Source organism: Arthrobacter sp. TWP1-1 (genome assembly GCF_049897845.1).
GTDB lineage: Bacteria > Actinomycetota > Actinomycetes > Actinomycetales > Micrococcaceae > Specibacter.
Window position 1 is genome coordinate 229,849 of the sequence record NZ_JAFCXC010000005.1, and the last position, 55,938, is coordinate 285,786.

At 61.2% G+C, this 55,938-nt stretch carries 53 protein-coding genes (1 of these 53 only partly in view); 37 read left to right on the top strand and 16 right to left on the bottom strand.

What is annotated here, in order from left to right; genetic code table 11:
* Positions 1-480, bottom strand: partial view of a class I SAM-dependent methyltransferase gene (locus ACP7B9_RS11515; protein WP_425863467.1) — the 5' portion only. It extends 108 nt beyond the left edge of the window; the window shows 480 of its 588 coding nt (coding positions 1-480); the start codon lies at positions 478-480; the stop codon falls past the left edge of the window.
* Positions 481-690: 210 nt separating this feature from the next.
* Here ACP7B9_RS11515 and hflX point away from each other — a divergent pair, with 210 nt between their 5' ends.
* Positions 691-2,361, top strand: coding sequence for a GTPase HflX (gene hflX / locus ACP7B9_RS11520; RefSeq protein WP_425863469.1), 1,671 nt, complete (start codon positions 691-693; stop codon positions 2,359-2,361).
* On the top strand, positions 2,354-4,381 hold the full coding sequence (locus ACP7B9_RS11525; RefSeq protein ID WP_425863471.1) for an ATP-dependent DNA helicase: 2,028 nt from the start codon (positions 2,354-2,356) through the stop codon (positions 4,379-4,381). Before hflX ends, ACP7B9_RS11525 begins: the two co-directional genes overlap by 8 nt.
* A 60-nt stretch (positions 4,382-4,441) precedes the next feature.
* On the opposite strand, the gene lexA is transcribed toward ACP7B9_RS11525, so the two are convergent.
* Positions 4,442-5,185, bottom strand: coding sequence for a transcriptional repressor LexA (gene lexA, locus ACP7B9_RS11530; protein WP_425863473.1), 744 nt, complete (start codon positions 5,183-5,185; stop codon positions 4,442-4,444).
* Positions 5,186-5,461: 276 nt separating this feature from the next.
* On the opposite strand from lexA, the gene ACP7B9_RS11535 reads away from it, so the two are divergent.
* The 8 genes from ACP7B9_RS11535 to ACP7B9_RS11570 all read left to right on the top strand — a co-directional run bounded on the left by ACP7B9_RS11535 (position 5,462) and on the right by ACP7B9_RS11570 (position 11,810).
* A complete protein-coding gene (locus tag ACP7B9_RS11535) occupies positions 5,462-5,833 on the top strand; it encodes a LysM peptidoglycan-binding domain-containing protein (protein ID WP_425863475.1) in 372 nt (123 codons plus the stop codon).
* A gap of 150 nt (positions 5,834-5,983) precedes the next feature.
* A complete protein-coding gene (locus ACP7B9_RS11540) occupies positions 5,984-7,081 on the top strand; it encodes a histidinol-phosphate transaminase (protein WP_425863477.1) in 1,098 nt (365 codons plus the stop codon).
* Positions 7,082-7,257: 176 nt separating this feature from the next.
* The gene (hisB, locus tag ACP7B9_RS11545) at positions 7,258-7,878 is read left to right on the top strand and encodes an imidazoleglycerol-phosphate dehydratase HisB (RefSeq protein WP_425863479.1); all 621 of its coding nucleotides are present in this window, start codon (positions 7,258-7,260) and stop codon (positions 7,876-7,878) included.
* Complete coding sequence (gene hisH, locus ACP7B9_RS11550; protein WP_425863480.1) at positions 7,875-8,576, top strand: imidazole glycerol phosphate synthase subunit HisH; 702 nt, start codon at positions 7,875-7,877, stop codon at positions 8,574-8,576. Before hisB ends, hisH begins: the two co-directional genes overlap by 4 nt.
* The gene (locus tag ACP7B9_RS11555) at positions 8,576-8,731 is read left to right on the top strand and encodes a hypothetical protein (RefSeq protein ID WP_425863482.1); all 156 of its coding nucleotides are present in this window, start codon (positions 8,576-8,578) and stop codon (positions 8,729-8,731) included. Before hisH ends, ACP7B9_RS11555 begins: the two co-directional genes overlap by 1 nt.
* Before the next feature lie 62 nt (positions 8,732-8,793).
* Complete coding sequence (gene priA, locus ACP7B9_RS11560; RefSeq protein ID WP_425863484.1) at positions 8,794-9,528, top strand: bifunctional 1-(5-phosphoribosyl)-5-((5-phosphoribosylamino)methylideneamino)imidazole-4-carboxamide isomerase/phosphoribosylanthranilate isomerase PriA; 735 nt, start codon at positions 8,794-8,796, stop codon at positions 9,526-9,528.
* A gap of 3 nt (positions 9,529-9,531) precedes the next feature.
* Entirely contained in the window at positions 9,532-10,422 is an 891-nt protein-coding gene (locus ACP7B9_RS11565) for an SseB family protein (protein WP_425863486.1), read from the top strand.
* A 32-nt stretch (positions 10,423-10,454) separates the two neighbouring features.
* Positions 10,455-11,810 (top strand): MFS transporter, encoded by a 1,356-nt coding sequence (locus ACP7B9_RS11570; protein WP_425863488.1) that lies wholly within the window; start codon positions 10,455-10,457, stop codon positions 11,808-11,810.
* Between the two features lie 149 nt (positions 11,811-11,959).
* On the opposite strand, the gene ACP7B9_RS11575 is transcribed toward ACP7B9_RS11570, so the two are convergent.
* Complete coding sequence (locus ACP7B9_RS11575) at positions 11,960-12,367, bottom strand: DUF1844 domain-containing protein (RefSeq protein ID WP_425863490.1); 408 nt, start codon at positions 12,365-12,367, stop codon at positions 11,960-11,962.
* Between the two features lie 338 nt (positions 12,368-12,705).
* On the opposite strand from ACP7B9_RS11575, the gene infC reads away from it, so the two are divergent.
* From infC to ACP7B9_RS11595, 4 genes are all read left to right on the top strand, one after another.
* Positions 12,706-13,782: a translation initiation factor IF-3 gene (gene infC / locus ACP7B9_RS11580; RefSeq protein WP_425863492.1), complete on the top strand. Its 1,077-nt coding sequence runs from the start codon at positions 12,706-12,708 to the stop codon at positions 13,780-13,782.
* A gap of 103 nt (positions 13,783-13,885) precedes the next feature.
* Complete coding sequence (rpmI, locus tag ACP7B9_RS11585) at positions 13,886-14,080, top strand: 50S ribosomal protein L35 (RefSeq protein ID WP_044571805.1); 195 nt, start codon at positions 13,886-13,888, stop codon at positions 14,078-14,080.
* A gap of 108 nt (positions 14,081-14,188) precedes the next feature.
* Complete coding sequence (gene rplT / locus ACP7B9_RS11590) at positions 14,189-14,572, top strand: 50S ribosomal protein L20 (protein WP_044571806.1); 384 nt, start codon at positions 14,189-14,191, stop codon at positions 14,570-14,572.
* Between the two features lie 67 nt (positions 14,573-14,639).
* On the top strand, positions 14,640-15,548 hold the full coding sequence (locus ACP7B9_RS11595; protein WP_425863494.1) for a TrmH family RNA methyltransferase: 909 nt from the start codon (positions 14,640-14,642) through the stop codon (positions 15,546-15,548).
* Between the two features lie 72 nt (positions 15,549-15,620).
* Here ACP7B9_RS11595 and ACP7B9_RS11600 read toward each other — a convergent pair whose 3' ends face one another.
* Entirely contained in the window at positions 15,621-16,823 is a 1,203-nt protein-coding gene (locus ACP7B9_RS11600) for an MFS transporter (protein ID WP_425863584.1), read from the bottom strand.
* Between the two features lie 135 nt (positions 16,824-16,958).
* Here ACP7B9_RS11600 and ACP7B9_RS11605 point away from each other — a divergent pair, with 135 nt between their 5' ends.
* Entirely contained in the window at positions 16,959-17,384 is a 426-nt protein-coding gene (locus ACP7B9_RS11605) for a (deoxy)nucleoside triphosphate pyrophosphohydrolase (protein WP_425863496.1), read from the top strand.
* Positions 17,385-17,464: 80 nt separating this feature from the next.
* Positions 17,465-17,656, top strand: a complete 192-nt coding sequence (locus tag ACP7B9_RS11610) for a DUF5302 domain-containing protein (RefSeq protein WP_425863498.1) — start codon at positions 17,465-17,467, stop codon at positions 17,654-17,656.
* Positions 17,657-17,725: 69 nt separating this feature from the next.
* Here ACP7B9_RS11610 and ACP7B9_RS11615 read toward each other — a convergent pair whose 3' ends face one another.
* On the bottom strand, positions 17,726-18,949 hold the full coding sequence (locus ACP7B9_RS11615) for an Rv2578c family radical SAM protein (protein ID WP_425863500.1): 1,224 nt from the start codon (positions 18,947-18,949) through the stop codon (positions 17,726-17,728).
* A 206-nt stretch (positions 18,950-19,155) separates the two neighbouring features.
* Here ACP7B9_RS11615 and ACP7B9_RS11620 point away from each other — a divergent pair, with 206 nt between their 5' ends.
* Positions 19,156-20,655, top strand: coding sequence for a long-chain-fatty-acid--CoA ligase (locus ACP7B9_RS11620; RefSeq protein WP_425863501.1), 1,500 nt, complete (start codon positions 19,156-19,158; stop codon positions 20,653-20,655).
* An 85-nt stretch (positions 20,656-20,740) separates the two neighbouring features.
* On the opposite strand, the gene ACP7B9_RS11625 is transcribed toward ACP7B9_RS11620, so the two are convergent.
* From ACP7B9_RS11625 to ACP7B9_RS11635, 3 genes are read right to left on the bottom strand one after another with little or no spacing between them, the layout of a single operon-like run.
* A complete protein-coding gene (locus ACP7B9_RS11625) occupies positions 20,741-21,379 on the bottom strand; it encodes an SIMPL domain-containing protein (protein ID WP_425863503.1) in 639 nt (212 codons plus the stop codon).
* Positions 21,380-21,381: 2 nt separating this feature from the next.
* Positions 21,382-21,882 (bottom strand): hypothetical protein, encoded by a 501-nt coding sequence (locus ACP7B9_RS11630; RefSeq protein WP_425863505.1) that lies wholly within the window; start codon positions 21,880-21,882, stop codon positions 21,382-21,384.
* A gap of 43 nt (positions 21,883-21,925) precedes the next feature.
* Positions 21,926-22,507 carry a hypothetical protein gene (locus tag ACP7B9_RS11635; RefSeq protein WP_425863507.1) on the bottom strand — a complete coding sequence of 194 codons (582 nt, stop codon included), beginning with the start codon at positions 22,505-22,507 and terminating at the stop codon, positions 21,926-21,928.
* A gap of 152 nt (positions 22,508-22,659) precedes the next feature.
* On the opposite strand from ACP7B9_RS11635, the gene pheS reads away from it, so the two are divergent.
* The 6 genes from pheS to pip all read left to right on the top strand — a co-directional run bounded on the left by pheS (position 22,660) and on the right by pip (position 29,209).
* Positions 22,660-23,754, top strand: a complete 1,095-nt coding sequence (pheS, locus tag ACP7B9_RS11640) for a phenylalanine--tRNA ligase subunit alpha (RefSeq protein WP_425863508.1) — start codon at positions 22,660-22,662, stop codon at positions 23,752-23,754.
* Positions 23,755-23,757: 3 nt separating this feature from the next.
* On the top strand, positions 23,758-26,301 hold the full coding sequence (gene pheT / locus ACP7B9_RS11645; RefSeq protein WP_425863510.1) for a phenylalanine--tRNA ligase subunit beta: 2,544 nt from the start codon (positions 23,758-23,760) through the stop codon (positions 26,299-26,301).
* A 291-nt stretch (positions 26,302-26,592) separates the two neighbouring features.
* Positions 26,593-26,892 (top strand): hypothetical protein, encoded by a 300-nt coding sequence (locus tag ACP7B9_RS11650; RefSeq protein ID WP_425863511.1) that lies wholly within the window; start codon positions 26,593-26,595, stop codon positions 26,890-26,892.
* A gap of 235 nt (positions 26,893-27,127) precedes the next feature.
* Positions 27,128-27,670 carry a CGNR zinc finger domain-containing protein gene (locus ACP7B9_RS11655; protein WP_425863513.1) on the top strand — a complete coding sequence of 181 codons (543 nt, stop codon included), beginning with the start codon at positions 27,128-27,130 and terminating at the stop codon, positions 27,668-27,670.
* Between the two features lie 22 nt (positions 27,671-27,692).
* Positions 27,693-28,247, top strand: coding sequence for a hypothetical protein (locus tag ACP7B9_RS11660; protein ID WP_425863514.1), 555 nt, complete (start codon positions 27,693-27,695; stop codon positions 28,245-28,247).
* On the top strand, positions 28,244-29,209 hold the full coding sequence (pip, locus tag ACP7B9_RS11665; protein ID WP_425863516.1) for a prolyl aminopeptidase: 966 nt from the start codon (positions 28,244-28,246) through the stop codon (positions 29,207-29,209). The genes ACP7B9_RS11660 and pip overlap by 4 nt, the downstream gene beginning before the upstream one ends.
* A 9-nt stretch (positions 29,210-29,218) precedes the next feature.
* Here the strand turns inward: pip and ppk2 are convergent, their stop codons facing one another.
* Entirely contained in the window at positions 29,219-30,103 is an 885-nt protein-coding gene (gene ppk2 / locus ACP7B9_RS11670) for a polyphosphate kinase 2 (RefSeq protein ID WP_425863517.1), read from the bottom strand.
* Positions 30,104-30,158: 55 nt separating this feature from the next.
* On the opposite strand from ppk2, the gene ACP7B9_RS11675 reads away from it, so the two are divergent.
* Positions 30,159-30,863 carry a 4'-phosphopantetheinyl transferase family protein gene (locus tag ACP7B9_RS11675; protein ID WP_425863519.1) on the top strand — a complete coding sequence of 235 codons (705 nt, stop codon included), beginning with the start codon at positions 30,159-30,161 and terminating at the stop codon, positions 30,861-30,863.
* 6 nt (positions 30,864-30,869) lie between these two features.
* On the opposite strand, the gene ACP7B9_RS11680 is transcribed toward ACP7B9_RS11675, so the two are convergent.
* The 4 genes from ACP7B9_RS11680 to ACP7B9_RS11695 form a co-directional block, all read right to left on the bottom strand.
* Positions 30,870-31,880 carry a hypothetical protein gene (locus tag ACP7B9_RS11680; RefSeq protein WP_425863521.1) on the bottom strand — a complete coding sequence of 337 codons (1,011 nt, stop codon included), beginning with the start codon at positions 31,878-31,880 and terminating at the stop codon, positions 30,870-30,872.
* A gap of 89 nt (positions 31,881-31,969) precedes the next feature.
* Entirely contained in the window at positions 31,970-33,340 is a 1,371-nt protein-coding gene (locus tag ACP7B9_RS11685; protein WP_425863523.1) for a M1 family metallopeptidase, read from the bottom strand.
* Between the two features lie 29 nt (positions 33,341-33,369).
* The gene (locus tag ACP7B9_RS11690) at positions 33,370-37,251 is read right to left on the bottom strand and encodes a Pls/PosA family non-ribosomal peptide synthetase (protein ID WP_425863586.1); all 3,882 of its coding nucleotides are present in this window, start codon (positions 37,249-37,251) and stop codon (positions 33,370-33,372) included.
* Between the two features lie 265 nt (positions 37,252-37,516).
* Positions 37,517-38,491, bottom strand: a complete 975-nt coding sequence (locus tag ACP7B9_RS11695) for a quinone oxidoreductase family protein (RefSeq protein ID WP_425863525.1) — start codon at positions 38,489-38,491, stop codon at positions 37,517-37,519.
* A gap of 136 nt (positions 38,492-38,627) precedes the next feature.
* Here ACP7B9_RS11695 and argC point away from each other — a divergent pair, with 136 nt between their 5' ends.
* The 9 genes from argC (at position 38,628) to ACP7B9_RS11740 (ending at position 48,465) form a co-directional block, all read left to right on the top strand.
* A complete protein-coding gene (gene argC / locus ACP7B9_RS11700) occupies positions 38,628-39,674 on the top strand; it encodes an N-acetyl-gamma-glutamyl-phosphate reductase (RefSeq protein WP_425863527.1) in 1,047 nt (348 codons plus the stop codon).
* Entirely contained in the window at positions 39,671-40,840 is a 1,170-nt protein-coding gene (gene argJ / locus ACP7B9_RS11705; RefSeq protein WP_425863529.1) for a bifunctional glutamate N-acetyltransferase/amino-acid acetyltransferase ArgJ, read from the top strand. The genes argC and argJ overlap by 4 nt, the downstream gene beginning before the upstream one ends.
* Positions 40,841-41,142: 302 nt before the next feature.
* Positions 41,143-42,039: an acetylglutamate kinase gene (gene argB / locus ACP7B9_RS11710; RefSeq protein WP_425863588.1), complete on the top strand. Its 897-nt coding sequence runs from the start codon at positions 41,143-41,145 to the stop codon at positions 42,037-42,039.
* Complete coding sequence (locus ACP7B9_RS11715; RefSeq protein WP_425863530.1) at positions 42,039-43,364, top strand: acetylornithine transaminase; 1,326 nt, start codon at positions 42,039-42,041, stop codon at positions 43,362-43,364. The genes argB and ACP7B9_RS11715 overlap by 1 nt, the downstream gene beginning before the upstream one ends.
* Complete coding sequence (gene argF, locus ACP7B9_RS11720) at positions 43,364-44,338, top strand: ornithine carbamoyltransferase (RefSeq protein ID WP_425863532.1); 975 nt, start codon at positions 43,364-43,366, stop codon at positions 44,336-44,338. The genes ACP7B9_RS11715 and argF overlap by 1 nt, the downstream gene beginning before the upstream one ends.
* Before the next feature lie 2 nt (positions 44,339-44,340).
* Positions 44,341-44,877 (top strand): arginine repressor, encoded by a 537-nt coding sequence (locus tag ACP7B9_RS11725; protein ID WP_425863534.1) that lies wholly within the window; start codon positions 44,341-44,343, stop codon positions 44,875-44,877.
* A gap of 134 nt (positions 44,878-45,011) precedes the next feature.
* Complete coding sequence (locus tag ACP7B9_RS11730) at positions 45,012-46,217, top strand: argininosuccinate synthase (protein ID WP_425863536.1); 1,206 nt, start codon at positions 45,012-45,014, stop codon at positions 46,215-46,217.
* A gap of 2 nt (positions 46,218-46,219) precedes the next feature.
* Positions 46,220-47,635, top strand: coding sequence for an argininosuccinate lyase (gene argH, locus ACP7B9_RS11735; protein WP_425863538.1), 1,416 nt, complete (start codon positions 46,220-46,222; stop codon positions 47,633-47,635).
* A 95-nt stretch (positions 47,636-47,730) separates the two neighbouring features.
* Positions 47,731-48,465, top strand: coding sequence for a maleylpyruvate isomerase family mycothiol-dependent enzyme (locus ACP7B9_RS11740; RefSeq protein WP_425863540.1), 735 nt, complete (start codon positions 47,731-47,733; stop codon positions 48,463-48,465).
* A gap of 17 nt (positions 48,466-48,482) precedes the next feature.
* Here ACP7B9_RS11740 and ACP7B9_RS11745 read toward each other — a convergent pair whose 3' ends face one another.
* Positions 48,483-48,683 (bottom strand): tautomerase family protein, encoded by a 201-nt coding sequence (locus ACP7B9_RS11745; RefSeq protein ID WP_425863542.1) that lies wholly within the window; start codon positions 48,681-48,683, stop codon positions 48,483-48,485.
* Positions 48,684-48,761: 78 nt separating this feature from the next.
* Complete coding sequence (locus ACP7B9_RS11750) at positions 48,762-49,637, bottom strand: DNA-3-methyladenine glycosylase family protein (protein ID WP_425863544.1); 876 nt, start codon at positions 49,635-49,637, stop codon at positions 48,762-48,764.
* A 105-nt stretch (positions 49,638-49,742) separates the two neighbouring features.
* On the opposite strand from ACP7B9_RS11750, the gene ACP7B9_RS11755 reads away from it, so the two are divergent.
* Complete coding sequence (locus tag ACP7B9_RS11755; protein WP_425863546.1) at positions 49,743-50,396, top strand: DNA-3-methyladenine glycosylase; 654 nt, start codon at positions 49,743-49,745, stop codon at positions 50,394-50,396.
* On the opposite strand, the gene ACP7B9_RS11760 is transcribed toward ACP7B9_RS11755, so the two are convergent.
* The gene (locus ACP7B9_RS11760; protein WP_425863548.1) at positions 50,335-50,994 is read right to left on the bottom strand and encodes a GNAT family N-acetyltransferase; all 660 of its coding nucleotides are present in this window, start codon (positions 50,992-50,994) and stop codon (positions 50,335-50,337) included. The genes ACP7B9_RS11755 and ACP7B9_RS11760 overlap by 62 nt on opposite strands.
* Positions 50,995-51,094: 100 nt before the next feature.
* On the opposite strand from ACP7B9_RS11760, the gene ACP7B9_RS11765 reads away from it, so the two are divergent.
* The 3 genes from ACP7B9_RS11765 (at position 51,095) to tyrS (ending at position 55,438) form a co-directional block, all read left to right on the top strand.
* Entirely contained in the window at positions 51,095-51,646 is a 552-nt protein-coding gene (locus ACP7B9_RS11765; protein ID WP_425863590.1) for an adenine phosphoribosyltransferase, read from the top strand.
* A 137-nt stretch (positions 51,647-51,783) separates the two neighbouring features.
* Positions 51,784-54,024, top strand: a complete 2,241-nt coding sequence (locus tag ACP7B9_RS11770) for a HelD family protein (protein WP_425863550.1) — start codon at positions 51,784-51,786, stop codon at positions 54,022-54,024.
* A gap of 103 nt (positions 54,025-54,127) precedes the next feature.
* Positions 54,128-55,438, top strand: a complete 1,311-nt coding sequence (tyrS, locus tag ACP7B9_RS11775) for a tyrosine--tRNA ligase (protein WP_425863552.1) — start codon at positions 54,128-54,130, stop codon at positions 55,436-55,438.
* Positions 55,439-55,938 lie beyond the last annotated feature (500 nt).

Below are 55,938 nucleotides of genomic sequence, written 5' to 3' on the forward strand. Positions count from 1 at the left end.
CCAGCGTTGCAACGAATCGGAACCAAGGTTCTTTTGCACAACTAAGTAGGCGTTGCCGTCATGGGCCAGCCTGGGCAGCCACATCAGCAAAATTGAGTGCAGTTCCTCCTTGCCCACGCGAATGGGCGGGTTGGACCAGATGGTGTTGAAGCGGATCTCGGGATCCACGGCGTCGGGCGTCGAAGCGTGGACATTGTCCAGGCCGAGGGCCTTGGCGTTATCTGTGGTCAGCTCAAGTGATCGCTCGTTGACATCCACGGCGTAAACCGCTGCATCGGGGGAGCGCAGGGCCAATGTCAGGGCAATGGGCCCCCAGCCACAGCCGATGTCCAAGAGATTGCCTTCGGTGGCGGGCGGCGGCGCTTCCGAGAGCAAGATGGTGGTGCCCTTGTCGACGCCATCGGGGCTGAAGATGCCACCGGCCGTCTGAAGCGTGCGCTTCTCACCGGCCAAAACAACCGTTAGAGGCCGTCGCTTCATCGGCGTTGACGGTTGTGAACTGAAATAATGATCTGAACCCTGAGTACCCATAGTCATGCCAGATTAGTGGGGAAATGCCGTGTTGGGTATCTAGGCGCGCCTAAGGGCGCCAAGGACGCGGCGGTGACTTTATCCACAAAGGCACAGTGGCAAAGGTGTGCGTGTGGGTGGGGCGGACTAGGATTGAGAGATAGCGCCTATAAGGAGAATATGTCCAACGCATCTGCACACCCTGGTTCCGAGAACAACCAGCTGCCCGAACCCGGTAACCATGGAGAGAACACACACGGCTCCTCCGAAGCTGACACCTCAGCTCAGGACTTGTCGGTTGCCGAGATCGAGGCCGTGATTGATCGGATTCTTGCCAAGGACGCCGCAGCCGGACGTGCCGTACGCGAGGACGCTGACGCGGAGGCCGAGGATCCCTACCAAGGCGTCCCTTCCACCCGCCCGCTTGGCGGCCAGGCACAGGCAGTCTCATCCCTGAAATTCCAGCACAGCCTCTTTGACGGCGATCAAAGCGAATTGGCCGAGCGTAACGCCCTGCGTCGCAGGGCAAGTCACTCGACCGAGCTCGAGGACGTCACAGAAGTTGAATACCGCCAGCTGCGCCTTGAACGCGTTGTGCTCGCCGGCCTGTGGTCCAAGGGAACCATGGCCGACGCCGAGAACTCGCTGAGGGAATTGGCCGCCTTGGCCGAAACGGCCGGCTCCGAGGTCCTCGATGGCCTGGTGCAGCGCCGCGCCAAGCCGGATCCGGCAACCTACTTGGGTACCGGTAAGGCGCAGGAACTCAAGGAAATCGTGCACGCCACGGGTGCGGACACCGTCATTATTGACGGCGATCTTGCTCCCTCCCAGCGCCGTACCTTGGAAGAAGTTGTCAAGGTCAAGGTCATTGACCGTACCGCCCTGATTCTGGACATCTTCGCCCAGCACGCCAAGTCACGTGAAGGCCGGGCACAGGTTGAACTGGCCCAGATGGAATACCTCCTCCCGCGCCTGCGCGGTTGGGGCGAATCCATGTCTCGCCAGGCCGGTGGCCGGGTGGGTGCCGCTGGTGGCGGTATCGGTTCCCGTGGCCCCGGTGAAACAAAGATGGAACTGGACCGACGGAAAATCCGTACCAAAATGGCAAAGTTGCGTCGTGAAATCGCCGCAATGCGCCCAGCTCGGGAAACTAAGCGGGCCAATCGTAAGCGCAATAGCGTGCCGTCCGTTGCCATCGCGGGCTACACCAATGCCGGCAAGTCTTCGTTGCTGAACCGATTGACGGACGCCGGAGTTTTGGTTGAAAACGCCCTGTTCGCAACATTGGATCCCACGGTTCGCAAGACCGAGACCGCAGACGGCTTGGGCTACACGCTGGTCGATACCGTTGGCTTTGTGCGTTCCCTGCCCACGCAATTGGTTGAGGCATTCCGCTCCACCCTCGAAGAAGTCGCTGATGCAGATCTGATCCTGCATATCGTGGATGCATCGCACCCGGACCCTGAGGGGCAGATCTCGGCCGTCCGCTCGGTCTTTGCCGAGGTCGGTGCTCTGCAAATACCTGAGATCATCATCCTCAACAAGGCAGATATCGCAGATCCGATAGTGATTGAGCGTCTTCGTCTGCACGAGTCGCGCAACGTGGTCGTTTCGGCTCGCACCGGTGAAGGTATCGAAGAGCTTCTGGAAGCCATTAGTGAGGCCATCCCGCACCCGAGCGTGACCCTGACATTGCTGATTCCCTACGATCGCGGTGACGTACTGAACAAGTTGCACCGTACCGACGCGGAAATCATCGCTCTTGAGCATGGCGAGCACGGCACACTGGCTACGGTCCGAGTCCGGGAAGACCTTGCAGCCGAGGTTGAGCCGTTTGTCCAGCATGCCTGAAAGTGATTTTTCGCAACAAGCACTGACCCTCTTGGACAAGGCTGTTGAATCCATGGGCGGTCAGCGCCGCGATGGTCAACACGAAATGGTCCGCCGCGTCGTTGCCGCCATCGAAAGCGGCGACCACCTGTTGGTTCAGGCAGGCACAGGAACGGGAAAGTCACTGGCTTACCTGATCCCGCTGATCGTCAACTCACTCACGAGTGACAAACCTGCCGTCGTGGCTACGGCGACCCTCGCCCTGCAGGCCCAGATCGTGGGACGCGACGTACCTAGGTTGCTTGCCGCCTTGGCGCCGATCCTGCCGCGCGCCATTGACGTTGCCCTGGTCAAGGGCAGGAGCAACTACGTCTGCAAACAGAAGTTGGGTGGCGGTTTCCCCACGGAAGACACCGGGGAGGGAGCTCTCTTCAGCCTCGGTGAGGACACCAGTGTTGCCCACCTGCCGGGTGCGAGCACCGGGCCAGCATCCCAGCTCGGCAAGGAAGTTGTGCGCCTGCGTGATTGGGCTCAAGATACCGAGACCGGTGACCGGGACGAGCTGGTGCCTGGGGTGACGGATCGGGCCTGGCGTCAAGTATCCGTGACGTCCATGGAATGCCTAGGCGCACAAAAATGCCCCCTTGCCACCGAGTGCTTTGCGGAGTTGGCCCGTGCCCGCGGTGCCGAGGCCGACATTGTGGTCACCAACCACGCCATGCTGGCCATCAGTGCTTTTGAAGGCATTGCCGTCCTGCCTGAGTATGACGTGGTTGTGGTGGATGAGGCCCATGAACTTCAGGACAGGGTAACGGGAGCTGTCACCGGACAACTCTCCGTGCAAATGATTCAAGCCGCGGCATCTAGCACCCGCAAACACACGGCTGTGCCGGTGGAGACACTCCATGCGAGTGCCGCAGCCCTGGATATGGCTCTTGCCGGCATGCCCGAAGGCTTGCTGCCCAACGGTCTCAATGACACCCAAAGCCAGGCCATCGAGCAGGTGCGCGACGCTGTTCGTGCTGCGCTGTCAGATTCGAAGCCGGACGGAAACGCGGCCGCTGACGGTGGACGATCCATCGCAAGGTCCAGGCTGAACCTCATCTTCGACCTCTGTGAACGCCTTTTGGTGGCCAACGATGCCCGCGAAGTGGTCTGGGCTTCACGCCCTGGTAATTTCGTCCCAGGACAGGGCTACCAAAAAGCGGACGAGAATGAACCAGCCGTCTTGAACATTGCACCTCTGAGTGTGGCCATGAAATTGCGTGAAGGCCTCTTCGCCGATCGAACAGTGGTGTTGACCTCGGCAACGCTTGCCATAGGTGAATCATTCCAGTCCACCGCAGGTGGTTTGGGTTTGCTGGGGCCAAGCGCGCCCAGCTGGACGGGTGCCGACGTCGGCTCTCCTTTTGATTACCCCAAGCAGGGCATGCTGTACGTGGCCGCACATTTGAAGAAGCCTGGCTTTGGGATGTCTCCGGAGCAGCTGGATGAGCTGGCCGATCTCATCACGGCCGCCGGCGGTGGCACGCTGGCGCTGTTTTCCTCCAGACGTGCCGCCGAGGACGCTGCCGAAAAGCTACGTAAGAAACTCAAGGTGAAGATCCTCTGCCAGGGCGATTCCTCCATGTCCGGGTTGATCAAGCAATTCGCAGATGAACCCGATACCTGCCTCTTCGGGACCATGTCACTGTGGCAAGGCGTCGATGTCCAGGGCGCGTCATGCCGCCTTGTGGTGATCGACCGGATTCCGTTCCCGCGACCGGACGATCCACTGGTCACGGCCAGGGCTCGAGCAGTGGCACAAAGTGGCGGCGACGGCTTTATCGCCATCTCCGCCACCCATGCTGCCGTACGGCTGGCCCAGGGTGTCGGCCGGTTGATCCGGTCAAGCCAGGACCGTGGAGTTGTTGCCGTGCTGGATTCACGCCTTGCCAATGCCAGCTATGGCGGGTTCCTGCGCGCAGCGCTTCCACCCTTCTGGTCCACCAAGGACAGGGCCGTTGCGCTGTCAGCACTGAAGCGGCTTTCCGGCAAGTAGACCTGCAAAAAAGAGGCGCCGTCCAAATCTGGACTGGCGCCTCTTTTGTGTCTGTGGGTGCTACAGGCTGCGGAGCACCGATACGACCTTGCCCATGATGGTGGCGTGGTCACCGAGGATGGGCTCGTAGCGGGTGTTCTGCGGAAGCAGCCACGTGTGGCCGTCGCGCTGGCGGAACGTCTTGACGGTCGCCTCATCTTCGAGAAGTGCCGCCACGATATCGCCATTGTTGGCTGTGGGCTGCTGGCGGATAACAACCCAGTCACCGTCACAGATGGCTGCATCGATCATGGAATCACCCTGAACCTTGAGCATGAACAACTCGCCATTGCCGACAATCTGGCGAGGCAGCGGCATGATGTCATCCACCGATTGATCGGCCAGAATCGGTCCACCGGCTGCAATACGTCCCACCAGAGGAACGAAAGCTGTGTCCGAGGAGCTGCTCAGTTCAGCGAAATTCAAACCGTTTGAGCTGCGCAAAGCTGTGGGGGAGCTGACGCCCTCAATCTCCACTGCACCATTGTCCAAAACCAAGGGGATGAGGACTTCCATGGCGCGAGGTCGTTTGGGATCCCGCCGCAGGTAGCCGTGCCGTTCAAGCTGAGTCAGCTGGTGCGTGACGCTGGAGAGGCTCGCCAACCCCACGGCGTCGCCAATTTCACGCATGGAGGGCGGGTAGCCCTTATCCGCGATGGAGCGCTGAATGCACTCAAGGATCTTCTTCTGCCGAACCGTCAGGCCCTTCATGCCGGCGCGACTGGGTGCCTGGGGGATGCGGTGCGGTGGGTCTGGAAGCGCCATGGTTCCGGGGTCCTTTCGTGGCTGCCCTGAACAATGTCAGTGCCTGCTGGTGGACTGCATCTAGCGGCCAATCCTTGTTTCACAAGTTTAAGCCACAAAGTAGGCAATTTCAAACATTTGTTCGATCTACTCTTGGCAAGTGTCGTCTATAGGTGCTAAAACTGTTCTAGTAGCTAACTAGAACATACGTTCTATCGAAGATGTAAAGCAATGGAATTTGATCCAATGGATGTTCGAGTCCGGAGGGTGAGATCCACGGCGAAAGGACCAGAAGTCATGAATGCAATGGTTATCTCCGCAACACCCCTGAGCACTGTTCGTATCAACTTGACCCGTCGTGGCCGCCTGGTCCTTCTGGGCATTCCGGCACTCGTCACGGCAGCTGTCATGGTGTTTGCCGCGTTGGCGATCGTGCTCGGTTCAGTAGCCAGCCCCGCGCAGGCGTCGGTTGAGCACGTTGCAGTAGATATGGCCGAGTACGCCGCCACTGTCACCGTTCTGCAAGGTGACAGCCTGTGGAGCATTGCGGCCGCCTCGAATCCGAACCGCGATGTTCGTGATGTAGTCAGTGAGATCGTGGCATTGAATGAGCTTGGCAGCGGCGTAGTCCAGGCCGGCCAGCAGCTCTTTGTGCCTCTCCCCAAATAGTCGCACCAGTAAACGCAGTCCATGAAGATGGCCAGCGGGGCATCGTTGGCAAAGCTAGTGTGTTGGCGAAGCTAAGGTGTTGGAAAACGTAACGTGTCCGCATATTGTCGCCAGTTCGGACATTCGGCGGGCAGGAAATATGCTGGAACCATGGATCAGTTCGAACGCCTAAGTCAATTGCCACTCCGCGACGATCTGCGCGGACAGCATCCTTATGGGGCGCCCCAGCTTGACGTGCCGGTGCTGCTGAACGTCAATGAAAACACCTTCGGAGTCCCCGACGACGCGAAGGAAGCCATTCTTAAGGCAGTCGCTGCGGAGCTTGACGGCCTCAACCGCTACCCGGATCGCGAATTCACGACCCTCCGCAAGGAACTGGCTGCTTACCTTGGACATGATCTGACGGAAGAAAATCTGTGGGCAGCCAACGGTTCCAATGAAGTGCTGCAGCAGCTGTTGCAGGCCTTCGGCGGCCCTGGCCGAAGCGTCATGAGTTTCCCTCCCACGTACTCCATGTACCCGCTCCTGGCCAGTGGCACGGGATCGGCCTACATTGCCGGCGTTCGAGCGCCAGACTTCAGCTTGAGTGCCGATTCGGCTGCCGAGCAAGTTCGTGCGCACGCCCCCAATATTGTTTTGTTGTGTTCACCCAACAACCCCACGGGAACAGCCCTCGGCTTGGATGTCGTCAAAGCCGTCTATGAAGCTGGCGAGGCCTCGCAGGCCATCGTCATAGTTGACGAGGCCTACACGGAGTTTTCCCACGCTGGCACACCCAGTGCGCTCGATCTTCTTGAGGGCCGTCCGCGCCTCGTGATCTCACGCACCATGAGTAAGGCCTTTGCCATGGCTGGTGCCCGCTTGGGCTATATGGCTGCCGCTCCTGAGGTAACTGACGCCGTTCGTCTCGTTCGCCTGCCCTATCACCTGTCCGCCATTACTCAGGCCACGGCCGTGGCTGCCTTGCGTAATTCGGCATCGCTGCTGGCCAATGTTGAACAGATCAAGGTCCAGCGCGACCGGATAGTCAACGAGTTGACCGACATGGGGCTCAGTCCTGCACCCTCGGACTCGAACTTCGTCTTCTTTGGGGGCATTGAAAACCCCCATGAGGTTTGGGAAGCATTGCTGGCCAAGGGCGTCTTGATTCGCGACGTCGGAATCCCCGGCCACCTGCGCGTCACGGCCGGTACCGAGACTGAGACCAGCGCGTTCCTCACGGGACTTCGCGTCATCCTGGGCGCTTAGTTCTCACGTCCGCGTACGCCGTCGAGCTTTGGCGGTGTGCTGGAGTCCGGGCTGGTTGGGCTTTGACGCGTCTTCTCTTCTAAACTGGTATAAACACTTATGATCGTCCCCGCGCTCCCTCCTGCCCTGCCTTGCACGGTGATCGGGTTGCGTACACAAATCAAAGGACTGCTGCAATGACTCAGACAACCCCAGGCCAGGGACGGACAGCTCGTTTGGAGCGGGCCACGAGCGAATCCAGCGTCATGGTTGAGATCAACCTCGATGGCACCGGGGTTTCGAACATTGACACGTCAGTGCCTTTTTACGATCACATGTTGACTGCCCTGTCTAAGCACTCCTTGATTGATATGAACATCAAGGCCACCGGCGATACTCACATCGATGCCCACCACACGGTTGAGGATGTTGCAATCTCCCTAGGCGAGGTCCTCAAGGAGGCACTCGGCAACAAGGCCGGCATCCGTCGCTTCGGCGAAGCCACCGTCCCGCTCGATGAAGCCCTGGCCAACGCCGTTGTGGATCTCTCCGGCCGTCCCTACCTGGTGCACGGCGGAGAGCCTGCCGGTCAGGAGTACCACCTCATCGGCGGGCACTTCACGGGCTCGCTGACCCGCCACGTCTTTGAAGCCATCACCTTGCACGCACAGATCTGCCTTCACATGACGGTCATCGCGGGCCGCGATCCGCACCACATCGTTGAGGCCCAGTTCAAGGCTTTTGCACGCGCCCTGCGATCTGCCGTCGAAGCGGATCCCCGCGTGACCGGAATTCCGTCCACGAAGGGCCTGTTGTGAGCGCCGAGACTGATCAGACTAAAGCAAGCCAGCCGACAGTCACCGTTCTGGATTACGGTTCGGGAAACGTACGCTCTGCCGTCCGTGCGCTTGAGCGTGCCGGCGCCATCGTAACGCTCAGCGCCAAGCCTGACGACGTCTTGACGGCCGATGGCCTGGTTGTTCCTGGTGTGGGCGCCTTCGGATCGGTCATGTCCGAGCTGAAGAACGTTGACGCGCTACGCATGATCGGCCGACGCGTTGCCGGCGGTCGCCCCGTCTTGGGTATCTGCGTCGGAATGCAGGTGCTTTTCGATGCCGGCGTGGAACACGGAGTCCACGAGGAAGGCATGGGGGAATGGCCCGGAACGGTCGAGTTGCTGCCCGCCGAGGTCGTGCCCCACATGGGGTGGAATACCGTCAAGGCCGCGGAAGGATCCATGCTGTTCGAAGGCGTGGAGAACGAGCGGTTCTACTTTGTCCACTCCTACGGCGTGCAGACTTGGGACTTTGAAGTGCTGCAGCCCAAGATGCGCCCTCCGTTGGTGACCTGGTCCGAGCACGGTGCGCCGTTCATCGCCGCAGTGGAAAACGGTCCGCTCTGTGCAACGCAGTTCCACCCGGAAAAGTCCGGCGATGCCGGTGCCCGCATGCTGCGCAACTGGGTTAAATCACTCAAGCGCCCTGCTGTCACCCAAGAAAGTACCGTGACTAACTAATGTGGTCGTTACTTCTCATGGGGTTGGCAGGATTGCTCATCGGCGGCGCTTATACCTTCTTCCAGCAAAAGAGTGCCCGCTGGATTCCCATTAGCTTCGCCCTGTTGGCCGTCATGTCGCTCGTGGCCGCTTACATGTTTACGCTTCAAAACTAAGTCACCATCTCGCGGCCCCGCCGCACCTTCCCATTCGCAAGACACAAAACGTTGAGGATCCCATGACCACCCCCATTTTGGAATTGCTGCCCGCTGTCGACGTCGTGAACGGCCAAGCCGTACGCCTCGTCCAGGGCGAGGCCGGCTCGGAAACCAGCTATGGCTCTCCTCTGGAAGCGGCCATGAAATGGCAGAACGACGGCGCCGAGTGGGTTCACCTCGTTGACCTTGACGCAGCGTTTGGCCGGGGCTCCAACGTTCACCTGCTCAGCGAAATGGTTCAGGCCCTCGATATCAAGGTTGAGCTTTCCGGCGGCCTTCGTGACGATGCCTCCCTCGAGGCAGCCCTGGAGCTGGGCGTGGGCCGAGTGAACTTGGGTACCGCTGCGCTGGAGAACCCGGAGTGGACCGCGAAGGTCATCGACCGCTTCGGTGACAAGATCGCCGTCGGACTTGACGTTCGTGGAACCACCTTGGCTGGCCGCGGCTGGACGAAGGAAGGCGGCGACATCTGGGAGGTTTTGGCCCGGTTGGAGGACGCAGGCTGCGCCCGCTACGTCGTCACCGACGTCACCAAAGATGGAACATTGCGCGGTCCCAACGTGGAACTGCTGCGGGAAATGTGCGCCCGCACCTCCAAGCCGGTGGTGGCTTCCGGCGGTATCTCCAGCCTCGAAGACCTTCGCGTGCTGCGCGAATTGGTCGGCGAGGGTGTGGAGGGTGCAATCGTTGGTAAGGCACTGTATTCAGGCCAATTCACTCTGCCGCAGGCCCTTGACGTTGCAGGCCGCCGCTAAATCATGACTGAGATGCCCAAGAAAGCGCTGCCAGGACACATTGCCGCCGCCTTGGCCGGCGCCGGTGGACAAACCGATTCCGCCGGGCAGCCTTGGGCAGGCCGCGACCTTCCCGCGCAGGAGAAATACCACAACTTCGACTCGGATGACGGCGCCATGGACGCAGGTTTTGCCGCCGCCATGGCGCAGCTCGCCGCGGGAGTGGGCACCGAGGAGCAGGTGGTTGCTTCGCTGGCCACGGCCCGCGTGTTCATTCCCATCGTGGCGCAATTGGCCGAGCAAACTGTTGGTGAGAACGGCCTGGTCTCCGACAAGGAATCTGACATGGCGCTGGTGACCCTGCAGGGACCCGACGGCCGCAAGGCCCTGCCGGTATTTTCCCACGCAGCAGCACTGACCCGGTGGCATCCGGAGGCCCGGCCGGTGGCCGTCTATGCGGCACGTGCGGCATTATCGGCGGTGGCAGAGGAAGCGCAGTTACTGGTGGTTGATCCCGGTTCGCAGCGACCATTTGTCGTTCGGCGGCCCGCCATGTGGGCCCTGGCCCAGCAGCGTCAATGGCATCCCAGCTATGTCGATGTAGCGGTTGAGAGCATTCTGCGCGAATCCGTGTCGGTGCTTGGTAACAGTGCAGTCGTGGACATTTCCGCCGGTGCTGGCCAAGGCATAGAATCCCTCTGGGACAATAGCGCCGAACCGGCGCGACGATTGGTGCAAGGCGGCGGAACAGGGCCGGAATTGTGTGTCACGATCACTTTGTTGCCTGGGCTCGATCAGCTTGAGGTGAATGACGTGCTGTCCCGATTGCAAGAATATTGGGCTGGCCATGAGCATTTTGCCTCAGCGGTTGATTCGATCCAGATCCGCTTGCGCCACCCGCAACAACAAACTTAAACCACAGCAAGGCAGCCTGATGCTCTCCTGTGATGGATAACCAGAGAGAAGTCATCAACGTGAATTTTGCTGCCTACCGCGAAATCCTCGCGGTTGGATCCGTGCGCCGCCTATTGATTATCGCCATGTTGGCGCGTATTCCCCACGCAGCAGCAGGTGTCCTGCTGACGCTGCATGTGGTGAAATCCATGAACCTCAGCTATGCGGCTGCCGGCTCGATTGCTGCAGCCATTACCATCGGCATGGCCATTGGTGCACCGTGGCGTGGTCGCATGGTGGATATTTACGGGCTGCGGAAGGCTTTGATTCCCTCAGTCATTGCCGAGGTGGTTGTTTGGGGCATGGCACCCTTTTTGAACTTCCAGCTGCTGATGGTGGCGGCCTTCATCGGCGGGCTCTTCGCCGTGCCGATCTTCTCAGTGGTCCGCCAGGCTTTGGGCGTCATGGTCCCGTCGGAGCAGCGGCGAACAGCTTATGCGCTGGATTCCATGGGAGGGGAACTCACCTTTATGATCGGCCCGGCCGCCGGTGTCATGTTGGCCACGAACAACACAGTCATGGGCCTGATCATCATTGGTGTCAGTGCGTCCCTGGCCGGCGTCTTCCTTATGTGGTTCAACCCACCCACCCGGACTGGCCAAAAGGGTTCCTTTGTCGCTGTTGGCCAGCCCGCCACTGAGCCTGTTGATTCCGTCGAGGATCAGCCAGTGCCGGACCTGAGGGACAAGAATGTGGTGGTCCGATGGTGGGGGAGCACCAGGCACAATGTTCGCTGGGTCAACATCGCCGTGCTGGCCATTCTGGCTACCTCCCTTGGTGCGGGGCTGGTATTGACCGGCGTCAACGTTGGCATGGTTGCGCTGATGGAGCACAACAACAGCACGGGTGATCTTGGAATCGTCTTTCTCTTCTGGTGCGGAGCCTCGATTGTTGGTGGCATCGTTTACGGTGCCCTCAAACGTTCCGTCAACCCCTTGTGGCTTCTCTGCGCCATGGCAATCCTGATCATTCCTATGGGATATGCCACAAACGCCTTAACCCTTGGGTTGTTGTCCATTCTCCCGGGGCTGCTGTGCGCCCCCGTCCTCACCTCCAGTGCCGAGCACATTGCCGATCTCGTCACCGAGAAGCGTCGCGGCGAGGCCATGGGATGGTACGGCTCCTCGATGACGATTGGCAATGCCATGGGCGCGCCGTTCGCCGGCGCCATGATTGACACCCTGGGACCGTGGGCAGGTTTTGCGATCGTCGGCGTCATTTGCACGGTTCTGGCCATCCTAGGTCTGGTGGCCATGACTATCTGGCGCCGACGTGGCAACCGCCTACTGACTGAGTCCGGGCAAAGTGCATCAGGAGATGTCGGGCTGGGTCAGCTGCTCAACGAGTAAGGCCCGGTCTGAGCGCTTTTGGGCCAGCCATAGGGGCTCAGCACAGCTAACCAGCCCGTTAAACAATTCTGTGTGGCAGTCGTTGCACCAAAAACACCGAAAATCGGTCAATTTGATGCAACAACTGCCACACAGATGTAGGGGAGTTATTAGTTGACTGCTCCGGTGAACTTCTCGCCCGGACCCTTGCCCGGTGCGTCCTGGATCGTGGAGGCTTCGCGGAAGGCGAGCTGAAGTGAGCGCAGGCCGTCGCGCAACGGTCCGGCGTGCTGGCTGCCGATCTCCGGGGCTGCGGCAGTAACGAATCCGGCCAGGGCGGTAATGAGCTTGCGGGCCTCATCGAGGTCCTTGAGCTCCTCGGCGTCGGGTCCGGCGGCGAGGCCACACTTAACTGCCGCTGCGCTCATGAGGTGAACGGCCGCCGTCGTAATGACTTCAATGGCTGGAACTTCAGCGATATCACGTACTACAGAGCTTGCCTCTGCGTCGGTCAGGGCCTCTTCGGGGGCTGCCTGAAATGTGTTGCGGGTGTCCGAATTATTATCTGAGCTACTCATACTGCTAAGCTTGTCACAGACCGACTCGATGCTGTTATTTATCGTGTGTCCTCAAGGCGAAAGTCACGGGCACCAAATCAGCGGCAAAGAGTTTGCAAGTGGAGTCCTCTCCCACCTTTCGACCCATTCTTTGGCGTTGTCTGGTTCAGGTCGGTGCCGTTCCCTTGAGGAACAGCAATCAGGTTCCTTAAATGGAGCCTGTGCCGACTAATTCGAGGCCTCCATTGCATCAGCAAATTGGAGGCCTTCTTCGTTGCTGGTGGTACTCACCCTTTTTTAGGCAACAGGAGCTACACATTAGCGAGCCACGCATCAATGATCGAATCCGCGTCCCCGAGGTGCGGTTGGTTGGGCCAGCAGGCGAACAAGTAGGGATTGTCCGCATTGAGGATGCCCTCCGTTTAGCAGCTGAGTCTGACTTGGATCTGGTTGAGGTAGCGCCGACGGCAAAGCCGCCGGTGTGCAAACTGATGGACTTCGGCAAGTACAAGTACGAAGCCGCTGTCAAGGCTCGTGAAGCCCGCAAGAACCAGACCAACACCGTCTTGAAGGAAATCCGTTTCCGCCTCAAGATCGACACCCATGACTACGAGACCAAGCGCGGACACGCAATGCGTTTCCTCGGCGCTGGCGACAAGGTCAAGGCCATGATCCAGTTCCGAGGCCGCGAGCAGCAGCGTCCGGAAATGGGTATCCGCCTCTTGCAGAAGTTCGCCGCAGAAGTTGCCGAAGTTGGCATCATCGAGTCGAGCCCCCGCATTGACGGCCGCAACATGGTCATGGTTATTGGTCCCTTGAAGAACAAGGCTGAGGCAAAGGCAGAAGCCCGCCGCAACCAGCAGCGTGCCGATGCAAAGGCCCACAACGAGGCAGTTGCCAATGGCACCGCTCGCGTTGATGTGGACCGCGACAACAAGGCGCCCATGACTCAGTCATTGGCCGACCTGTTGCCCCAGGGCTTGAACCTGACGGACGACGCCGAGGCTCCCGCCGCCGACGCTGTCCAGGAGACGCCCGCTCCGGCCGTCGAAGTTGCTGCACCCGTTGCGGAAGCTCCCGCAGCTGTTGTTGCACCCGAGGTGAGCGTTCCGGAAGAAAAGCCGGCTCCCGCCGTCGTACCTGCCAAGGCTCCGGCCAAGGCAGCCCCGGCCAAGGCACCTGTTGCAGCTAAGGCCCCCGTGGCCAAGGCAGCTCCCGTCGCCAAGGCCGCAGCCAAGCCCGTTGTAGCCGCCAAGCCGGTTGCTGCTCCGAAGCCGGTTGCCGCAAAGCCCATCCCCATGCCGAAGCCCATGGCCAAGCCCGTTGTTGCGAAGCCCGCAGCAAAGCCGGCCGCCAAGGCTGCAGCAAAACCGGCTACGAAGGCTGCCTCTGCAAAGAGCGCGACCGTAGTCGAAACCCCCAGCTCGGCTGAATAAGGTTTCACCTTTTCAGCGGTGAATACACCCACACAGTGACCCAACCGGTCGCTGCAAGAGAACCACAGGCAGCGCCGGTGGATACGTAAGGAGACAGGTCCTCATGCCTAAAATGAAGACACACAGTGGTGCTAAGAAGCGTTTCAAGCTCACCGGTTCCGGTAAGCTTCAGCGCCAGCAGGCTAACCGCCGCCACTACTTGGAGCACAAGCCTTCCAGCTTGAAGCGTCGCCTGAAGGGTGACCTCACGGTCGCCAAGGCTGATGTTCGCAACATCAAAAAGATGCTCGGCATCTAATTTCGCAAGTCAATCGGTGACATTGCCCGTTATGGGCATAACACCATTTCATCAAAGCCTTCCCCGGCATGATTGGCTTGGGATCTTTAAAATTGAAGGAGTACGCACGTGGCACGTGTGAAGAGGGCTGTAAACGCCCACAAAAAGCGTCGGGTTATTCTTGAGCGCGCAAAGGGTTACCGTGGACAGCGTTCACGCCTGTACCGCAAGGCCAAAGAGCAGCTGCTGCACTCGTTTGTGTACAGCTACGGTGACCGTCGCAAGCGTAAGGGTGACTTCCGTCGCCTCTGGATCCAGCGTATCAACGCTGCATCACGCGCCAACGGCCTGACCTACAACCGCTTGATCCAGGGCCTGAAGGCTGCTGCGATCGAGGTTGACCGTCGCATGCTGGCCGACCTGGCCGTCAACGACGCTGGTGCTTTCACCGCTCTGGTGAACATCGCCAAGGCTGCACTGCCTGCTGACACGTCAGCTCCGGTAGCTAAGTAATTTTAGTAATACCCCTGAGGAACGTTCAGTTCCTTGTTCGTGTGCTGTGACTGCTAAAGTCCTAAGCATGAATGAACCCGGGCGCCCGCCAGCAGAAGCCATGACCAATCCTCGAGCAGATCGAGTGAGGGATGTTGCCAAGCTGACCGGGCGCTCGGGCCGTTTAAAACGCCGGCAGTTCCTGGCCGAGGGGCCACAGTCCGTTCGGGAGGCGCTGCGGGCACACCGCGAATGCCTTGCAGCCGGCGGCACGCCAGTTGTGGAATCCCTGTACGCCACCGTTGAATGCCTGAAGAAATACCCGGAGCTGCTGGAAGCTGCCTCCGCGCCAGGATCCCGCCTGCAGCTGCGCATTGCCAGCGAACTGGTGCTGGCCGCCATGACCGACACCGTTTCACCGCAGGGCATTGTGGCCGTCTGCAATTTTGTGGACGTTCCCTTGGCCGAAGTTCTTGCCGCAAAGCCGAAGCTCATTGCCATGCTGTGCCGTGTGCAGGACCCGGGCAATGCCGGCACAGTGCTGCGCGCTGCCGATGCCGCCGGTGCCGACGCCGTGATCTTCTCCTCGTCGAGTGTTGATATTTACAACCCCAAGGCCGTGCGCTCCACCGCTGGATCCTTGTTCCATATCCCGGTGGTTCTTGGTATGACGGTTACCGAGGTTGTTGGGGCGGCAAAGGCTGCCGGTGTAGGCGTGCTTGCCGCTGACGGCTACGGCCACCTGAACCTTGACCAGCTGCAGGACGAAAGCGCCGCACGCGCGTTCGACCAGGAGATCCCAGATTCTACTTATGAACTGGAGCAGCCCACGCTGTGGATGTTTGGCAACGAAGCGCAAGGACTAGCCGGGGAAGAGAAGGCCTTGGCCGATCATCGCGTGGCGGTCCCGGTCTACGGTGACGCCGAGTCCCTGAACCTTGGTACGGCCGCCACGGTGTGCCTGTACGCATCGGCCCGTGCCCAGCACAGGATGTAGCTCCCAGTTCAAATACAGAAGACCCGCGCTTAGTCATGGTGGCTAGGCGCGGGTCTTTTGTATTTGGGAAGGTTACTTGCTGCCGGACTTATCCAGCAGGCCACTGAGCAGTGCTACGCCTAGACCAAGAACGGCTAGGACAGCGCCAACCATGGCAGGGGCGGTGAATCCCCAACCCCAGGTAATGACGAGGCCTCCAACGAAGGCGCCAAGCGCGTTGGCCATGTTCAGGGCCGAGTGGTTCAGCGAGGACGCCAGGGTGGGTGCGCCTGGGGAGACGTCGAGAAGCCGTGTTTGCAGCGATGGAATGAGCATGGCGCCCGATGCGCCGATCACGAAGATCATGAGCAAGGCCATCCACTGGATGTGCACTGTGGCCGCGTAGAGCACCAGCATGGCGGCAATAAAGCCCATCACGAGGTAGATGCTGCCCATAACGGACCAGTCGGCAATCCGTCCGCCCACATAGTTTCCAACCACCATGCCGACCCCATAAAGGCCCACGATAATCGGCAGGAAGCTGGCAGAGAACCCTGCCACATCGGTCATGGTGTTGGCAACGTACGTGTACACGGCAAAGAAGCCACCAAAGCCAACCACACCGACGAGGAGGGTCAACCACACCTGACCGCGGCGCAGGGCGCTGAGTTCATTGCGCAGGCTTGCCCCGACCTGGGCTTTTTGCGCCGGGATGAAGATCGCCATGCACACCATGGTGATGACACCGATGACGCCGACAAGGACGAATAGCCAGCGCCACCCAAATGCCTGTCCAACAAAGGTTGCCAGGGGAACACCCAAAACGTTGGCGATGGAAAGACCCATCATGACCATCGAAATGGCGCGGCCGCGCTTGGTCGGGGCAACCATGGAGGCAGCCAGCACGGCAGCCACCCCAAAGAATGCGCCGTGCGGCAGGCCGGCAATGAACCGGGTGACAAGCAACGTCGAGTAATCCTGGGCAAAGACGGATAGGAGATTTCCCACCGTGAACAGCGCCATGAGGCTCAGTGCAAGCGTCTTTCGTGGCATCTTGGCGCTGATGGCCACCAGCAGCGGTGCGCCCACCACGACGCCGAGTGCATAGGCGGAAATGACGTGACCGGCAGTGGGGACGCTGACGCCGACGCCCTCGGCAACGTTGGGCAGTAGGCCCATCATGGCAAACTCGGTGGTGCCGATGCCAAACCCGCCAATGGCTAAGGAGAAGATGGCCCAGGCAACTACGTTGGGCGACGCCGGTTTGGTTTCGCGGGAACTTTTGAGCAGGGCCATTTCTTTGCTTTCCATACGTGGGATTCTTCCGCGGCCGCACTATGCTGGGCGGGCGGTGCCGGCGCCTCGGGACGCGGGCGGCGCGGTTGGGCATCGTGATGCCCTCTCCAGTCTAGTTCGGCCTACACTTGCCTGGTGACGACGATCAAACAAATAGTGGGCGGCGCCCTTGTGGACTCCCTTGAAAATCCAACCAAGCTTTTGGCCGCTAGGCGGACCGCCCCGCCGGAGTTTGCTGGCATGTGGGAGTTCCCTGGCGGCAAGGTGGAACCCGGAGAATCCGCGCAGGCGGGCCTTCATCGTGAGTTGGCAGAGGAACTGGGCGTCACAGTCATGCTCGGCTCTGAGCTGGAGTGTCCGACGGCGGATGGCTGGCCCCTGAACGCTGGCGCCGCCATGCGCGTGTGGCTGGCCGAGGTGACGGATGGCACTCCCGAACCGCTCGAAGACCACGACCTGCTTCGGTGGGTCGAGCTGAACGGCTCCGAAATACGTGAACTGTCCTGGATACCGGCCGATCTTCCCATTGTGGAGGCGCTCATGGTTTTTACGGCACCCTGAACCATGAATGTAGCAGCGGGTGTTGAAAACCCGCCGTGCTGTGCCAGACTGGGTGCACAAGACCCCAAGGAGGTTGTGCCATGACGAGTGAAAACCACGACGAACAAACCCCCGCCGGTGCCAGCGATGAAACCAAGGAAAAGTTTCGGCAGGCTCTGGAGAACAAGAAGAACCAACAGCACGGCACTGTAGCTGCGGCCGGTGGCGCAAAAATCAGCGCATCTCACGGCGCGGCATCGCACAAGCGTGAATTCCGCCGCAAGAGCGGATAACACCACGGCTTGATGTTCCTGCCTGTCCCTAGCTATTCACCGCAACAAAAGTTGCGGCTCGAACAGCCATTAGAACAAGGTGGGAGCTAGGTGTGATTGGGCGGGATTCCCCACGGGGAGTCCCGCCTTTCTGCTGCCAGCCACATTCTGCTCAATCACATTCTGCCCAGCGGTTATGCCACGGAAGCCTGCTCCTACGAGCCTTTCGGCGGGGGATGCCTCGTCGTGGGCACGTTCTGCTGGCATGCTGCCGTCTGGATACTGGGCTTCCTCGCGGCGAGGATCATGGATGAAGCCTTGCGCGGTGAATCCGTTGCGTGCCTTGGCCTCGTTAATGCGTTCCGCCAGCCATTGCCGGTACTCCTTGGAGGCGTACGCCCCGGTTCCGTAGAGCCGCTGATACCTGCCAACCAAAGAAGGATGTTCGCGCGCCAGCCAGCCCATGAACCATTCACGAGTACCCGGGCGAAGATAGAGTGCCCCGGCGCTGACTCCTGTCGCGCCAGCTTGAGACAGCGCGGCAAAGAGTGAATCCAAGGCTTCATCGGAATCGGTGAGCCACGGCAGAATGGGCATGGCCATCACGCCGCAGGGCAGTCCGGCGTCGCGCAATTTGCTGATGAGCGCCAATCGCGCCTTGGGGGACGGGGTGCCTGGTTCGATGGCCTGGGCCAGCTGCTCGTCGATCAAGGCCAAGGAGATGCCCATACCGACGCTAACCTGCTTGCCGGCCTCGCGCAGCAGGGGAATGTCCCTGGCGAGCAGCGTGCCCTTGGTCAGGATAGAAAATGGCGTGCCCGAGTCCGCAAGAGCCTCGATGATCCCCGGCATGAGCCGATAACGGCCCTCTGCCCGCTGGTAAGGATCGGTGTTAGTTCCCAATGCCACATGGGGCCGCTGCCACGACGGCTTGAAGAGTTCCTTGCGTAGAACTTCGGCGACATTCACCTTGACCACTACCTGGGAATCGAAGTCCACGCCGGAGTCGAAATCCAAATAGGTGTGGCTCTTGCGGGCAAAGCAGTACACGCAGGCGTGGGAGCATCCGCGGTAGGGGTTCACTGTCCATTCGAACGGCATCGTGGAACTTGGCGGAACCTTGTTCAGGGCGGACTTGGAAAGGACCTCGTGAAACGTAATTCCCGCGAACTCCGGCGTCTGGACGCTCTTGACCAGTCCGGCCAGGGGGAGCAAGGGCACTCCGGGCACCGAAGTGCTCGTGCCTTGGCCCACCGATTCCGCGATCTGCTCGGGAAAAAGTGGTTGGTTAAGTTCTTGACTGGTCCACCGCATGAACTGATTAGAACATATATTCTAATTCAAGGCAATATCGGCGATATGAAACTCGATGCTACCTGTCAGTAGCAATGTGGTGCAGAACCCCGTCGTGGGAGCTAATGTGGTGGCATGGGACGACGATGTCCCGGACTGGCTGGCCATGGTCTCCATCAAATACGATGCGGCCCAGCGGCAGCCAGCCACAGTGCAAAGGAATTTTCATGACGAACCTAGCCAGCATTGTCCCTACATCGGCGGCGAGAAACCCCGGTGGAGTTGCCATCAAACTTGATGACATTGAATTGACCTTCGGCGCGCTGGAGGTCCTCAGCGCGAAAGTTGCTGCGCTGCTGGCTCAACGCGGTGTTCAACCCGGTGACCGGGTGGCATTGATTTCGCCAAATCTGCCCCAGATGCCGCCTCTTTATTATGGGATCCTGCGCTACGGAGCCATCGTGGTGCCACTGAATCCATTGTTGAAGGCCCGCGAAGTGGCCTATCACCTCAAGGACTCAGGAGCGATGCTCGCCTTTGCTTGGGAAGGTGTCATGGCTGAAGTTGCAGAAGGGGCTGCCGAATCCGGTACCGCCATCATCGCCATTGATGCGAACTTCATGGCCCTGCTGGCACCCCTGGAACCGCTCAGCGAGGTCACCGTCGCGGAGAAGGATGACACCGCCGTCATTCTTTACACGTCAGGGACTACGGGTAAGCCCAAGGGGGCCGAGCTGACACACGAAAACCTGCGTAGCAATGCCGAAGTTTCCGTGGCGCTCTTTTCCAGCCGCGACGGAGACGTGATTTTTGGCGGGCTTCCGTTCTTTCATATCTTTGGTCAAACCTGTGCACTGAACTCCGCCGTCATGGCCGGCGCAACAGTGACCCTGCTGCCCAGATTCGATCCGGTCAAGGCCCTTGAAATCATCCAGCGGGACAAGGTCACCATCTTCGAAGGTGTTCCGAGTATGTACATCGCCTTGCTTCGGGCGCCGGGGCGGGAGAACTACGATCTGAGCAGTCTGCGATTGGCCGCGTCCGGCGGCTCGGCACTGCCCGTGGAGATCCTGCACGAATTTGAATCCACCTTCAAGGCAACGCTGCTCGAGGGTTACGGCCTGTCCGAAACCTCGCCCGTGGTGTCCTTCAACCAGATGGACGGCATTCGCAAGCCCGGCTCGGTGGGTACCGTGGTGACGGGCGCGCAGCTGCGGATTGTCGATGACGCAGGGGTCGACGTCGAACCCGGCGCCGTAGGGGAGATCGCCGTCGCCGGGCCGTATGTCATGAAGGGGTACTGGAACAATCCGGAGGCGACGGCCGCCGCAATTCCTGATGGCTGGTTCCGCACGGGAGATCTTGGCCGCCAGGACGAGGACGGGGTGTTCTTCATCGTTGACCGCAAGAAGGACATGATCCTGCGTGGTGGATACAACATTTACCCACGCGAGATTGAGGAAGTGTTGTACGAACACCCAGCCGTGGCGGAGGCCGCCGTGGTGGGAACGCTCGACGCCGTTCATGGCGAAGAGGTCTGTGCTGCGGTTTCGCTCAAGGATGGAGCGCAGGGGGCGGATGACCCGGAGAAGCTCGTCGCCGACATCCAGGAGTTCGTCAAAGCCAGGGTGGCCGCCTATAAGTACCCGCGCAAGATCGTGATCATGGACGCCCTTCCGAAAGGGCCCACGGGCAAGATACTCAAGCGGGAGATCACTATCTCGTAGAGCCGGTGGTCGAACCCGTTGGTCGAGCTTGTCGAGGCCAGGTCTCGACAAGCTCGACCAACGGGGCGACTCGACCAACGGGTGCCTAGACCAGCAGCCAGGTCACCTGGACCGCCATGGCGACCTTGCTTTCCCCCGGTTCAATGGCCATGGAACTGTCCATGGCCATGACGGCCCGGGCTTTCATGGGCCGGGGGATAGATTCATTGACGGTTCCTTCGCTGATCTGGCTGACCGCCCCCAGAGTCTGCCCGGCCAGCTGGGCGTACAGTTCGGCAGCACGGCGGGCGTCGGCCCAGGCGGCCGCGCGGGCTGCATCTTGGGCGGCGGACGGGTCGGAGACCACGGGGGTCATGCCATTTAGCCGGACGTTGTTGTTGCCGGTATCCACTACTGCCGCAATGATGTCTTCGGCTCCCTTGTCATAGCGCAGGGACACCGTGAGATTGCTGGAGACCGTGTAGCCGGTAACGACCGTGCCTGTGCCTTCTTGCCACCGAGTGTCCGCCCTGACATCAAGGGAGGATGAGCTCACCGACTCCCGCCCCACGCCCAAGGACTGCAACTTGGAGTTGACGGCGTTGAGCGCCTCGCTGGCTTGGGAGTATGCGGCGCGGACCGTTGGCTGCCCGGCCTCGATGCCGATGGTGATGTTGAAAAAGTCCGGAGCGGTCTGGACTGTCCCTTGGCCCGTGACGGTAACGGAATTGGCGGACTGTGTCATGGTTATTTCCCTTCGCTAGTCGATTTGGTGTCGATGTTCGATGATTTGTACAACGCAAGGCGCTGCAATTGGTTCCTGATTGCGGGAAATCTAGCGATGGTCGGCAGCTCCCTGTACCCGCCCAAAGCCAAACCTGCATTGCGTTCAAAGAAGTTGCGGCTCCCGGGATCCCCGGTCCGCCAGAGGGAGTATGCGGCGCAGGCTGCGTAGAGCGGCAGGAACGGAAGGCCCAGGCACCACGCATATTGAGTTGCGTGCCCCGATTCATGGGCCAGCAGATCCGGGCGGGAGTCGATAAAGGTCCGCTCTGCCCGGTAGAAGATCACATTGCCTACAGTGAATGCTCCAGCAAGGGGGAGCTTCGGCTGGTAGTCGGTGCCGAACAGCAAACCGTCAGGTCCCCTCTCGATGCGGGTTCGGGTCAGCCCAGCAAGCAGCAGCCCGACGGCGGTGGAAAGGTTGACGGCATTTGCGACTGCCCGGATTCGAAGGGAAGACTTCACTAGGCGGACTCCTTGGCTGTAGCTGTGGTTGTTACTGGGACCGTCATGGGGTCGGGACCGTAATGATCGTGGCCTCGGCCACCGTCAGGGCTTCCAGCGCCGTCGCGGTATCTGGCTTCCCTCGGGCCTTACTGCAGGCATCCAGCGGCCACACCACGTGGATAGCTTGGCCATCGGCGTTGACCAGCCACAGTGCTGGCAGGACCTCCGCATCCGCAGTGCAGGCCAGGTCGCCGTTCGCCCTGTCACTGGGTTGCGTCAAGGCCGCAAGCAACGCCGAGTAATCGCCGTCGAGCTGCTCCTGTCGAACCACGCGTGTATGAACACCAGCTTGTTCAAGGAAGTCCTGTTGGCAACGGACCACCAGAACGGGGACAAATCCTTCAGGGACCGAACCCCTCACGTCCGACGCCGGAAGGCTGGCTTCGGAGCCATCGTTCCATTCGGGCGGGGCAAGGCAGTCAACTTTTTCCTGCAATGCGGCCGGGGCCGGGGTGTAGTGACTCACCTTGCCCGGTGACATGCTGCACCCGCCCAACACCAAGGCACCCAACACCAGCGCAAGGGAGGACAACAGCGCCAGGCGGCAGGCCGGCGTCGTATATCCAAAACGGAGGGAGCCCATGGGCGCTAGCGTAGCAAGGCGGGAGCGGAAGCGGGTCGCCACGAGGTAAAGAGTTGGATTCAAAGCAGGCACGCACCGTCAACTAGACTTGGAACAGGTGGGAGGAGCTACCCCACCGCTTACTCGCACACGAGCTTAGGTAAAAACTGTAGATGTCTGAGATGCCCCAAAAGACGGCAGAGATGCCCGAACCAACCACCGAACCCGCAACGGTTCCGGATCCGCTGGACGAAGGCGCCATTGGTGCAGCCGTTGAGAACGCGCTCGCAGCCATTGCCGCAGCCGCCACGCTGGATGAACTAAAGACCGCGCGACTGGCGCACACCGGCGAAAAGTCGCCGCTGAGCCTTGCCAACCGTGAGATCGGCGGGCTCGCGAAGGAATTCAAGGCTGCCGCAGGCAAGCTCATGGGCGGCTCACGCGGCCGTGTTGCCAAGGCGCTCGCAGCCCGCACCGATGTGCTCGAGGCCGAGGACGCCGCGCGCATCCTGATCGAGGAGACCGTTGACGTTACGGCCGCTGCGCGTCGTCGCCGCGCCGGTGCCCGCCACCCGCTGTCCACACTGCAGGACCGCGTCAGCGACATCTTTGTGGGCATGGGTTGGGAAATCGCCGAAGGTCCCGAGCTGGAATCGGAATGGTTCAACTTTGATGCCTTGAACTTCAAGCCGGATCACCCGGCCCGTGAAATGCAGGACACGTTCTTCGTTGAGCCTCCTGAGGCTCACCTGCTTTTGCGCACCCACACCTCACCGGTGCAGGTCCGTTCCTTGCTGGAGCGCGAACTGCCCGTCTACGTGCTGTGCCCCGGCAAGGTGTTCCGCACCGACGAGCTTGACGCTACGCACACGCCCGTGTTCCACCAGTTCGAGGGCCTTGCCATCGACAAGGACCTGTCCATGGCGGATCTGCGCGGCACGTTGGAACACTTTGCCCGCCAGATGTTTGGTGACGAGGCCAGCATCCGCCTGCGCCCGAACTTCTTCCCCTTCACCGAACCGTCGGCCGAGCTGGACATTTGGCACCCCGGTGCCAAGGGTGGCGCCCGCTGGATCGAGTGGGGCGGCTGCGGCATGGTCAACCCGAACGTGCTCCGCGCGGCCGGCATTGACCCGGACGTTTACTCAGGATTTGCCTTCGGCATGGGCATTGAGCGCACGCTCATGTTCCGCAACGAAGTAGGCGACATGCACGACATGATCGAGGGCGACGTACGATTCAGCGAACACTTTGGGATGGAGATCTAAGCGGTGCGTATTCCACTGACTTGGCTGCGCGAGTATGCGCAGGTACCGGCAGGAGCAACTGCCGAAGACGTAATGACCGAACTGGTCAAGGTTGGTTTCGAAGAAGAAGATGTTCACCGTCCTCTCGATGAGATCAGCGGCCCCATTGTGGTGGGTCAGGTGTTGTCCCTTGAGCAGGAACCGCAGTCGAACGGCAAAACCATCAACTGGTGCACCGTCCGCGTGGTTCCCGAAGGTGCTGCACAGACCTTGGACATTGACGGCATTGATCCCTCAGGCGTTCAGGGCATCGTCTGCGGTGCGCACAACTTTGTGGTGGGGGACAAGGTTGTTGTCACCCTGCCCGGCGCCGTGCTGCCCGGCGATTTCCGCATCACCCCGCGGAACACCTACGGTCACATTTCTGCCGGCATGATCGCCTCCGTGCGTGAACTGGGCATTGGTGACGACCATGACGGCATCTTGGTGCTCTCCACCCTGGGTCTCGATCCGGAACTGGGTACCGATGCACTGGAGCTGCTGGGTCTTCGCGACGAAGCCGCCGAAATCAACGTCACCCCGGACCGTGGCTACGCGTTCAGCATTCGCGGCGTTGCCCGTGAATACGCCCACGCCACCGACAGCGTCTTTACCGATCCGGCGTCTCTCGTTTCGGTGACTGCCACTACGGGCGAGGGTCACCCCGTCCGTTTGGCCGACGAAGCACCCATCTACGGCAATGCCGGTTGTGACCGCTTCGTGGCCCGCACCGTAACGGGAATCAACGCGGCAGCTCAGACGCCGCCGTGGATGTCATCGCGCCTGCGCCTGGCCGGGATTCGCTCCATCTCGCTGCCAGTGGATATCTCCAACTACGTCATGTTGGAACTGGGCCAGCCGCTGCACTTCTACGACGCCGAAAAGGTCACGGGCGAGATTGTGGTGCGTCGCGCCGCTGCCGGTGAGACGCTGAAGACGCTCGATGGCAAGGTTCGCAAGCTCGACGTCGAGGACCTGCTCATCACCGACGGTTCCGGTGCGATTGGTGTTGCCGGCGTGATGGGTGGTGCCTCCACCGAGGTCTCCTCCGCCACGGTCAACGTGCTGATTGAGGCTGCGCACTTCGAGGAAGTCTCGATTGCCCGCTCCCGCCGTCGCCACAAGCTGCCCTCCGAGGCGTCAAAGCGTTTCGAGCGCGGCGTGGATGTTGCCATTGCCGACGTCGCCGCGCAGCGTGCCGTTGACCTCCTGGTCGAATTGGCCGGCGGCACCGAGGATACCACCGTCACCGACGTTGGCACCCCGGCCGTTGTGGCTCCCGTGTTCCTACCGTCCGGTTACGCCTCAGCCCGCATCGGCATCAATTTCACGCAGGAACAGATCATCGGTTCGCTGACGGATCTGGGCGCAGTTGTTGAAAAGGTCGACGGCGGATATTCCGTCACGGCCCCCAGCTGGCGCCACGATTTGCTCGCCAAAGACGATTTGACCGAGGAAGTCGCCCGCCTGGTGGGTTACGACGTCATCCCGTCCACCCTTCCTACGGCACCGCCGGGCCGCGGTTACTCGCGCGCACAGCAGCAGCGCCGTCGTGCGGTTCAAGCCTTGGCGGATTCCGGGTTGACCGAGATCTTGGCCTACCCGTTTGTTTCGAAGGCGTCCAACGACGTGTTCGGAGTTGCTGAGGCCGGTGCCACCCGCACCGCCGTGAAGCTGGCCAACCCCTTGAGTGAGGAGTTCGGCTTCCTGCGGACCTCAGTTCTGCCGGGCCTGATTGAGATTGCCAAGCGCAACCACTCACGCGGCTTCCACGATCTGGCGTTGTTCGAATCCGGTTTGGTGTTCCTTCCGTCGGAGACGATGGGCACCGCTTCGATCCCGCCGCTCGGTGTTAAGCCGCCCGAGGACGTCCTCGATGGTCTGTATGACGGTATTCCGTACCAGCCCTTGACCATCGGCGCCGTATTCACGGGCAAGGATTCACCTGCCGCGCCTGCTCACAGCCCGCGTACGTGGGACTGGGCTGACGCCATCGACGCTGCTCGTTTGGTGGCTGACGTTGTCGGTGTTGAACTCGTTGTCACACAGGGTTCACACCAGGCGTTCCACCCGGGCCGCGCGGCCGTCCTTTCTCTGCGCGACGGCGACGTTGTTGGTTACGCTGGTGAGCTGCACCCGAAGCTGCTGGCCGAACTGAACATGCCTGCCCGCTCTGTGGCCATGGAAATCAACGCCGAGAAGGTCTTCGCTGCTGCTGCAGACGTGATCGTCGCTAAGGGTATTTCCACGTTCCCCGTGGCAACCCAGGACGTTGCCTTGGTTGTTCCTGTTGAGGTTCCGGCCGCTGCGGTTCTAGAAACACTGCGCGAAGGGGCCGGCGAGCTCCTCGAAGACGTCGCATTGTTTGATGAATACCAGGGCACCGGCATCCCCGAGGGCAGCAAGTCCCTGGCCTTCGGTCTGCGCTTCAGGGCTGGGGACCGCACGCTGACCTCCGATGAAGCATCGGCAGCACGCGCGTCCGCCGTCGAGCTTGCCGCGGAACGGTTCGGCGCCACCCAGCGCTAACGTTTCACAGAAGGTCTCGGCAGGCACGGCCATTAATGGCCCAGCTTGTCGAGACCTTTCTTGTATCCTCACCCTGAAGCACAATGGGGTATGGCAACGCTACCTGAAGCACAATGGGGTATGGCAACGCTATGGGTGGGACGAGGCGTGAAATTCACTGCGGGTATGGTGGCCTGCTTGGCGCTGGTGCTGACTGGGTGCAGCCAATCCGCCCCCGTTTCAGACGCTCCGCCATCATCATCGCCTGCATCCGGTGATCCGGGGTTCTGGAAACTCCTCAAACCCAGTGAAGTGACAACTGAATCGAAGACCCTCGAATTGGGCGTCTCGCGGGCCAGCTGTGCGGGCGGTGTGACGGGGGAGGTGCTGACTCCGAAAGTTACCTTCGAGGCCGGCCGCATCACCGTCAAGACCGACGTGGCCCCTTTGCCGGAGGGAGGCTACGACTGCCAAGGCAACGACTTCGTTCCCATCACGGTGGAACTCCAGGAGCGCGTTGGAGAGCGGGAACTCTTTGATGCGATTTGCCTGGACTGTGCGTTCTTGACGACAGCATTTTGCGTGGACGGCGGCGTGCGCTGGCGTCCTTAGCGGCGCCCCGTCGTCGTATGCAGGACTTCTAGAAGCCTGGGATTGTGGGCCACGAGTTCTATCTGCCGCGCTCCGCACTCGTGCGAGCACGCGAGATAAAGCAGCTTGCCTTGGGAGGTGTTGTGCGCTGACTCGAGGTGCCATACGTGCTCATGCGCCGCCGTCGTGCTTGCAGTTTTAGGTGATCGGGGAACTGTTGTAGAGGTCATGGACACCACTATGCTGTAATGGTCTTATGCATCTCAACCCTTACGGAGAATACGCTGTCCTCCTCGCCCAATCGCTGGCTAATGACTTTCCGCTCGACCGCGATGGGATTCTGCAGCGGACTCGCGACTTCGGGATGACCATGGAATTTGCAATGGGCGCCGATGACCATGTCCTGGTTCGCGGAGTGATTGATGATTGGCTCGCCGTTGTTGACGCCCCGGATCATCAGGCCCGGGCAGTCTTGCTCAATGCCCAGATGGCCGCTGAGACGGCATACCCTCGGCTAACGGAACACGATGACGAAGGCTGGCATCTGCACTACCGGGATGAAAGTCAGACGTTGGCCCACGTTTTGCGTGCAGTGTTCAGTGTTGGGACGGCGCTGCACCTAACGACGCGCGGGATGCACCGCCTCGCGCGCTGTGCCGCAGGGCAAGCTCCCGGAGATCCCTGCACTGCCGTGGTTGTCGACGTCACCCGCAATGGCCGCCAACAGTACTGCTCGGTGCGCTGCAACAACCGCGCTGCGGTCCGGCGACACCGTGTCCGGACGGGACAGAGCGGCTGAGATGAGGCCCTAGCATGGGGATATGAACTTGGTGACACGGAGTATTTTCCTCAATGGAACCGTCGGTGTGGGAAAGACTACTGTCGCGGGCTGCCTGGGTGAAATTTTGGAACGGGAATTAGTCCCGCACGCAATTATTGACCTCGATGAACTACGACGGGCGTGGCCGGCCCCCATCCACGACAGGTTCAACCATGAACTTGAGCTTGCGAATCTGGCGGCCATGGCTGCCAACTTTGTCGGTGCCGGTGTGTCAATGTTTGTCCTGGCCGGGGTCATCGAGGACCCCCGTGAGGTACCTCGATATCGCGCGGCCCTGGGAACTCTGCCGCTAACCGTCTGCCGAATTACGGCACGCGAATCTGTGCGGCGTGCCCGTCTTATTGACCGTCACCGGGACGATCCTGACGCGCTGGCTTGGCATCTTGAACGCACCGTTGAGTTGGAAAACATCCTGGCCGAACAAGCCTTGGATGACGTGGTTGTTGACAGCTCGGATAGTTCCGCCGACATCGTGGCACAGGAAGTATTGACGGTGGTGCGGGCATTGGGCTCGCACCATAAGGTTGGGCAATGACAGATCAACACATACCCACCAAAAACGGCTGGGTCGATGTACCGAACGCCAAAATCTATTGGGAGGCAACCGGAAACCCGGACGGTGTCCCGGTCCTGTATCTGCACGGTGGGCCGGGCAGCTCCCTTGGCAAGGGTGGATATCGCAGGCGCCACGACGCCGAGCAGTTTTGGACCATTGGCATCGACCAACGAGGCTGTGGCAAAAGCACGCCAAACGTTCAGGACGATCTGGAGCACTTGGCAGACAACACCACAGCGACCTTGATTGCGGACATCGAAGCTGTCCGCCAACATTTTGGGATTCAACAATGGATCGTGACGGGCATCTCATGGGGGAGTACCCTGGCCCTGGCCTACGCCTTGGCTCACCCGGGCCGAGTGTTCGGCATTGCCCTCATGGCCGTGACCACCACAAACCGCGACGAGGTCAACTGGATCACCGAAGGCGTGGGCCGGATCTTCCCTGAAGCATGGGATGAGTTTGCACAGGCGTCCGGTGCCCTGCCCGGGGAGCGGGTTGTGGAAGCGTACGCCCGCAGACTAGCCAGCGCTGACCGTGAAGACGCCCGAGCCGCTGCCATTGCCTGGGACCGTTGGGAAGCTTGGCACATTTCGTTTAGTTCCTACTGGCAGCCCGGCCCCATGTTTAGCGACGAACGATTACGCATGACGTTTGCACTCCTCGTAACCCACTACTGGGCCAACGACGGATTCCTCGTAGGGGACAAGGAAATCATTCCCCGGATCCACGAACTTGATGGGATTCCGGGGTACCTGATTCATGGTCGGCGCGACGTCAGTGGGCCAGCCATCACGCCCTGGATGATCCATCGTCAATGGGCCACCAGCAAGCTCACCATCGTGGAAGACGAGGGCCACGGGGGACCCGCATCAGTTGAGGCGCTGGTGGCCGCCGTCGAAGAGATCAGGGCCGGGCTTAGCGCTGGCAACGAGGCATAGCCAGCGGCGCTAGAATTCCTCGCCTTCGCCCACCACGGCCGATGCCGGGCCAACGATGTGCGTGTCCGGCACGCCGACAAGTTCATGATCCTTGCCGGTGTAGTCAAACATGCTCAACACATGGCGCATGGCCGCCAGCCGGGCTCGCTTTTTGTCATTGGACTTCACCACCGTCCACGGAGCGTGGCGGGTATCTGTCCGTTTGAACATCCGTTCCTTGGCCGATGTGTACGCATCCCACTTGTCCAAGGAGGCGAGGTCCATGGGTGAGAGCTTCCATTGGCGAACGGGATCCACCTGGCGAATGATGAAGCGAGTCCGTTGTTCGGCCTGCGTGACTGAGAACCAGAACTTGATGACAGTGATGCCGTCATTGACTAGCATGCGTTCAAACAACGGGGCCTGACGGATGAACTCGTCGTATTGTTCCTTGGTGCAAAAGCCCATGACACGTTCGACGCCGGTCCGGTTATACCAAGAACGGTCAAAGAGCACCATTTCTCCGGCACTGGGTAGGTGAGAAACGTAGCGTTGGAAGTACCATTGGGTGGTTTCGCGCTTGCTGGGCTTTTCCAGCGCCACAACCCGGGTACCACGAGGGTTCAGGTGTTCGGTGAAGCGCTTGATCGTGCCGCCCTTGCCGGCCGCGTCGCGGCCCTCGAACAAGATGACCACCCGGCGCCCGGTAGCCTTGATCCATTGCTGAAGTTTCAGCAACTCAATTTGAAGAAGCCGCTTTTCAACGTCGTAAACGTCGCGTTCCAGACGGGCATCATAGGGGTAGCCGTCTCGCCAGGTGTCCACCGGGGACCCGTCCGGGGCCAGCAGCACCGGATCGTCGTCGTCGTTGTCAATAACGGTAAAACCGGTGAAATCCGGGGTGGGTTGATTCATGCCTCGACCCTAACCGGGTGGCAAATACGGAACATGAACAGAAGGTGGAGTGAGGGTGAACGAACTCGGTAGGAGCGCCATTTTGCGCGGGCAGGTCGAGGTGCGTGCCTTCGAGCTGGCGGCGGTTGACCAGCGCATGGTCAGCCTGCTGGATCCTGCCGAAACTGCCCGGGCCGCCACGATCGCGGATGAAACAACTCATCAGGATTTCATTGCGGGACGCGTAGCGCAGCGCCTCATGGCTGCCGACTTGCTGGATGCCGCACCGCAAGACTTGGCGACCGCCTACAGCTGTCCCGATTGCGGAGCGAATCCGGTCCCGTCACACGGCCGCCCCGGCTATCTGTTGCGCGGAGTGCCAGCTGCCCTGTCGATCAGTTTTTCGCGGAGCCACGGCTGGGCCCTGTCGGCAATGGTGCTCGCGGCAAAGGTGCCCCTCGGCGCGGATCTGCAGAACGTTGCCCAGGTTGCCTTTGACGGGTTCGACGACGTCGCGCTGAGTTCTGCGGAAAAGGCGCACCTTGCGCGTCTCACCGCGGAGGGACGCGATGCATGGCGGGCAGCTGCGTGGGCGCGTAAGGAAGCTCTGGCCAAGTATTTCGGACTGGGCCTACGTATAGACCCCACACTTATAGAGGCGTTTCCCGGGAAAGAAAATGGGAAGCAGGGTCCTGCGGCGGCGGTGTGGGATGTTGAATCCGCCAGCGTCGGTTTACCTGAAGGGTTCGCCGCCGCAGTGGCAAGCAGCGCTAGTGCGTGAGGAAGACTATCCGTGAAAGCCCGACGTCCGGGTCGGTAGCAGGTTGAGGACGTCCTTGACCAGGGCTAGGCCAGCGCCAGCCGGGCTTGAACGGCCACCTTGGACTGTGATGTCCCCAGCTTCAGGGCAGTGGAAGGTCATGGCCTTTTCCGGGCCCAAAAGGTGAAAGAGCGGATCGGTGGACCCGATGGCTTCCAATCGCACGGTGACGTTCAACGGCTGGTCAACCGATGCCGTGGCAACTGCACGAAGTCGTTGGCCCGTACTGGCCGACGTTCTTGCGTGGCGGACCGAGTCCTCATCGATGGATTCCTTGGTAACGCGGATCTTGGAAACATCCCAGCCCCACAGCATGCCGGCGATCAAGCTCGCCTTGGTAGCAGCGTCGGATCCCGAGAGATCGGCACTCGTATCTGCCTCGGCAATGCCGAGCCGTTGCGCCTCCCCGACGGCGTCCTGGAGGCGCATGCCCTGTTCCATGCGATCCAGCACAAACGTTGAAGTCCCGTTCGGACAGGCACGGATGGCCCGGCAGTCAAGCCCGTTGACACCAATCCGCGCAAGATCCGCAACCGGCAATGCTGCGCCCGTGGCTCCCGAAATTCGAATGCGGCTACCACCAGCCCTGGCCGCTGATTCGAGTTCTCGCCAGTGCGTGAGGAGGTGATTTTTCGTAGCCGTTGCTACGTCAACACCTAGACGCAGCGCCGTAGTTGCTTCTTCGACGGCGCGAGGATGGGCTTCGGGCGAAGACGGGATGGCCTGTACGAGGATCAGTGCGCTGGTTTGTTGAAGAAACCCTGCGATCGGGGTGAGCAAATTCCAATGGGCCCGTTCCGGCAGATCTGAGTCCGGCCCGAGTACGACCTCATCGGTGCGTCCGCGGATACCCGCAACATAGAAATCCTTGTGGTGGTGGGCTCGGATCCTGTTGAAGAATTCCCGCCCAACCGGACCAAATCCCGACAACAGAATCGGTACAGGGCGGGAATGCTCAAAAGTAGCGGTTGCAGGCATGTCTCCCACCGTAGCCTGATTCCTGCCTCCCGATGGTGGCCTTGCCGCCGCGTTGTTCTAACAGCTGCGGTTCTAACTGCTGCAGTGTCCTAGCCGCGGGGGAGTGAAGGTAGTGACTGCCGGTACAACCACGGAAGAAGAATGTCGGCAGCCGAGAATCCCGGGATATCGCCGCACATTTCATCGGCCAAGGCCACGAAAGCGGCCGTGGAAACCGAACCATGGCGGTTCTCAGCCACCCACCGTTTGAGCAGGGCAAAGAAGTTTGCATCACCGGCCGCTGTGCGGATGGCCACCAGCGCGAGTGCCCCGCGCTTGTATACGGCATCGTCAAACATCATTTCCGGCCCCGGATCACCGACCGTCAAGGCGACCGGTTCGGCGAGCAGTTTTGCGTGCGCCGCGGCGGCCCGTTCGGCAATGGTCATTGAACCGCTCTCTTCGGACCACAGCCACTCGGCGTAGCAGGCGAAGCCTTCATGCAGCCAAATATTGCGCCATGAGGCCAAGGTCAAGGAGTTGCCGAACCACTGATGCGAGAGTTCATGGGCAATCAGGCGTTGGGAATCCCAGCCGGTGTCAAGGTGGTTGCAGCCAATGATGGAGAGGGATTGCGCCTCAAGCGGGATTTCCAGCTTGTCCTCGGTCACCACCACCGTGTACGTGGGAAATGGATACGGCCCAAAGGCCTGCGTGAAGACGTCCACCATTTCCCGTTGCCTTGCCAAAGCCGTGGCCGCCTTGGACTGAAGCTTTTTCGGTACGGCCACCGTGATGGGGAGCTGGGACTGACCTGCCGGAGCCGGCAAGGCGAGCAATTTGTACCGGCCAATCTGGACCGTGGCAAGATAGCTCGCCATAGGGGCGGCCTGTTCGTACACCCACGTTTCACGGCTAGATTTTTTCGTGTGCGAAAGCAACGTACCGTTGCATACTGCCGTGTAATCGGCGTCCGTGGTGACCGCAATGCGGTAGGAAGCCTTGTCGTCGGGCCTGTCGTTGCATGGGAACCACGTTGGCGCCCCGGTGGGCTGGCCTGCGACCAAAACGCCGTCGGCCAGTTCCTCCCAGCCGACTTCACCCCACTGGCCGTTGTCGGGTGCCGGAATTCCGCTATAGCGAATGTCCAGTGTGAATTCCGCACCAGCTGGTACCGGCGATGGCAGCTGGAGCTGCAATTTCCCAGCACGCTGGGCATGCTTGACTATCCGGGTCCCATCAATGGAGGCCTTGTCCATGCCCAAACCGACGAGGTCAAGGTCAACCGAAACCAAAGGAACTAGGGCCTTGGCCGTGATGATGGCACGGCCCTGCACATGGTTCCCGGCGAGTCGGACTTCCACTTCAAGGTCATAGTGCTTCACCCCATAATGGGTGCTGCCGTGCAGGGGAATGTACGGATCCGGGGCGGCCGGGACGTCCGAGTTTGCCGGATGCCGTGGGCGGTGCAGGATTTTCATGCTTGTAAAGTTTCCGAATCAGTTGGGGATCAGGCGCGGTCCGCGAATTCCGGACCCTTCCAGGGGCTGATGGGATTACCCATCCAATAGCTGCTGGCAGGCACGCTTTCACCGCGCATTACAAGGGACGCCGGGCCCACGGTGCCACTTGTACCGATGCTTGCCGCCGGCAGAATTACCCCGTGTGGGCCCATGGTGGCCCCAGCTTCCAGCGTAACCGTATCAATGGCCATGACCCGGTCATGGAAGAGGTGGGTCTGGATTACACAGCCGCGGTTGACGGTGGAACTCTCGCCCAGGGAGACCAAGTCGGCCTCAGGCAGCCAGTAGCTTTCGCACCAGGTACCGTGCCCGATCTTGGCGCCGAGCGAACGCAGCCACCACACCATGGCAGGTGTGCCAACGGCCGCGCGAGCAAACCACGGTGCACTCACCATTTCAATAAAGGTGTCCACTACCTCGTTGCGCCAAATGAAGGAGCTCCAGAGCGGGTGCTCGCTGCGCTTGATCCTACCAACGAGTAGCCACTTGGCGGCAACCGCGCTGCCTGCCGCAACGGCTCCGGCCATCATGATGACGATGCCACTGATGAGGGCGGCTACCCAATAGCTGCTGGCAAGCGCGACGGCGTCGAAGACGGCCAGTACGGCTGCGGGGATGGCTACCGCGAGAACTGTGGGGACTAGCCTGCAACTTTCCCACAGGGTCCTTGCCACCTTGAGCCGCAGGGGCGGGGCGAAGGTCAACGATTCGTCGGTGTTCAGATTGGTGCGGCGCAGGCGGACGGGCGGGCTGCCCAACCATGATGTGCCGGCCTTGGCCTTGGCGGGTGTTGCCGAGAGGACAGCCACGAGGGAGTTTCTCGGCAAGGTGCGGCCCGCCGCAGCCATGCCGGAGTTGCCAAGGAAGGAGCGCTTGCCCACCTTGGCGGGTGCGATGTGGACGTAGCCGCCGCCCAGATCGTAGGAGGCGATCATGGTGTCATCGGCAAGGAATGCCCCGGAGCCAATGGTTGTCATCTTCGGCAGCAGCAGCACTGTGGAAGCTTCTACGTTCTTGCCAACCTTGGCGCCAAGCAGACGCAGCCAAACCGGGGTAAAGAGACTGGAATAGATGGGGAACAGGAGATCACGGGCCATGTCTAGCACCCGTTCGGTGGCCCACACCTGCCAGCCGATCCTGCTTCGAACGGGGTAGTGCCCTTCTTTCAACCCCACGCCCAGTAGCCGCACGGTGGCAAGAATTAGCACCAAGAGAGTCAGGAACCAACTGAGCGCAGCCACGGGAACCGCCCACAGAAGTGTAGGCAGTGCGGCCGAGAATGACGGCTGGCCAGCGATGGTGGCCAACACGATCCAAACGGCAGCGGCTGCTGCCACAAAAGGAATCAAGGACAGCACTGCAGACGCGCTGGCAAAGGGAAGTTCGCCCAGCCACGTGGTGGTAGCGCGCAGCTCCGGCCAGGTATTTTTGGCCTTGCCGGTCCGCTCCGCGGGGGATCCGGAAACTGTAACGCCGGGCTTGATCTTGCCGCGCACCGCGGATCCTGGCGCCACATGAGCACCGGCTCCGATGCGGGCTCCAGGCATCAACGTGCTGCGGGCGCCAACCACGGCACCGGCACCAATGGATATTTCGCCAATGTGCACCCAGTCGCCATCGATCCACCAGCCGGAAAGATCTACCTCGGGTTCAACTGAGCAACCTTCGGCCAAACGCAGCAGGCCGGTCACCGGTGGTACCGAATGCAGGTCCACATTCTTGCCCATCTTCACGCCCAGCGCGCGGGCGTAGTAGGGCACCCAGGGAGCACTGGCCAGAGAGACCGCGGCAGCCATGTCGGCGATTTGCTCGGCAAGCCACAGACGGAGGTGAACCTTGCCGGAACGTGGATAGCTGCCGGGGGTGACTCCGCGAAGTAGCAGCCGAGCCGAGACCACCGAGATGCCCATTCGCCCCCAAGGGGAGACGAAGACGACCCACGATGCTGCGACCCACCACCATGAGATGGTGGGCGCACCTGGCAGGATGCCCTGCCAGGAAGCGATGTTATTCAGTGCCATCAGGTACGTGAGCCAGCGCATGCCCACCAGAATGTGCAGGGGCACGCCCATCAGTGTCTGGAACACCTGCGAGCTGCGGCGGGTCCGCCCCACGGTGCGGGTTACTGTCTTGCCGGCGCCGCCTACCGGGACTGAGCCCAAGGCGAGTTCGAGCAAGGCGCCGATCCGTGGATGTGAGTAAACATCGGCGACCGTGATGCGCGGATAACGCTGGCGCAAGGCCGAGACGAGCTGGGCGGCAGCCAAACTACCGCCGCCGCTGGCGAAAAAGTCGGCATCGAGTGAGGACGGTGAACCGACCAACACGCCCTGCCATTGCTCGAGGACCCACTGCGCGTCCGGGGTCAGCGTCCCGGCGAGGGATCCGCCGTCGTCCGCGGGCTGTTCCAACGGCCACGGCAGGGCCTTGCGATCCACTTTTCCGCTAATTTTGGTCGGCAGGGAATCGGTGAAGGTGAGCAGGGGAATCAAGGGGGCCGGCAGTGTTTCGGCCAGCAGGCTGCGCAGGGCGGCCGCATCGGGCGTGGTGCCGGGAGCCGGAACCAGGTAACCGACTAGTAGCTGACTGCCACCTGCCGTGTCCTGGACGGCGGCAGCTGCGCCGGAAATATCGGGCAGGGCCTGAAGTGCTGCGTCAATTTCACCGAGTTCGATGCGCCGTCCGCCCAGCTTCACCTGGTCATCGGCGCGGCCCATGAAGATGAGTCCCACGCTGTCCAGCCGCACCAAGTCACCGCTGCGGTACGCGCGGTCCCAACCAAATGCGGGCATGGGTGCGTATTTCTCGGCGTCCTTCTCAGGGTCAAGATAACGGGCAAGGCCAACGCCGGCGATGATCAATTCGCCGACCTCGCCTTCGGCCACGGGTGCACCGGAGGAGTCGACAACGGCCAGGTCCCAGCCGTTTAGTGGCAAGCCGATCCGTACAGGGCCTTCGCCGCCCAACGGCGCAGCGCAGGCGACGACCGTTGCCTCGGTGGGGCCATAGGTGTTCCAGACTTCCCGGCCCTTGACAGCCAGGCGGGTTGCGAGTTCCGGAGGGCATGCCTCGCCGCCAAAGATGAGCAAACGCACTGATTCCAAGGCCTCTGCAGGCCAGAGGGCTGCCAACGTGGGGACGGTGGAGACGACGGTGATGCCATGGGAAATTAGCCAGGGGCCGAGGTCCATGCCTGAACGGACCAAGGAACGCGGGGCGGGGACCAAGGCGGCGCCGTAGCGCCAGGCCAGCCACATTTCCTCGCACGAGGCGTCGAAGGCGACCGACAATCCGGCTAACACCCGGTCATCGGGCCCGATCGGTTCGGACTGCAGGAAAATTCGAGACTCTGCATCAACGAACGCTGCGGCGGAGCGGTTGCTGACGGCCACACCCTTCGGGGTGCCGGTGGAACCGGAGGTGAAGATGATCCAGGCGTCGTCCGAAGGAAGCGGTTCGCGGGGATGAGGGAAGGGCGTGGGGCGTTCGCCGAACTGGGTGAGGGCCTTCCCTGCTTGCGGGTCACCGAGCACGGCGGCAACTCCCGCCTCGCCGAAGACCAGTGTGGCCCGTTCCTCGGGATCGTCTGCATCAACCGGGACGTACGCGGCGCCAATGGAGAGAATGGCCAAAATCGCGAGGTAAAGCTCCGAGGTTCCGGATGGGATCCGCACGCCAATTTTGTCCCCGGCGCCGAGGCCGGCCCGAGTGAGCTCTTCGGCCTTGAATCGCACAGCCTTCAGGAGTTCGTCATAGCTGAGTGACTTCATGCCATCGTCCAATGCCGTGGCATCGGGGTTCAACTCTGCCGAAGCTTGCAAGATGTCCCATAGGGTTCTGGGTTCGGGTGCCAGTTCGCTGCCTGGCATCTGAGCGACAAATTCAGCTGTCGATACATGTGCGGGGGAAGCTGTTGCTTGAGTCTCGGGGATATTCAATGAGGCAGGATTCACGGCCCTACCATGCACCATGAAGATGAACGGAAGTTGAATAAAGACAGTAAATTGCTTTTTATGTCCCCCACAGTGTCCGGTATCACTTTCCTTGACTGGACTTTGGCGGCCGCTCCTTGCGCTGGTGGGGCAGTGTTGGTGGGGCAGTCAGCAAAGTCCAATCACGGCGGACGCGGAAGACCTACGGCTCCAAAATGACCTTGCCTGTCGTGACGCGGCCCTGCAAGGCTGCGTGAGCTGCTCCGGCCTCGGCGAGCGGGAAGCGGGCGCCGATCCGGGCCGACAATGCACCCGATGCGGCCGCATTGAACACCTCGGTCGCACGCCAGCTGCGTTCTTGGGCGTTCAAAAGGTAGTTTCCCAGTGTGGGGCGGGTGACGAACAGGGAGCCGCCGGTGTTCAATCGCTGCAGATCAAGCGGGGGAACCTGGCCCGAGGCCCCGCCAAAGAGAACCAACATGCCCCTAGTGCGCAGCGACGCCAGCGAGCCGTCGAACGTGTCCTTGCCAACGCCGTCGAACACTACATCTACGCCCACCCCGTCGGTGAACTCACGCACCTTCGAGGCGAAGTTGTCATAACGCAGCACCTCGTCGGCGCCGGCAACGCGGGAGAGTTCTTCCTTCTCCTCGGTGGATACCGTAGTGATCACCCGTGCACCGCGTTCCTTCAGCATCTGCGTCAACAGCAGGCCAACACCCCCGGCGCCGGCGTGTAGCAGGACCGTCTGGCCGGGCTCAACATGGAACGTGGAGTTCATGAGGTAGTGCGCGGTCATGCCCTGCAGGGGGAGTGCCGCCGCAACATCCATGGGGACGCCAGCCGGAACGTGGAAGGCCTTCTCAGCGGGAAAAATGGCGTACTCGGCGTAGCAAGCGATACCTTCGGCGGTGGCAACGCTGTCGCCAACAGCAAAACCGGCCACGCCATCGCCAACGGCAACCACATGGCCGGAAGCCTCCGCTCCGGGGGTGAACGGATAGGCAACCGGGTAGATTCCCTCGCGCTGATAGCTTTCGATGAAGTTCACGCCCACGGCGGCAATTTTCACCAGTAGTTGGCCGGCTGCCGCCACGGGCATGGGGACCTGCGTCAGCTTCAATACCTCGGGCCCGCCTGGGGCGGCGGCGACGATGGCGTTGGCATACTCAGTCATGGGGACTCCAAATCGGTGCGTCTCGTATGGGCAGGGCAAGCCCTCTGAGTTCATCATATGACGGCCGTTACAACGTGACGGAACATTTGTGGATAAATATCGGTGACTATGAATAGTTCTGCTGTATAGTCGACTTATGACAATTTCAGTAGCCGTCTCCGGAGCCAGTGGATACGCCGGGGGAGAGGTGCTGCGCCTGTTGGCCAGCCACCCCAACGTAACGATCGGCGCCATCACCGCGCACAGCAACGCCGGCACCCGCCTAGGCAGTCTTGCCCCGAACCTGCATGCCCTTGCCGATCGCGTCCTCGTTGAGACGACGGTGGAAAACCTGTCCGGCCATGACGTGGTGTTCCTGGCCCTGCCGCACGGCGCCTCGGCCGCCATCGCCGCCCAGCTGCCAGCGGGCACCTTGGTGATCGACGCCGGAGCCGACCACCGCCTGCAGGACGCCGCAGCATGGGAAAAGTTCTACGGTTCCGAGCATGCAGGCACCTGGCCGTACGGCCTCCCGGAACTGCCTGGCAACCGTGAAAAGCTCCGTGGCTCCAAGCGCGTCGCCGTTCCGGGCTGTTACCCCACCAGCTCACTGCTGGCTCTCATGCCGGGCTTCGCGGCGGGTGCGCTGCTGCCGGACGACGTCGTCATTGTCGCCGCTTCAGGTACCTCCGGCGCCGGCAAGGCCGCGAAGATCAACCTGATCGGGTCTGAGGTCATGGGATCCATGAGCCCCTACGGCGTGGGTGGCGGACACCGTCACACCCCGGAAATTGAACAGGGCCTGTCCAACGCTTCCGGCCTCGACGTGAAAGTTTCCTTCACTCCGACGCTTGCGCCCATGAGCCGAGGGATTCTTACCACCGCCACGGCCAAGGTCTCTGCAGAAATCGCCGCCATGGAGGATCCGGCAACGGCCCTGCGTGAAATCTGGGAAGAGGCCTATTCGGAAGAACACTTTGTGCGCCTGCTTCCCGAGGGTCAGTGGCCTACCACCAAATCTGTGCAGGGATCGAATTACGTAGCCCTGCAAATTGCCTACGATGCGCACGTCAACCGCGTTATTGTTTGCTGTGTCATCGACAACCTCACCAAAGGCACAGCCGGCGGAGCAGTACAGTCAATGAACATTGCCCTCGGCCTACCCGAAACCACAGGCCTGACCTTCCAAGGAGTAGCACCATGAGCGTGACCACCCCACTTGGCTTCCGGGCCGCCGGCGTAACTGCCGGACTCAAGAAATCGGGCAACCCGGACATGGCCCTCGTGGTCAACGACGGTCCCGACTTCCATGCAGCAGCCGTCTTCACCACCAACCGTGTAGCCGCCGCTCCCATCCACTGGTCGCGGCAGGTGCTCAGCGACGGTCGCGTGGACGCCGTGATCCTGAACTCCGGTGGGGCCAATGCCTGCACCGGTCCCGAGGGCTTCCAAAACACGCACGCCACGGCCGAAAAGGTTGCCGAGGTTCTGGGTCTTTCGGCCACTGACATTGCCGTCTGCTCCACCGGCCTGATCGGCGAGCAGCTGCCCATGGACAAGATCCTGCCCGGCGTCGAGGCTGCTGCTGCTGCCCTGACGGACGACGGCGGAGCTGCCGCGGCCACCGCGATCATGACCACCGACACGATCTCCAAGGAAGCGTTGTGGACCTCACCCGCCAACGAGGACGGCGTGAGCTACACGATCGGCGGCATGGCCAAGGGTGCTGGCATGCTGGCCCCCGGCCTGGCCACCATGCTCGTTGTCATCACTACCGACGCCGGTGTTGAAACCGAGGCGCTCGACGCAGCACTGCGCGACGCCGTACGCGTCACGTTCAACCGCGCAGACTCCGACGGTTGCATGTCAACCAACGACACAGTGCTCCTCATGGCCTCGGGTGCCGCTAAGGCCATCCCGAACATGGACGAGTTCACCACCGGCCTCACCCAAGTGTGCGCCACCCTGGCCCGTGCGCTCATTGGTGATGCCGAAGGCGCCAGCCATGACATCGCCATCATCACCAAGCACGCAGACAGCGAACGCGACGCCGAGGTCGTCTCCCGCGAGGTGGCCCGCTCCAACCTCTTCAAGGCCGCCATCTTCGGCAACGACCCCAACTGGGGCCGGGTTCTCTCCGCCGTGGGCACCACAGACGCCGTCTTTGATCCCGACAAGATCAACGTCAGCATCAACGGCATCCAGATTTGCCGCAATGGCTGCATCGGTGATTCCCGCGACCTCGTGGACCTCACGCCCCGTGAAGTCACCGTCGAGATCGATCTCAACGCTGGTCTGGCCACGGCGACCATTTGGACGAACGACCTGACGCACGCGTACGTCGAAGAAAACAGCGCCTACTCGTCGTAACACGGTGGTCGCGCTGGTCGAGCTTGACCCCCCGCTGGTCGAGCTTGACCCCCGCTGGTCGAGCTTGACCCCCGCTGGTCGAGCTTGTCGAGACCCGGCGGCGGACCGACATTCCCTCGGCGACTATCCGACCGACGGCCGCGGGCGGCCTTACGGTCTCCTTTACGTCGCCTACGGAAACGCCGGCTCCGCCGCCTAGATTGTCTGGTCGCCGTGGCTGTCACGGGAGTTGGACATGCCTCAAGGTCCGCCGGGAGGCGCACCAGCAGAGCAGTAAACAACAGGATTGAAGGAAGAGCATGATGACTTCGGTGGAAACCGCTCAGGACAAGGCTGGCACGCTGATTGAGGCGTTGCCCTGGATCCAGCAATTTGCGGGCACGGTGGTGGTGGTCAAGTACGGCGGCAACGCCATGATCAACGATGAGCTGCGCCGAGCGTTCGCCGAGGACATCGTGTTTATGCACCATGTGGGGATCAAGCCTGTCGTTGTGCACGGCGGTGGACCGCAGATCAATGCCATGCTCAAGCGCCTTGATATCAAGAGCGAGTTCAAGGGTGGGCTGCGAGTGACAACGCCCGAGGCCATGGATGTGGTGCGGATGGTTCTCACCGGTCAAGTAGGCCGCGAGCTGGTGGGCCTGATCAACGAACACGGCTCGTACGCCGTCGGACTTTCCGGTGAGGATGGCGCCCTGCTGCAAGCCGTGCGGACCGGCACGGTGGTTGATGGGCTGCCAGTGGATCTTGGTCTCGTGGGTGAGGTGGTTGGCGTGAACCCCGGCGCCATCCTTGACCTGTTGGAAGCAGGCCGGATTCCCGTGATCTCCACGGTGGCGCCCGAAGTGGGGGATGCCTCCACCGTCTTGAACGTGAATGCCGACACTGCAGCGGCCGCCCTGGCCATCGCCTTGGAGGCTTCGCGCCTGGTGATCCTGACCGACGTCGAAGGTCTCTACGCCAACTGGCCCGACAAGTCCTCGCTGTTGAGTGAAATCGGCGCCAGCGCCCTGCGTGCCATGCTGCCCGAGTTGGAATCGGGCATGATCCCCAAGATGGGTGCCTGCCTGGCCGCGGTCGACGGCGGGGTGGCCCGGGCCGCCGTCGTTGACGGACGTAGCGCCCACTCGGTGCTGTTGGAATTGATGACATTTGAAGGCAATGGAACACAAATTTTCCCCGATGAGGACCAAGACTGATGACTGAGTCGAGCAACGATAAAAACAAGATCAACCTTGGCACCGCCAATGCCGCCGCCGTAACCGGCACGGGAACGAGCGCGCAGTGGCTGGCCCGCTACAACAGCTCCCTCATGGGCGTCTTCGGCAGCCCGCAGCGGGTGCTGGTTCGCGGCGCAGGATCCCTGGTCTGGGACGCCGACGGCAAGGAATACTTGGACCTGCTGGGCGGCATCGCCGTCAACGCGCTAGGCCACGCCCACCCGTTCGTCACCTCGGTGATCGCCAGCCAGCTGTCCACCTTGGGTCACGTCTCCAATTTCTTTACGAGCCCCACTCAGATCGCCTTGGCCGAGAAGCTGCTCGAACTGAGCAAGGCGCCCCTTGGCTCCAAGGTCTTCTTCGCCAACTCCGGCACCGAAGCCAACGAGGCGGCCTTCAAGCTGGCCCGTTCCCACGGCGGCAAGGCACGCCCCACGATCCTGGCCCTCGAGGGTGGCTTCCACGGCCGCACCATGGGCGCTCTCGCCATGACGGCCAAGCAGGCCTACCGCGAACCGTTCGAACCAATGCCCGCCGGCGTCCGCCACATTGCCTTCAACGACATTGACGCCCTGCGCGAGGCCATGGATGGCACCGTTGCGGCCCTCGTCATCGAACCCATTCAGGGTGAAGCCGGTGTCCGCCCGCTCTCGGCCGAATACCTGCAGGCTGCCCGCGACCTGACCCGCGAACACGGCGCCCTGTTGATTCTGGATGAGGTACAAACCGGAGTCGGCCGGACCGGCAGCTGGTTCGTTGGCCTCGGCGCAGGCATCACCCCGGACGCCATGACCCTGGCCAAGGGCTTGGGCGGCGGCTTCCCGATCGGCGCCATCATCACCTTCGGTGAGGGCCCCTCCCACCTGCTCAGCGCCGGACAGCACGGAACAACCTTCGGTGGTAACCCGGTGGCAACGGCCGCCGCACTGGCCACCTTGCATGTGCTGGAATCCCAGGACGTACTGGCCAATGTGCGCACCGTGAGCGATATTTTTGCCCAGGGCCTGTCAAAGGTCGAAGGCGTTACCGACGTTCGCGCTTTTGGCCTCCTGATTGGCTTTGACTTGGCTGAGCCCGTGGCCGCCGGCGTTGTCGCTGCGGCGCTGGAGGCCGGGTTCATTATCAATGCTCCTCGTCCCAACACGATTCGCCTTGCGCCGCCGTTGAACCTGACGGCCGATCAGGCCCAGTCCTTTATTGCAGCCCTCCCGGCGCTGCTCGCCACGGCCGTCGCCGCTCATGCCGCCTCGCAAGCAGCAGCAGCAGCCGCGACGGCCCCCAACATGACAGAAGGAAAGTCCTGATGACCCGCCATTTTCTCGTTGATACCGATCTGAGCCCGGCCGAACAAGCCGAGGTCTTGGACCTTGCCCTCGAGCTGAAGAAACAGCCCTACTCCAAGAGCACCTTTGCCGGTGATGGGTCCGGTTCACAGACCGTGGCAGTCATCTTTGACAAAACCTCCACCAGGACCCGCGTCTCCTTTGCCGCAGGCGTTGCCGCACTTGGCGGCAATCCGCTGATCATCAATCCGGGCGAGGCCCAGATTGGCCACAAGGAATCTGTCGCCGACACCGCCAAGGTGCTTGAGCGCATGGTGTCCACGATCGTGTGGCGGACTTACACGCAGGCCGGCCTTGAGGAAATGGCCGCCAATTCCAAGGTTCCCGTCATTAACGCCCTCTCCGATGATTACCACCCTTGCCAGCTGCTTGCGGACCTGCTCACCATCAAGGAGCACAAAGGCGAGCTGGCCGGGCTGACCATGACCTATATGGGGGATAGCGCCAACAATATGGCCAACTCCTACCTGCTCGCCGGCGTCACAGCGGGCATGCACGTGCGCATTACCGGGCCGTCCGGGTATTTGCCGGCTGACGGCGTCGTCCGTGCCGCACAGGAGCGCGCCTCACAAACCGGTGGTTCGGTAGTCATCACCACGGACGTGGCGGAGGCCGTTGCCGGCGCCGACGTTTTGGTGACCGACACCTGGGTTTCCATGGGTCAGGAAGAGGAGAAGGCGCAGCGCCTTGAACTCTTCACCGATTACGCGCTCGACGACGCAGCGCTGGCTCAGGCTGCCCCGGACGCCATCGTGTTGCACTGCCTTCCGGCGTACCGCGGCTACGAGATTTCCGCATCGGTGATTGATGGCCCGCAGTCGGTTGTTTGGGATGAAGCCGAGAACCGGTTGCACGCCCAGAAGGCGCTCATGGTCTGGCTCGTTGAGAAGACCGCTGCGGATGCGGCCACAGCAACCAGTGTGGCTGGCCTGTAGCCATGGTCAAGGCAAACAGCGCTGCGGCGGCCATGCCGGCAACGAAAACGGCACGACAGGCACGAGTCTCAGCTTTGCTGACCAGCCGGGCCGTGCGTTCCCAAGCGGAGCTGGCAACCTTATTGGCCGACGACGGGCTCGTGGTGGGCCAGGCAACGCTGTCCCGAGACCTCGTTGAATTGCGGGCCGTACGGGTGCGGGGCAAGGACGGCGCCTTGATTTACGCACTGCCGAAGGAAGGTGGGGACCGTAGTGTTCACTCGGCGTCGTCGCAGGAGCTGCTGGATACGCGCCTGATCCGTCTGTGCGGGGAATTGCTGGTCACGGCCGAGGCTTCTGCGAACATCGCCGTGCTGCGAACGCCGCCCGGCGCCGCCAACTTCCTGGCCCTGGCCATCGACCATTCGGTCATGCCGTCGATCCTTGGCACGATCGCGGGGGATGACACCGTCATGGTCATCAGCCGGGAACCGAACGGCGGTGCGGAAGTTGCTGAGCGATTCCTGCAATTTGCCGCCGAATCCAGCGCGGGAGCGTAGCCTGCCCCTACGCTTGGGGTAGGGGCCAAAAGCCGTATGAATATCTTTTAGCAAGAATGCATAACCATGCATTATGATGAGTAGTATCGCAAGAAACACACTCTGAGAAGTTTTGAATAAAGGGAGACAAGAACGTGACTGAACGCATTGTATTGGCCTACTCCGGTGGCCTTGACACCTCCGTTGCCATCGGCTGGATCGGTGAAGCCACCGGTGCCGAGGTTATCGCTGTGGCTGTAGACGTAGGACAGGGTGGCGAGTCACTGGAGGACATCCGCCAGCGTGCCCTTGCTTGCGGCGCCGTCGAGGCTTATGTTGCCGATGCGCGTGACGAATTCGCCAACGAATACGCCATGCCGACGCTGAAGGCCAATGCGCTGTACCAGGGTCACTACCCGCTGGTTTCGGCCATCTCCCGCCCCGTAATCGTCAAGCACCTGGTCAAGGCTGCCCGCGAATTCGGCGCCACCACGGTTGCCCACGGTTGCACCGGCAAGGGCAACGACCAGGTTCGTTTTGAAGTTGGCATCCAGACACTCGGCCCGGACCTGAAGTGCATCGCACCGGTTCGCGACTTGGCACTGACCCGCGACAAGGCCATCGCCTTCGCCGAGGCCAAGGGCCTGCCGATCGAAACCACCAAGAAGAACCCGTACTCCATCGACCAGAACGTCTGGGGCCGCGCCGTTGAAACCGGCTACCTCGAAGACATCTGGAATGCTCCCACCAAGGACATCTACGACTACACGGCCACCCCGGAATTCCCGCCGGCACCGGATGAAGTCGTCATCTCCTTCCACCAGGGTGTCCCGGTTGCCATTGATGGCGTCAAGGTTTCCCCGCTGCAGGCCATCCAGGAACTCAACCGCCGCGCCGGCGCCCAGGGCGTTGGCCGCATCGACGTCGTCGAAGACCGCTTGGTCGGCATCAAGAGCCGCGAGATCTACGAGGCCCCCGGTGCCATGGCCTTGATCACCGCACACAAGCACCTCGAAGACATCACGATCGAGCGCGAGCAGGCCCGCTTCAAGGCATCAGTCAGCCAGCGTTGGGCCGAATTGGTCTACGACGGCCAGTGGTTCTCCCCGCTGAAGCGTTCACTGGACGCCTTCATCGAAGACACCCAGAAGTACGTTTCCGGTGACATCCGCATGACCATGCACGGCGGTCAGGCCATCGTTAACGGACGTCGCTCGGATACCTCCCTCTACGACTTCGATCTGGCCACCTACGACACCGGTGACACGTTCGACCAGTCACAGGCCAAGGGCTTCATCGAGCTGTGGGGCATGTCCTCCAAGGTTGCGTCCACCCGCGACCAGCGCGCCTCGGGCAAGTAACCATGGCGCACGGTACTAACGAGGGTGCACTCTGGGGTGGTCGCTTTCAGGGCGGTCCCGCAGACGCCCTGGCGGCCCTGAGTAAATCGACCCACTTTGATTGGCGCTTGGCTCTGTATGACATTGCTGGCTCCAAGGCCCACGCCCGTGTTCTGAACACGGCCGGCCTGTTGGATGCGGCAGAGCTCGAAGGCATGCTGAAGGCTCTTGACGAGCTTGAGGCGGACGTTAAGTCCGGCGCCTACGGTCCTGCCGATTCCGATGAGGACGTGCACGGCTCACTCGAGCGTGGATTGATTGAGCGTGCGGGAACGGCGCTGGGCGGCAAGCTTCGCGCCGGCCGTTCACGCAACGATCAGATTGCCACACTGGGCCGCATGTACCTGCGCGACCACGCCCGGATCATCGCTGCCGGAGTTCTCTCCGTCATTGATGCCCTAGTGGAACAGGCAAAGGCGCACCACGGTGTCGCCATGCCTGGCCGCACGCACCTGCAGCACGCCCAGCCGATCCTGCTGAGCCATCACCTGTTGGCCCATGCCTGGGCGCTGCTGCGTGATGTGCAGCGTCTGGTGGACTGGGACAAGCGCGCTGCTGTGTCGCCGTACGGTTCGGGCGCCTTGGCCGGCTCCTCACTGGGACTGGATCCCAACGCAGTTGCTGCCGATCTTGGCTTCGACTCCGCCGTGTGGAATTCGATCGACGGCACCGCATCACGCGACGTCTTCGCCGAGTTCGCCTGGGTTTCGGCCATGATTGGCGTGGATCTTTCACGCGTTTCCGAGGAAGTTATCTTGTGGGCCACGAAGGAATTCTCCTTCGTCACGCTCCATGATTCCTACTCCACGGGATCCTCGATCATGCCGCAGAAGAAGAACCCCGATGTTGCCGAGCTGGCACGTGGCAAGGCTGGTCGCCTGATTGGCGATCTGACCGGGCTGCTGGCAACGCTCAAGGGCCTGCCGTTGGCGTACAACAGGGACTTGCAGGAAGACAAGGAGCCCGTCTTTGACGCGGCCGACACCTTGGAATTGTTGCTCCCTGCCGTCTCCGGCATGATGGCCACCTTGGTCTTCAACACCGAACGCATGGAAGCGCTGGCACCCCAGGGCTTCGCATTGGCCACGGACATTGCCGAATGGCTGGTCCGCCAGGGCGTGCCGTTCCGCGATGCTCATGAGCTCTCCGGCGCTGCCGTCAAGGTTGCCGAGGCTCGTGGTGTTGAGCTGTGGGACCTGACCGACGAGGAGTACGCGGGCATTTCGGAGCACCTCACGCCCGAGGTTCGCACGGTGTTGAGCACCAACGGCTCACTCAACAGCCGCGACGCACAGGGCGGCACCGCGCCGTCGGCAGTGTTGGCGCAGCTGGCGGCACTTGAGCTGCAGCTGGGCGAGGCTCGCACCTTCCTAGCCTGACCGGCGTCGTACGTCCGCACAAGAGTGTCAAGGGAAATGCCCGTATCCGTAGTGGATGCGGGCATTTTTCTTTCAAGGACGGATAGGCTGAAGCCATGACTGATATTTCCAACGCACAGCTGATGGACCGCCTGAAGATTGCGGCCGACAATGTTGGCGCAAAATTGGGGGGCCTTACCGACGCCGACGTCGTAGCGCCCACGGATTTGCCCGGGTGGACGCGTGGGCACGTGCTGGCTCACATTGCGCATGTTTCAAACGCCGTTGCCCGGCAGGTTGAGTATGCCCTGCGCGGCGAGTTGATCGAATTTTACGACGGCGGCCAGGGCGGGCGTACGCAGGCGATCGAGATGAACGCCGGCCACTCCGCTGCCGAGCACCGGGAGTACATTTCGGCCGCGTTTACGCGGGCGCTGACCATCTTGGACGGGCTCGATGACGCGCAGTGGGAGCTGCCCATCAGCTACCGCGATGGTGCCGTACGCGACGGTGCGCTGGCCTATTGGCGCGAGCTCGTGATCCACCTGGCCGATCTTCAGCTGGGCCGCGGCCCCGAGACATGGTCCAAGGAATTCTGCCTGTACTTGTTCGAATTCTTGGCTGACCGCGTTCCCGCAGGCATCCAGCTGAAACTTCTTCCGTTGGCCCTGGCACCCATGACCATTGGTTCGGGTGAAAGCACCGTGTCTGTACAGGGCATGGTGACAGATATTGCCGCTTGGCTTTCCGGCAGGACGCCCACTATGGGCAGCCTCCGCGCCGAAGCCGCCGCGGATTCGGTTGAGCTGCCCAAGCTACTGCCCTGGCCGACCGCGTTCGCAACCAAATAGTTCCGGCTTAGCCTGCTTTAGCTGGCCTGGCCGCGCTTCTCGGCGACGGTGAGATCGCCTGAACCCCAGTGAGTGGGTGCCACCTCGGTCACAATGACCTTGATGGAATCGACGGGGGCATCAATCGCATCGGACACCGCATTTGTCACTTGACGGATGAGGTTGCGGATCTTCTGCGGATCGCGGCCCTCGATGAGGGAAATCTGAACGAGAGGCATGGTGTACCGCTTTCCGTTAAGTAGTGCGTTGCGCCAAGGATGGCTTCGCGTCAACTTTAGCGGGATGTGGCGTCGTGACTACTTTTCGCCGGCAACCCGCCACAGATGCAAGGTGGCGTAGGAACGCCACGGCTTCAGTGGCTCGGCCATGCGGCTTAGCTCCGGGGCCTTGATGGCCCGGGCCGCCGCAAGTGTGTCTCCCCTGAGTAGGCCGTAGCCGTTACGGACAGCGGCGTCACCGGGGAGGAAAACATCGCTGTTGCCGAGCACACGCATGGCCACATACCCAACGGTCCAGGGGCCGATGCCGGCGATAGGCAGAAGCTTTTCGGCCAAAGACTCGTAGCTGTCCGTAGGACCGATCAGCAGCGAACCCTCAGCCAACATGGCGGCAACCGCCACAATGGAATCGATCCGCCGCTGTGGACCTCGGAGGATCTCCTTGCCACGCGCGGCAATTTCGGCCGGGGCAGGGAAGAAATGCGTCATTGAGCCATGCGGCAGGCGCGATGGGGTACTGAGTGCAACGAGCTGCTTAAGCGCAGTACGCGCCGCGGCCACCGTAATTTGTTGGCCCACCATGGCCCGGATCATGATCTCGGCCGGATTTACGCAGCCTGGGAGACGAATTCCGGGGAGTGCAGCCACCCTCGCCGCCAGCAGCGGGTGCGCACTCAACGCAGCGTCCGCCAGATGGGGGCTGTGGTCCAAATTCAACAAGTGCCGGACATGGCTCAGCAGTTCGGCAGCATCGGAGGGCTCTTCCAGATCTTGCTCGAGCAACAATTCAACGCCATCCCAGGTGACACGAAACCACCCATGGCCACCGCTCAACAGCACGGTGCGGGCATAGCTGGTTGAATCAGCTTCCTCAACACCCGTTATGGCGCGGGCCGCCAGGAAGTCAAAGATTCCCGGCTCAAACGGGGGAGTGAAGTCCAGTGCAATGGGCATCTAGGTAGTCTTTCACGCCCACACATAAACACTGTTTCCCACAGCAAATAATTTGCCTCCGCCTCGATTAGGCCGCCCTGCTAGGTTGGAATGATGGGCGCACCAATGGACCTTCTCGAAATTTTGCAGCTTCCCGCCACTGAGGTGGCGCCTTACTTGTTGGGCGCCTTGGTGCGGCATGAGAGTCCGGAAGGCCCCGTCGTCGTCCGTCTGAGCGAGGTGGAGGCCTATCTTGGCCCGGCCGATTCCCCGGATCCCGATCCAGGCGCACACAGCTTCCGCGGCAAGACGAACCGGAACGCTGTCATGTTCGGGCCGCCCGGTCACCTCTACGTGTATTTCACGTATGGAATGCATTTTTGCGCGAACCTGGTCTGCCGGCCGGAGGGAACCTCGTCAGGGTGCCTGATGCGTGCCGGCGAGATCGTGGAGGGCCTCGAGCTTGCCCGCTCGCGCAGACCAACTGCCAAGAACGACGTCGAACTGGCGCAAGGACCAGCCCGGCTGGCCAAGGCCCTGGGGTTGACCCGCGAGCACAACGGCATTCCCGCGCTCGGTGGGGAAGTGACCGTGACGCTGCCGCCATTTCCGGAGGCGGCGGTGCGCACCGGACCGCGCGTTGGAATCAGCGGACCCGGTGGCACAGACGCCTACCCCTGGCGGTATTGGATCGATGGCGATCCGACGGTCTCGAAATTCAAGCCGGGAGTGGTGCGTTCTCCGCGTCTGCGCGCATCAACTGCTCCGAGTACTCAATGAGTTCTGTCACTTCCGGAAGGAGGTCCGCCGGCGTCAGGCGCTGCACCAAGCCGGAACGCGAGGCAGGCCATTCGTATTCCAGCAGCGAGTACACTCGGGTGTCCACGCGGGTGCCGTCATGACCGCGGCGGTAGCCACGCAGCACACCGTCCAGGGTGGCGCCGAGTTTTTCAATGGCCGCGGCGCTGCGAACGTTGCGTGCATCGCAGCGCAGCGTCACGCGGTATACGAACAACTCTTCAAACGCGAAGGTCAACAGGGCCAGTTTTGACGAGGCATTGACGTTGCGGCCCCAGTAATTACGGCCGAAAAAGGTCATACCCAGCTCAACCCGTGACTGCTCCGGCACGTAATCGTAAAGGCTGGTGGTACCCGCTACGGTGCCGGTCTCGTCATCGATGACAGCAAACGCAATGATTGACGGATCGGCAATTCGCGACGCGAAAAGCCGTTCCAGCGCACGCTTGGAAGTGGGCAGTTCGGAAGCCATGCCGGCCCACATCTCTGCATCGATGTAGGGGTACAAATCTGCCGCGTGACGACGCCGTAACGGCACAAGCCGGACACCATGTCCGAGAAGTGAAATGTTGTGTTGCACGGAGAATATATAAGCACCTTTTTGTGCATCGGAAAAGCCCCTATCCCAGACGCTGTACCGTTGAAGGGTGAACGAGAGATTAAGTGCCACCGAAACACCCATTTCAAACCACACCCAGACCGCCGAAACTCCGCATGTTTCCGCGGTTCTTGACAAGTTGTGTGCCACAGTCGAGGACTACCCATCAGAGGGCATTGTTTTCAAAGATTTAACCCCCGTTTTTGCTGACGGCCCGGCCTTCAAGCTGATGGTTGATTCCATCGTTACCGCCTTCGCCGGAAAGTTCGACGCCGTTGCCGGAATTGAGGCCCGCGGCTTCCTCCTGGCTGCGGCTGCTGCATACGCCACAGGAACCGGTGTCATCACCATCCGCAAGGCCGGGAAACTGCCCCGTGAGGTGTTCGCCGAAAATTACGCATTGGAGTACGGCGAGGCAACCCTTGAGTTGCACAAGGACGATGTCCCAGTTGGTACGCGTGTGTTAATTCTCGATGACGTCCTCGCCACGGGGGGCACGATCGGCGCTGCCGCTTCATTGCTTGAGCGCTCCGGGGCCGTTGTGGCCGGTGTAGGGGTGGTGCTCGAGATCGACGGATTGCCGGGACGGACAAATCTCGCTGGCTATGAGGTTGTTTCGCTGCAGAAGGTGTGAAAGCGCAGTAAACCCACAGCTGCAGGGGCCACGATTCGCTAATGCCCTAAGCGAAGCTGGCGAACGGCCGCGCGGCTGTGGGGATAGACTAGACGGTCCGCCTTTTGGCGGTATGCCTTACTTATCAGGAGCCTTGCATGTATGACGACGAGTTGGCCCAGGAACGCACTTATGTACACGGCCTGTATACGCGGCTGGATGAACTCCGCGCTGAAAAGGTTGAGCAGCTCGGTGAAGTCCGCCGTGCCAAATCCATGGGAACGCATCAAAACCGTTCCGAACGTGACGCCTTTGCCACGCTCTATGAGAACCGTCTCGCACAGCTAAACGCCGTAGATGACAAGCTCGTGTTCGGCCGCTTGGACCTCGACGACGGTCAGTGCCGTTACATCGGTCGTATTGGCCTGCTGTCCGAGGATCTGCGCCAGTTGATGGTTGACTGGCGTGCCCCTGAGGCTGGTACGTTCTACCAGGCCACCGCCTTTGAGCGCCTGAGCGTGCGCCGTCGTCGTCATTTGCTCTTGCAGGGCCGCAACGTCAAGGCCATCGAGGATGACGTCCTGGACCACACCATGCTTGTGGAAGGTGACCACCTCCAAGGTGAGGGCGCGCTTCTGGCCGCACTGAACTCTAAGCGCACGGGCCGCATGAACGACATCGTCGGTACCATTCAGGCCGAGCAGGACCGGATCATCCGATCGCCCTTGAGCGGTGCCCTTGTGGTCCAGGGCGGTCCGGGTACCGGAAAAACCGCCGTAGCACTGCACCGCGCCGCCTACCTGCTGTACACGCACCGGGAGCGGTTGCAGGCGGCAGGCGTCCTTTTGGTGGGACCGTCCAACGCCTTCATGAAATACATCGAGCGCGTCTTGCCGTCCTTGGGCGAGACCGGCGTGGTCATGGCCAGCGTGGGCAACCTGTTCCCGGGAGTGCACGCAACAGCTCCGGAATCACCGGAAACGGCTGAGCTCAAGGGCCGCTTAGCGATGGCTCAGGTGGTTGCCAACGCCGTCGCCAACCGTCAGCGTCTGCCGCGTGAGGATGTCAGGCTCGACGTCGAAGGCACCCGTTTGATCCTGACCGTCCGCCAGGTGCGCCGCGCAAGGGACAAGGCGCGAGCCTTGGGTGTGCCGCACAATGAAGGGCGCGTCACCTTCGTCAAGACGCTGCTGCGCGAGCTGACCGAACAATTGCGTGAACATATCGAGTCGGCAGGTGCCGGAAACAACGCAGACAGGTCGTATCTGGCCGAGGATGTCCGCTCCGCCCACGATGTGCGCGTCATGTTGAACCTGTGCTGGATGCCCATGACGGCAGAGAAGCTGGTGGATGACATGTTCAGCAAGCCGGAGATTCTCGAAGCCGTAACGCCAGGCTTCACGGCTGCCGAGCGCGAACTGCTACTGCGCGCCCCGGGTTCGCGCTGGAGTGAATCGGATGTGCCGTTGCTTGATGAGGCCGCTGAACTCCTTGGCGACATGGACGCCACCGGCGGCCGTGCCCAAGCCTCGGTTGATTCCCAGCGCAAGCGCGACCTTGCCAACGCGGAGAAAGCCATCTCCAATATGAATCAGCAGTTGGAAGATTCCGGAGTGGACGGCATCTTGACGGCCGAACAATTGGCGGATTACAACATTGTTGAAGCCGCATCCCAGACAAGTGCCGAACGCGCCCTGACCGATCGGTCCTGGGCTTACGGCCATGTGGTGATTGACGAGGCCCAGGAACTCTCGCCCATGCAGTGGCGACTGCTCGTGCGCCGCTGCCCCGTGAAGTCCTTCACGATTGTCGGCGACATCGCCCAGACAAGTTCCTCCTCGGGCGCCATGTCTTGGCGCGATGCGCTGACTCCCTTCATGGGGGAGCGATGGAACATGGAAGAACTCACTGTCAACTACCGCACGCCGATGCAGATCGCTGAGGCCGCTGTTCGCATGGCCAATGCCGCCGGGCAGGTAGTCTCGGCGCCCAAGGCAGTGCGCGACGGCGAATGGGAACCCCTTGTTGACGTCGTCGCCGCGACCGACGTGGTTGCGCAAGTTGTTGCGGTCATGCCTGAGGAGACGGCTGCTGTTGGCGGCGGTCTTGTTGCCGTGATTACTCCTGCGGCCATGGTGCAGGAGACGGCAACGGCCCTCCGCGCCGTGTATGGGAACCGGATTGGCCATGGCGCTGGATCTCTCGAGCAAGACATCGTGGTCATTGACCCGCACGAGGCCAAGGGCCTGGAATTTGACGGGGTCATCATCGTTGAGCCGGCAACCCTGCTCTCCGATGCACACGGCCGCGTGGGCGATCTGTACGTCTCCATGACCCGCCCCACCCAGCGCCTGCGCCTGATCACCTCGCAGCCACTGCCAGCGGGAATCGAAGCGTAAATACGTGACCGCGTGCCAGTGACGTTGCCCAACGCAACGACACTGGCACGCAACGCGAGAGTGCGAATCGGAAGAATCGCCGTCGTACTGGTAATTTTGGAGCGTGTCTTTGCAAACTGAACTCCGCGCCCCCGAGAACGATCCCAGCTTCGCCAATGTTTGGCAGGAGCTCAAGTGGCGAGGCCTGGTCCAGGTCTCCACGGACGAGGCAGCTCTTGAAGAGCTCCTCGCCGGCGAGCCGATCACGTACTATTGCGGGTTCGACCCCACAGCACCCAGCCTGCACCTTGGCAACCTTGTTCAGCTCCTGACCATGCGACGCATGCAGTTGGCCGGCCACAAGCCGCTGGGTTTGGTGGGCGGTTCCACAGGTTTGGTGGGGGACCCTCGTCCGACGGCGGAGCGCACCATGAACTCAAAGGAGACAGTTTCCGAGTGGGTTGGCTACCTGCAGGGTCAGGTCCAACGATTCCTGTCCTTTGAGGGCGATAACGCTGCCCGTATGGTCAACAACCTTGACTGGACGGCGCCCATGAGCGCCATCGATTTCCTGCGCGACATTGGTAAGTACTTCCGCGTCGGCACCATGATCAAGAAGGACATCGTTGCCTCGCGCCTGAACTCGGACGAGGGCATCAGCTACGCCGAGTTCAGCTACCAAATTCTGCAGGGCATGGATTACCTGGAGTTGTTCCGCCAGTACGGCTGTGTTCTGCAGCAGGGTGGCTCCGATCAGTGGGGGAATCTCACCAGTGGAACCGAGCTGATCCGCAAGGTTGAAGGCGCTTCGGTCCATGCGCTGGGCACCCCGTTGATCACGAACTCCGATGGCACCAAGTTTGGCAAGAGTGAAGGCAATGCAATCTGGCTCGATGCAGCCATGTGCAGCCCGTTCGACATGTACCAGTTCTGGCTCAATACGGCAGATGCCGATGTGGTTGACCGACTGAAGGTGTTCACCTTCCTGTCAAAGGAAGAGATTGCGGCCATCGGCGAGTCCGTGGAAACCAAGCCTCAGGCACGTGAAGGTCAGCGCACCCTCGCTTTCCAGGTCACCTCGCTGGTACATGGTGTCGACGCCACGATGAAGGTCATTGCTGCATCCGGTGCCTTGTTTGGCCAGGGCGATCTAGCCGAGCTGGACCTGGCTACCTTGGAATCTGCGACTCGCGAACTGCCGCGATCGGCCGCACCTGCGGAGGGCCTGAACATCGTTGAGCTGTTGGTTGCCGCCGGTCTGTCCAAGAGCAATTCAGAAGCACGCCGCACTGTGGGGGAGGGTGGCGCCTACGTCAACAACGTCAAGATCACCGATCTCGACGCCGTTCTGGGCGCCGGCGATGCACTTCATGGCAAGTTCCTGTTGGTGCGTCGTGGCAAGCGAACCCTGGCCATGGTTGAACTAGCCGGCTAGTCCCCACTTGCTGGCCCAGTAAATCGCTGACGCGATTTCCCGGGAACCTAGCAAGCGTGGGCCCATTCATGAAGGTACCCGTTCCCGACTTGCGTTGGGGGCGGGTATCTGTGTATTGTTCTATCTGTTGCTTGCACAAGGTTGAGCCGCTTCGAAAGAAGCACCGACTCCCATCTTGCAGGTATCCAAATCTAAAACTTCCATGGATATTGTTGACTTCTTGAGTCGAAATAACCTTGAAAACATAGATTTGTGGAATTCATGAAGTGACCAACCGCACACGATGCGGATTGGACAAAATGAATTCTAATGAAATAAAGTATGAATATCGCAACGACGAAAACTAATTATGAATTACTAATTAGCAATTACTCGAATGCAGTTGTTGTTTGAGAACTCAATAGTGTGCCAAGTTTTATTGATACCAATTTATTTATATTGAATTGGTTATTTGGTTTTGTTGTTGCCGCCCCTGTGGTGATGGCAGGACCGTTTAGCTG

Coding starts and splice junctions, on each gene's coding strand:
- ACP7B9_RS11660 (WP_425863514.1), top strand. CDS start 27,693: ATGAACTTGGTGACACGGAGTATTTTCCTCAATGGAACCGTCGGTGTG.
- rpmI (WP_044571805.1), top strand. CDS start 13,886: ATGCCTAAAATGAAGACACACAGTGGTGCTAAGAAGCGTTTCAAGCTC.
- ACP7B9_RS11750 (WP_425863544.1), bottom strand. CDS start 49,637: ATGCCCATTGCACTGGACTTCACTCCCCCGTTTGAGCCGGGAATCTTT.
- ACP7B9_RS11600 (WP_425863584.1), bottom strand. CDS start 16,823: ATGGCCCTGCTCAAAAGTTCCCGCGAAACCAAACCGGCGTCGCCCAAC.
- ACP7B9_RS11555 (WP_425863482.1), top strand. CDS start 8,576: ATGTGGTCGTTACTTCTCATGGGGTTGGCAGGATTGCTCATCGGCGGC.
- ACP7B9_RS11655 (WP_425863513.1), top strand. CDS start 27,128: ATGCATCTCAACCCTTACGGAGAATACGCTGTCCTCCTCGCCCAATCG.
- ACP7B9_RS11715 (WP_425863530.1), top strand. CDS start 42,039: ATGACTGAGTCGAGCAACGATAAAAACAAGATCAACCTTGGCACCGCC.
- ACP7B9_RS11610 (WP_425863498.1), top strand. CDS start 17,465: ATGACGAGTGAAAACCACGACGAACAAACCCCCGCCGGTGCCAGCGAT.
- ACP7B9_RS11690 (WP_425863586.1), bottom strand. CDS start 37,251: ATGCCAGGCAGCGAACTGGCACCCGAACCCAGAACCCTATGGGACATC.
- ACP7B9_RS11695 (WP_425863525.1), bottom strand. CDS start 38,491: ATGACTGAGTATGCCAACGCCATCGTCGCCGCCGCCCCAGGCGGGCCC.
- ACP7B9_RS11535 (WP_425863475.1), top strand. CDS start 5,462: ATGAATGCAATGGTTATCTCCGCAACACCCCTGAGCACTGTTCGTATC.
- ACP7B9_RS11740 (WP_425863540.1), top strand. CDS start 47,731: ATGACTGATATTTCCAACGCACAGCTGATGGACCGCCTGAAGATTGCG.
- ACP7B9_RS11725 (WP_425863534.1), top strand. CDS start 44,341: ATGGTCAAGGCAAACAGCGCTGCGGCGGCCATGCCGGCAACGAAAACG.
- ACP7B9_RS11525 (WP_425863471.1), top strand. CDS start 2,354: ATGCCTGAAAGTGATTTTTCGCAACAAGCACTGACCCTCTTGGACAAG.
- ACP7B9_RS11565 (WP_425863486.1), top strand. CDS start 9,532: ATGACTGAGATGCCCAAGAAAGCGCTGCCAGGACACATTGCCGCCGCC.
- argF (WP_425863532.1), top strand. CDS start 43,364: ATGACCCGCCATTTTCTCGTTGATACCGATCTGAGCCCGGCCGAACAA.
- ACP7B9_RS11620 (WP_425863501.1), top strand. CDS start 19,156: ATGACGAACCTAGCCAGCATTGTCCCTACATCGGCGGCGAGAAACCCC.
- ACP7B9_RS11680 (WP_425863521.1), bottom strand. CDS start 31,880: ATGCCTGCAACCGCTACTTTTGAGCATTCCCGCCCTGTACCGATTCTG.
- ACP7B9_RS11755 (WP_425863546.1), top strand. CDS start 49,743: ATGGACCTTCTCGAAATTTTGCAGCTTCCCGCCACTGAGGTGGCGCCT.
- argH (WP_425863538.1), top strand. CDS start 46,220: ATGGCGCACGGTACTAACGAGGGTGCACTCTGGGGTGGTCGCTTTCAG.
- ACP7B9_RS11615 (WP_425863500.1), bottom strand. CDS start 18,949: ATGCGGTGGACCAGTCAAGAACTTAACCAACCACTTTTTCCCGAGCAG.
- pheS (WP_425863508.1), top strand. CDS start 22,660: ATGTCTGAGATGCCCCAAAAGACGGCAGAGATGCCCGAACCAACCACC.
- lexA (WP_425863473.1), bottom strand. CDS start 5,185: ATGGCGCTTCCAGACCCACCGCACCGCATCCCCCAGGCACCCAGTCGC.
- ACP7B9_RS11570 (WP_425863488.1), top strand. CDS start 10,455: ATGGATAACCAGAGAGAAGTCATCAACGTGAATTTTGCTGCCTACCGC.
- priA (WP_425863484.1), top strand. CDS start 8,794: ATGACCACCCCCATTTTGGAATTGCTGCCCGCTGTCGACGTCGTGAAC.
- pip (WP_425863516.1), top strand. CDS start 28,244: ATGACAGATCAACACATACCCACCAAAAACGGCTGGGTCGATGTACCG.
- ACP7B9_RS11745 (WP_425863542.1), bottom strand. CDS start 48,683: ATGCCTCTCGTTCAGATTTCCCTCATCGAGGGCCGCGATCCGCAGAAG.
- ACP7B9_RS11575 (WP_425863490.1), bottom strand. CDS start 12,367: ATGAGTAGCTCAGATAATAATTCGGACACCCGCAACACATTTCAGGCA.
- ACP7B9_RS11770 (WP_425863550.1), top strand. CDS start 51,784: ATGTATGACGACGAGTTGGCCCAGGAACGCACTTATGTACACGGCCTG.
- hflX (WP_425863469.1), top strand. CDS start 691: ATGTCCAACGCATCTGCACACCCTGGTTCCGAGAACAACCAGCTGCCC.
- ppk2 (WP_425863517.1), bottom strand. CDS start 30,103: ATGAATCAACCCACCCCGGATTTCACCGGTTTTACCGTTATTGACAAC.
- argB (WP_425863588.1), top strand. CDS start 41,143: ATGACTTCGGTGGAAACCGCTCAGGACAAGGCTGGCACGCTGATTGAG.
- ACP7B9_RS11595 (WP_425863494.1), top strand. CDS start 14,640: ATGAATGAACCCGGGCGCCCGCCAGCAGAAGCCATGACCAATCCTCGA.
- ACP7B9_RS11685 (WP_425863523.1), bottom strand. CDS start 33,340: ATGAAAATCCTGCACCGCCCACGGCATCCGGCAAACTCGGACGTCCCG.
- hisB (WP_425863479.1), top strand. CDS start 7,258: ATGACTCAGACAACCCCAGGCCAGGGACGGACAGCTCGTTTGGAGCGG.
- argJ (WP_425863529.1), top strand. CDS start 39,671: ATGAGCGTGACCACCCCACTTGGCTTCCGGGCCGCCGGCGTAACTGCC.
- argC (WP_425863527.1), top strand. CDS start 38,628: ATGACAATTTCAGTAGCCGTCTCCGGAGCCAGTGGATACGCCGGGGGA.
- ACP7B9_RS11625 (WP_425863503.1), bottom strand. CDS start 21,379: ATGACACAGTCCGCCAATTCCGTTACCGTCACGGGCCAAGGGACAGTC.
- ACP7B9_RS11635 (WP_425863507.1), bottom strand. CDS start 22,507: ATGGGCTCCCTCCGTTTTGGATATACGACGCCGGCCTGCCGCCTGGCG.
- ACP7B9_RS11540 (WP_425863477.1), top strand. CDS start 5,984: ATGGATCAGTTCGAACGCCTAAGTCAATTGCCACTCCGCGACGATCTG.